Consider the following 57671-nt stretch of genomic DNA (forward strand, 5'->3'; position numbering starts at 1 on the left):
GCAAACCATGCGCGCTGTCGTACTTCTATCATGCGCATTTCTTTTGAAAGCATGTTGCGATTAGTTTGCATGAATATCCAAAGCTTAGTGGCTACCTGTGCGTTAAAGCTCAGTATCAGCAGTACCCCCCAAAATACTTGATTTGCCTCTGGAGCAGTGAAGAACTGATACCCACAATAAAACAGCGCAACAGTAAGTGCTATTGCAATGGCATAGCCTAGTTTCATTATGCCAGAGAAGTTACTGGCAAATCCCAGCTTTAAGTAATCGGTTAAGCCATCGCCTAACATATTGTCTAACTCTTGCGACTGTTGTTTTAGGTAGTGCTTAATGTCATCGTCTGATTTAGTCGTCATAACCGTACTCCGTATTTGAAATGCGTTGCTTTAGTAAAGCCCGAGCGCGGTGTAAGCGCGACTTTACTGTGCCTAATGGAATGCCCGTTACTAGGCTTATTTCTTTTGTGTTTAAATCGTTTAGGTAATACAGCTCAGCCACATCACGTTCGTTAGCTGGCAGCGTAAACAGTTGCTTTAACGGTGATAAAGGCTCGTTGTATACCAGTTCAATGGCTTTTTCTGGTATATCGCTGTCCATTACCACTTCTTTGCTCGATGCCCTGTACCAGTCGATAATTTCCCAACGCAGCGCTTTGTAAAGCCAGCTTTTAAAAAGCGATACATCGTTTAGCTTGGTTACGCGCTTGGCTACTTTACACCACACATTTTGCACAAGGTCGTCAGCAACCATGGCATCTTTTACCCGCAATAATGCGTACTTGCGCATGGCGATGTGAAAGTGTTGATAAAGCGTGCCAAGGGCTGTTCGATTGCCAAATTGAAGCTCGATAACCAGTAGCTCTATGTCTGCATTTGTCATTGGTTTATAACAATCTCAAGTACACCAATTAGAAAGGTCAGTATCAGTAATAGTAGAGGTATTAACATTGAATGCCCTTATCTTTTTACATAAAGACGGAGTAAGGGGAGGTTGGGTTCGCTGTTTTTTTAAATTAAGCGCTACGAATGTAGCGCTTCTTTTTGGAAAAATTCTCTGTACTGTTCACGTAGTTCGACTTTGCGTACTTTCCCTGTGCTAGTCATCGGCAACGATTCGCAAATAAAAATCTGTTTTGGTACTTCAAATTTGCCTAGCTTGGTTTTGCAAAATGCGACTATAGCAGGCAACGCTTCTTCGTCTAAGTTGGCTCCAACAACACAAGCGCATACTGCTTCTCCCCAGTGCGGGTGGGGCACGCCAATGGCTGCAGCAGCATCGACTTCAGGTAGCAAGCACAGTGTCTGCTCTACTTTTTGTGATGATACATTCTCACCGCCCGATTTTATGGTGTCTTTTACTCTGTCGATAAACATAAGTTGGCCTTCGGCATCGATAAAGCCCAGATCGCCCGTATGATGCCAACCATACTTGTACGCCGACTCGCTTGCTGTCGGGTTTTTGAAATAACCGTTCATCACTTGCGGGCCGCGCCATACAATTTCACCCACTTCACCTTGCGCCACTTCATTTCCGTTCTCATCTATAACGGCTTGCTCGGTGAAGCAAAGTGGCACACCCCAATAGTTCCCTTCTTCAAATTCAGTGCTGCTGCCGTCTTTGAACAGGCACGACACTGGGCTAAATTCTGTTTGACCGCTGCCTAAGTGGATTTTACAGCCAAACGCATCACGAATTTGCTGTCTATTCTGTTGGCTCATTGGAGCCATACCGTATATGGCCAGCTCAAAATGGCTAAAGTCACGTTTATCGAAGTCTGGTGTTGCCATCAGCGCGTTCCACATCATAGGTAGCAACACTGATGTCTCAACCTTTTCTTTTTCAAGGCTATCTACTATCAACATTGGATCGAAAGCGGCGTGCAATACACAGCAACCGCTGCGCATTATTGTGGGGTATAGAATAGAAAGCGCTGTGCAATGAAACATGGGTAATACCAGCAACATTTTGCACTGCACATTTAGTGATAGCTCAAGTGCGCCAGTTAACGCCGCGATAGTCAGCGATAGGTGAGAGGTTTCCACCGCTTTTGGCTTTGAAGTGGTGCCCGATGTGTAAATCATATGGGCGGTATCTCTGTCGGCGATGATTCTGTCTTCAACTTCAGCAGTGTCACGCTGTGCAATAAAGGATTTAAACGCGAAGGTTGCGCGGCCTTTGTCTTCGCCTAACGCGATGGTAAAAGCAAGGTTGTTATTGTTCTGTGTGCTCGCGTGCACCAGATCAGCAAGCATAGGGTCATAAACAATAACGCGAGTTTCGCTGTGTTCCAAATTAAAGCGCACATCGTCAACGCTTTGCATAAAGTTGATAGGAACTGCAATAACGCCAAGTTTGTAACAGGCAAAATAAGTAACCACTACATCTATCTGATTAATGGCTAATATGGCCAGTTTATCGCCTTGTTTTACTCCCTCTTGTATAAGCGCGTGTGCCAATTGATTTACTCTATTGTTTAACTCGCCATAGCTTACTTCACGGCGTGCGTCGCCATAGTAGTCGACCAACGCGGGTAGGGTGGCACTGTCTCTAGCTCGTCGTCGCAGAAGATCGCCCATTGCCACGCGTTCCACTAAATTTTTTTCGAGTTCTTGTTGGTTCATGCTGATGTCCTTGCGGTTATTGCAATACGCGTGGGATTGCGCTGCGATGAAAGCCATTCCATGTTTCACTGGTGGGCTTGTCAGAGTGCTTTAACGGATACAGTGCAGGGGCTGAGCCCATACTCGCACCACCATCCACAAAAAGTGTTTGTCCGGTTATAAAGTTTGCGCCTCGACTAAGTAAAAAACACACCGTGGCTGAAATTTCTGCTTCACTGGCAATCCTGCCAAGCGGAACGGCGTGTTTTAGATTACGCAATGCCTGCTTCATGTCGTCTGGGTAGGTATCTAAACCTGATGAGGCCACCCAACCTGGCGCAACGGTATTGACGCGAACGCCGTGCGGTCCCCATTCCCATGCGGCAGTTTTGGTAAGATTTTCTACTCCTGCGCGTGCAGCGCCGGAATGGCCCATACCAGGCATACCGTTCTTGTTGTCTGCCGTAATATTCACTATGTTGCCGCCGTGCGCCTCAAAGTGTTTATTGAATAGGTTCTTTGCCATTAAAAAACCACCTAATAAGTTGGTTTGCACTACTCGCTCAAAGCCCTTCTGCGATATGGCGCTAAGTGGTGCTCTAAATTGGCCGCCGGCCATATTCACGAGTCCATGCACTCTAGGGTGCTCTATTAACATCGCGTCTAAGGTTGCGCTTACAGCCTCTTCGTCACGAATATCTAAGCAGTAGTAGCTTGCAGAGCCACCGTCTTCCTTTATTTCTTCAACAGTTGAAATGAGTTTGTCTTCGCTTCTTCCTAAAAGTACAACAGTAGCGCCCAACGACGCCAATTCGTGTGCTGTGCATCGACCAATACCACTACCGCCGCCTGTAATGACAATGGTTGTATTGATAAAGCTGTCAGCGGCTAAACTTGATTGATAAGGCATTTAACGACCTCCGCTTTTGGTGTAAGGCATAAGCGATGTGGGAACCTCTAGCATCATAGTTAGCAGAGTTTGAGCCGCTGACTTTCCTTGACTATCCGTTCGAAGCGAGGCTGTGCCGCCACCACCAAGCGCTTGGGTTATGAAAAAATTGAACCCGTTTATTCCAGGAAGGCTGTAGCGTTTAACGTCTCCCTTTACGGCATAAGCAAAAAACGCCTGAACAACCGATTCACTTAATGCGTGATATAAAAAACGCACTAGGTAAGGGTGGCGCGCAATAACACCAATATTCAAGTTGTCTCCCTTGTCACCGCTTCTCGCATAAGCCAGTTCAATAAGTGGCACCGAAGTAGTGTCAGTGCTCTTATCAATAGGCCCGTAGCGGCTGTCAGATAAAGCATAAGTGGTACCCTCGGCAGGCTCACTGAACTGTGCAGCGTCGTATATTTTGCTACTGATTACGGTGTCGTTTTTTTGAATTTGCACATCCACTGTACTTTTATCGATAAGAAATGAATGAATACGAATAAGTGGCTGAGGTTTGGGCCGGCCAGTGCCAAATGCTGCCATTCCTGGCGCTGCCGACGTCGCCAAATACGCCATCTCGCTAGCAGCAAAATAAAGCGCTTTAATGTTGTTGTGGTGAAGTGTAAATCTGGCCACTACTTCTTTGGCATGTTGCGCCGTGGCATGAGGGCCAAAAGTCGCTTCGGTGCCTAATATCTCAATGCAAGTATCGATGTAGGGGGGCATTCCTTTTTGTTGTAAGGCATGCTCCGTGCGCGAGACTAGGGCATTGATATTAGCGAGCGCTTTATTTTTAACGTTTAACCCGGCAATAAAAAAAGTGCCCGTAAGTTTGAAGCCATCAACGTAGGTCGCGCACACCTTGTAGTTATTCCCCGGCGCTCGCCCCTTAGCGCCTGATACCATAACGTTGTCTTGGCTAATTTGAGTAAGATGTACGTCTGTGAAGTCGCAGGCCACGTCGGGCAGCAAATAGTTGGCAGGATCACCAATTTCATAAACAAGTTGCTCAGCAACGCTCGCCGTAGTTGCAATGCCACCAGTATTAGGGGCAATGGAAACGGTAAATTCTCCAGAGGCATTCACTTCTGCAATGGGGTAGCTCATGTTGGCAAAGTTGGGTACAGTTTCCCAATCAGTAAAATTTCCCCCAGTGCATTGCGCACCACATTCAATAATGTGCCCTGCAAGTGCACCTTGCGCCAATAGGTCATAATCATCTGTTTGCCAGTTAAACTCGTGAATTAGGGGCCCTAGTACTAAGGCGCTATCAACTACACGCCCTGTGATAACAATGTCGGCGCCCGCCGCTAAAGCATCGGCGATTGGAGTGGCACCAAGATAGGCATTCATCGACGAAAGGTGTTCAGGAAGCGCGCGACCTGAATCCAGATCACTAGTATCTGTGCTAACGGTATTAAAACGTTGTTGTTTGCCATCTATGTCGTGATGCAGTGGCAGTAAGTTGTCGCCATATACGCCTACAATATTTAGGTTTATATCTTTTTCAGCGCACAGCGCTTTTAGTGCGGCTATGCAACCTGGTACATTCACGCCACCCGCATTCGCAATAATTTTAATACCTTTTTCTGCGCAATCTTTTAGTACGTCGTTCATCGCCACGGTGACAAAATCAATGGCGTAACCTAGGCGAGGATCTTTTTTGTGAGCTTGAGACAAAATAGCCATCGTTACTTCAGCCAAGTAATCAAAAACGAGGTAATCAATGTTTCCCTTGTCCACCAGTTGTCGTGCAGATAACTGGCTATCTCCGTAGAAGGCGGATGCCCCGCCAATACGCACAGTATTACTACGCATCAGATGGCTCCTTATTCGGCAAAATGGTTGCTATTACCTGCTTAGATTTAACCTGATCGCCAGCGCGTAAAGTACTTAGGCTTACTAATCCACTAGTCTTGGCTTTTAGCGGATGTTCCATTTTCATCGCTTCCATAATGGCAACCGTATCGCCTGCCTTAACGTCGGCGCCATTTTCCAGCATAAGCGCAACAATAACGCCATCCATCACAGCGCAAATATCGGTGCACTGCTGTGGATCATCGCCTAATAAAGGTTGTGTGGGCTGGTGAGTTACTTGCTCAATATGAAAATGTCCACTTCCATCATCAATAAACAGGCTGTTTTGTTTTATTGCGTAGCTAATCAAGTGTCGTCGGTTATCAAACTCTATAACAGCGGTGTTTGGGGTTTGGCTAACCAAATAAATGGTCACTTGTTGTTTAGTTAGCTTACAGCGCACAACAAACTGCCCTAATTGATGTGTAACAGTGAGTAACGTGGTTTCGCCGTCACACAGCAGCTTTATTGGGTAATCTAGTGGAGTGGTGTTCTCCCATTTTTCAGCGCGAATTTCATGTTGCGTACTAAAGAGTACTGTTGCGATGGCTAACAGTGCAAAAGAGGGCGAGGAGGCACCACGCATTTCATCGGTATCAGCATATTTACTGATAAAATTAGTGGTCACGTCGTTACTAAGAAATGCCGTACTGGTAAGTATATTCTGCAAGAAGTGTTTGTTGGTGTTTACCCCAAGCAGTTGCGTTTGATACAGGGCGCGGCTGAGTTTGCGCGCAGCTGTGTTTCTGTTTTCCGCCCACACTATAACTTTGGCGAGCATTGGATCATAGTGAGTGCTTACTTTTTGATTTGTGTAGATGCCGTGGTCAGTTCTGGTGTTGTCTGCCTCGCGCCAGCAATAAACGTTTCCAGTTTGAGGCATAAAATCTTGCCTAGGATCTTCGGCATACAAGCGTGCCTCGATGGCATGACCTGTTATAGTTATGTCGTTTTGTGATAGCGGTAGTGGTTCACCACAGGCCACGCTGAGTTGCCACGCTACTAGGTCAATGCCAGTGACCATTTCAGTAACCGGATGTTCGACTTGCAGGCGTGTGTTCATTTCTAAAAAGTAGAACTGCCTGTCTTCATCTACTAAAAATTCAACTGTACCCGCTCCCCGATAGCCGCACGCTTTCGCTGCGTTAACAGCGGCGTCGCCCATGCGCTTGCGAAGTTCAGCATCAATGAAGGGGGAGGGCGCTTCTTCAATAACTTTTTGATGCCTGCGTTGTATAGAACAGTCACGCTCACCTAGGTATATAGTGTTACCCTTGTTGTCGGCAAACACTTGAATTTCAATATGCCGTGGCGATATCAACGCTCGCTCTAAAATAAGCTCATCACTGCCAAAAGCATTCAGAGCCTCCGAGCGTGCCATAGTAATTTGCGATGCTAGGTCTGTGGCATCGTGTACCAAGCGCATTCCTTTTCCGCCGCCCCCAGCACTGGCCTTTACCATAATAGGGAAACCTATTTCGTTGGCTTTTTGAAGTAGTGTGGCATTACTTTGCTCAGCGCCTTGATACCCCGGAACGCAGGGTACACCCGCCTTAATCATCGCTAATTTCGATAGTCGTTTGCTGCCCATCAACTCAATAGCATTAGCACTTGGACCTATAAATATTAGGTTCGCCGCTTCGCATGCGTTTGCGAAATCGGCATTTTCCGACAAAAAGCCATAGCCCGGATGAACAGCATCTGCATTAGTCAATTTCGCTGCACGAATAATACTGTCAATGTTCAAATACGAAGAAACGGCATCAGCGGCACCTATGCGCACGGCCTCATCTGCCTGCTTTACGTGGAGTGCGTTAGCATCAGCGTCGCTGTAAAGAGCAACGGTAAAAAAACCTTGCTCATGGGCGGTACGAATAATGCGGCAGGCTATTTCTCCGCGGTTAGCCACTACAATCTTTCTAATTAACGTTGTCATAATTGATTTACTCGTACCATGAGGGGGCGCGTTTGTGCATAAACGCTTGGGTTCCTTCCACGCCCTCTGAAGAAGAAAGGGACTGAACAAATTGCGAGGCAGCGTGATCAAGCAAAGGTTCTAATGGTTGATCATTCACTTCCAGCAAGAGCTTTTTGGTGATGGCGTTCGCTTTAGGCGCGCAACGCTTTATTTTGCTGAGCAAGTCATCAAGGGTTGCGCCTAATGTTGTCGTTGAACTTACTTGATGCACTAAACCTAATTGCAGAGCTTGCTGAGCATTTAGCTTTTCTCCGGTTAGTGCTAAGCGCTTAGCCTGATCTACGCCAAGGCGCATCGCGACAAATGGCGCAATTTGGGCGGGAATTACACCTAATCCTGTTTCAGGTAATGCGAAAAAAGCGGTGTCACTGGCAAGCGTAATATCCGCAACACAGGCAAGACCGAATCCGCCCCCTAGAACAGCACCTTCTACCACCGCCACCACCACAGTGGGAGCATGTTTTACTTTCGTTATCATGTGGCCAAAACTGCGATTAAATTGCCATATTGTATGGTCGCGCTCCTGCTCGCCAAGGGCGGATAAATGCATGTCAGAGATGTCGCCACCCGCACAAAAATTGCCATCGCTACCCTCAATCACTACGGCGCGTATTCCACTAGATTCAAGCATGTCAAAGCACGTAATCACGTCGTTGACTAGCGCTAAGTTCATCGCGTTTTTCTTGTGAGGCCGGTTGAAACTAATATGCAGTATGTTGTTGGTGACTGCGGTGGTGATTTCGTCAAACGAATGCGTGTCAAACTGTGTCATATAGCGTATTCCGTTATCAGGCTTAGTGTTTAAAGCCGACCAATACCAAAACTTGTTGGGTTAAGGTGTTTGTTTTTCGCTGCTCGGCAAATCGACAGCACAAACGCGAGTACTGCGCGTGTGTCTTGAGGGTCGATAATACCGTCGTCCCACAATCTGGCTGAATTTGCCAGTGCTCGGGATTTGGCTTCCATTACGCTGACAGTATGTTGCTCAAGCGCTGTTAGCTTTGCGTTGTCAACCTCGCCACTGCGCGCCATTTTGGCGTGGGCAACTGTGCGCAGCACACTACCAGCTTGTGCGGGCCCCATTACCGCCACCACTGTTCTTGGCCAAGCAAACATGAAGTCAGGCTCTATACCTCGCCCCGCCATAGCATAGTTGCCAGCACCAAACGAACCACCAAGCACAATACTAACCTTGGGTACTGTGCAATTAGTTACGGCTTGAATAAGCTTTGCGCCATGTTTGATGATGCCCGCGCGCTCCGACTCTGTACCAACTAAAAAGCCAGTGGTGTTATGCAAAAATGTGATGGGGGTGCCCGCTTGCTCACATAGTTGAATAAACTGAGCTGCTTTGGCAGCACCATTGGCGGTAATGGGGGCGTTGTTGCCAACCACACCACAGCGTTGTCCCTCGATGGTGATGAAGCCACAAACTGTGCCCATATCAAATTCGGGTTTAAAATCGACAAAATCTGAGCTGTCTGCCACGCGAGCAATGACTTCGCGCACATCGTAAGGGGTTTTAGCGTCTTTAGGCACCACGCCAAGTAACTCTGACGAGGCGTAGATAGGTGGGTTGTTATGTAGGTTTTGCGATTGGCTTGCGCTGTGACCCCACTGAAGTGATGCTGCTATCTCGCGTGCAATACGGATACTGTCGGCATCATCTTGAGCAATAAAATCGGCTACGCCAGACACTTCACCGTGCATTTGTGCCCCACCAATTTCTTCGTCGGTAGCAATTTCGCCGGTGGCTGCTTTGAGCAAAGGCGGACCCGCAAGATAAACGGTAGACTGCTCTTTAATCATTACCACGTAGTCTGATAGACCAGGTTGATAAGCGCCGCCTGCAGTAGCGCTTCCATGGACAACCGTAATTTGTGGAACACCTGCCGCAGACAAACGCGCCTGCATAGCAAAGCCGGCAGCGGAAAAACCAAACCAGTCACCAAGAGATGTCAAATCACCGCCACCGCTTTGTGAAAGTGCAATAACCGGTAGCTTTTGCTGAAGCGCTATGTGGTACATGCGAAGACGCTTTTTACTACCAAGTTCAGTAATACTGCCACCCCTAGTGAGATAGTCATCCACCATAACGATGCAGCGCGTGTTCGCTACATAGCCAATACCCGCTATTACACCACCGCCCGCGGCGCTGCCATCCTTATCGCCCTCTTGCATATAGCCGCACAGACTTGCCAATGGCATGAAGGGTTTATCTGCATCCAGAAGCAGTGACAACCTGTCTCTTGGCGACAAAAGCCCTTTTTGTTCGTAACGCGGTGCTTTTTCTTGAGCTTTTACAACAACGCGCCTTTCTATCTCTTTAAATTCGTTTACTGCATCTAGCATTACCGCGAAGTTGGCTTGAAACTCATGACTTTGTGTATCGATTGTTGAAGAGATAACAGCCATAATTTATGCGCTCTTGATATGATGATTTGAACGAGTGTGGGGAAACGGTTCAGTTCCCACCGCGCGCTGGTATTCTTCGTGCAACTGAGTGACAAGCTGCTTTACTGAAATCACGCTGTGAATGCCACTCACACCGTGGCCTGCGCTCCACATGTCTTTCCATGCATTGCTGCCACCAAGGTCTAAATCGACACTGTCTTTGCCTTCAATATCCCCTAAATCAACGCCGGCGCGAGCAATAGAAGGCTTTAGAAAGTGGCACTTTACGCCAGTGAACGTGTCGGTAAATACCAAGTCATCTACGCTCGATGTAACTAACATGGCCTTGTAGTCAGGGTCCACTTCCGCTTCTTCGGTTGCGATAAAGCGGGTACCCATATAGCTGTAATTTGCGCCTAACACTTCAGCCGCTCGTATGCCAAACCCATCATTTATTGAACCCGCTAACACAATGGGGCCGTGCCAAAACTCGCGCACTTCACGCACTAAAGCAAACGGGTTCACCTCTCCTGCATGCCCCCCTGCGCCAGAAGCCACTAGAATAAGACCATCTACGCCTGCCTTTATCGCTTTTTTGGCATGGGCAACATTAATGACATCGTGAAATACAATACCGCCCCACTCATGCACGGCTTGGGTAATGGCACTTGGGTTGCCCTGGCTTGTGATCACGAAAGGAACTTTGTGTTTTCTTACCACATCGAAATCTGCATCTAACCGCTTATTAGAGGGGTGAACCACCAGATTAACGGCAAAAGGAGCGACACATGCACCGGGGTTTGCAACTTGCTCTGCTTCAAGGGCTGTCGCAATAGTCGTTAACCATTCATCCAGTGCCGCTTGCGTACGCGTGTTAAATGCCGGAAAGCTCCCGACCACGCCATTTTTGCAGGCGCTAATCACCAGCTTTGGTGTAGACACCAAAAACATAGGCGCACAAATAACGGGGAGTTTAAGATTATCGTTTAAAAGCGTGTTTACCGCATTCATAGTGCACCAGAGCGTTATCTACGTTTAGGGAATATGTCCATGTACTTAGCAATAATGCCAAGCATCATTTCGTCACTGCCGCCCGCTATCGACAGTATGCGGGTGTCGCGATACGCGCGTGCTACGGGGTTATCCCACATAAAGCCCATACCCCCCCAATACTGCAGGCATCCATCAGTAACTTGTCGCCACAATCGGCCGCTTTTCAATTTCGCGATAGACGCTAAGTATGTGGCGTCTTTACCATCTATGTGCTCTTGGCAGGCTTGCCACGTTAACGCGCGAAGTGCTTCTACTTCGCTTTGTAATTCGGCTAGTTTAAAGTGAACAGTTTGATTGTTAATTACCGGCTGCCCAAAGGTATGACGCTCTTTAGTCCATTCAATGGTGTCGGTAATGATGCGTTCCATACCTTTAAGCGCACTCGCCGCCGCGTACATTCGCTCTTCCTGAAATTGCATCATTTGCATGGTGAAACCTTTGTTCTCTTCACCAATAAGAAAACGTTTTGGCACTCTCACGTCGTCAAAGAAAATTTGCCCAGTGTCACTGGCGCGCATTCCAAGTTTATTGAGTGGTTTACTGATAGTGATGCCAGGGGTGTTGAGCGGTACTACAATTAGCGATTTATTGGCGTGAACTTGTCCATTACTGGTGTTGGCGAGAAGACAAATCCAATCGGCTTGTGTAGCATTCGTTATCCACATTTTTGTACCGTTGATGACATAGTCGTCGCCCTCGGTTCTGGCGGTGGTTTTAAGTCCTGCAACATCAGAGCCTGCTCCGGGCTCACTGACACCTATACAGGCCACCATATCGCCTGCAATCGCCGGCGCTAAAAAATCTCGCTTGAGTTCATCGCTACCAAAACGCGCCAGCGCGGGTGTTGCCATATCGGTTTGTACGCCAATCGCCATGGGTACAGAGCCACCATAAGCTCGGCCAATTTCTTCAGCAAATACAAGGTTGTAGCTGTAATCTAAACCTGACCCACCGTATGCTTCAGGCTTTTGAATACCTAATAGCCCCAAGTTACCCATTTTCTTAAAGAGGGCATGAAGTGGTGCTATTCCTTCGTGCTCCCACTCCTCGATGAAGGGGTCCATTTCTTGGTTAACAAACTCATGAACGGTTTTTCTTAAGGCATCGTGCTCTTCAGTAAATTGCATCCCTTGTCTCCACAAAATTGAGCCTGTATTCATAGTAATTTTGTGAAAATAATGTTAACAGTGTGACTTGGGACAATTAATTGGCCATTCGGGCCACTAATGTGATTTTGGCAATAGTGTGATATCGCGCAGGCTAACACCACTTAGATGCGCAGATACTATTACGGCCATTCATAAAAGGGTTATGCAAAAAAGGACAAGCATGCTAAATCACGTAACGCTATTTGCCAGCGAGAACACCATGGGCCTTAGTATGGGTCTGACTCACGATGTACTAAAGTTCGCTTCAGATTTACAAGAAAGACTATTTGGAATGCCTATCGCGATTAAGCTAGTAACCATTGACGGAAAACCCACGAAAACCTTTAGCGGCCTAGCAATCATTCCCGATTGCGCACTTGCTGATATTACAGAAACTGACTTGGTGCTGCTGCACAGCGTATGGGGAGACGTTGATACTTTATTGGATCAGCAAGAAGAATTGTATCCAAAGCTTCGATTGTGGCATGAACAGGGTATACCTATTATGGCTGCTGCCACGGGCGCATACTTTCTCGCAAAAGCTGGCTTACTCGATGACAGGATGAGTACAACGCACTGGCACAAGCAAGCGCATTTTGCAAAATCGTTCCCCAAAGTTGACGTAAGAACTGATCGCTTTATAACCGCAACGGGAGAGCTATATTGCTCAGCTGGCTTAAATGCAGCCATAGAAATTATTGTCTACTTGGTGTCTCGAATGTCGAGCAAAAAAGTAGGCGAAGCGATAGAACAAACATTCTTGGTGGACTTCCGCCGAGGCGTTACTAGCGATATGGCATCAATCAATCACCAAACTTATCACCAAGATGACGATATTCTTACTGTGCAGCAATGGTTAGAAATCCATTTCACTGAGCAGATCAGTGTTGCGGATATGGCTGCGAAAGTGAATATGACAGAGCGAACTTTCAAGCGTCGTTTTAAAGACGCAACGGGCGAAACGCCACTTGGTTACTTGCAGCAACTGCGAATTGAACAGGGCAAAGAATACCTAAAGCATAGTGACAAAAGTGCTGAAGAAATAGCTTGGGCTGTGGGGTATCAAGACCCTGGTCACTTTAACCGGTTGTTCAAGCGAACATTCGGTGTGAATGTGTCTACATGGCGTAAGCAGTATCGTAACAAGTCACGTTCTACCCAATATCAAAGCAAAGCGATAAATTAAAACACCAAACTAAAACACGCGCCGCCACTTTCAAGGTTTCTTATGTTAACTTGACCGCCATGCGCCACCATAATTTGCTGAGTTAGCGCAAGCCCAACGCCTGTGCCTTCACGCTTGGTAGTGAAAAACGGTACAAACACTTTACTGATGATGTCATCGGCTACACCAGGGCCGTTATCGGCTATTTCAATCACACATCTACTGCGCTTGGTTAGGTGAACACTAATGGTTACCTTGGGGTTGTTACTTTGACTAAGAGCATGCTCCGCGTTATGCATAATGTTCACTATGATTTGCTCAATCATGCTTCTGTCGGCGTCTATCACAATAGGCGCTGAGCCCAGCTGCGTATCAATAGTTATGCCTTTTTGCTGCCAAGATTGAGCAAACACAGCAATAGTTTGCTCTAGCAACTCGTTAACCTTCACAGGTTGCAAATCGGGGGCGGGTAAACGCGTGAGTTTTTTATAACTACCTACAAACTGCATTAACCCGTTACTGCGGCGAGATAGGGTATCAGCAGCATGTTCTACATCATCCAAGTCGGCCAACAGCATGTCGCTGTGCTGGTAGTTTTGCTTAATATCTTTCACTAAGTGCGATGTGGTATCAGCTAGCGACGCCACGGGCGTAATACTATTCATGATTTCGTGGGTAAGCACGCGAACCAGTGCTTGCCATGCCTGTAACTGCGCCAAGCCCAACTCGCTATTGATATCTTGTAAGCTGATAAGCTTTTCTTGTTTACCGGCAATAATTATATGCGATACAGACACGGTTAGTTTATGAGTGCTGCCATCGGCTTCAAATTCAACGAGCTCTTTTTCGCCGGGCCTAATATTGACCAAGGTGGTGGCTAAGTGCGGGGAAAATTGTGCTAAGTCATGCTTGTCTTTTACCAGAACGGTGCCAAATAACTTACGAGCATTGTGATTCCACAGCACTATTTCGCCATTTTCATATAGGCTTAACAGCGGTACAGGCACTTGTTCAACGAGTGCTTTTAAGTGCCGAAGTGTTTGCTCTTGTTCGGTACGTTTTTGCTGAAGGTCGCTTAAAATACCAGTAAAGGTCTCGCCCAGTTTTTCAAAACCGCTTCCAAACTCAGGGTACGCAAAGCGTTGAGTCAGTTCGCCATGGCGTACCGATTCCAAAAAGCGGGTAAGTTCAGCATTGGTTTTGCTAACAAACTTTCTGGTTTCAAAGCCAAGGCCTACAGCCACTATTACGGTAAGTACAAATGTTGCTGTGTAGCCTGGGGTGAACCACAAAAATGCTGCTAAGGCTACCGATGCCATTAAGCAGCACACGCGTATGCTTAGTAGTAGCGAAAATCGATTAAAGCCCATGTTTTTCCATCCGTCTATAAAGGGCAGCCCGTGTAAGCCCAAGTGCTTTTGCGGCATGACTAATGTTATAACGGTAGGCTTTGAGTGCTTTGGCAATGGTCTGCTTTTCAATTTCTTCTAAGTTAAATTGTTCGCCCGCTGCGCTGGTGGGTTGTGTTAATTCTGGAGGTGCCGTTGAGTGAGTACATGCTATGTCTTGTACTGCATGCTCGCTTTGCAAGGCAGGCATTTGTGATGCTACTGATGTTACAGCATGGCTAAGCTGGAAGTCCTCTAACCGCAATTCATCGCCATTACATAAAATGACAGCGCGCTCTATGGCGTGTTTAAGCTCGCGTATATTGCCGGGCCACGAGTAAGCAAGAAACGCATCTTGTAACGCAGCGCTTAAACGAATACCGTCTTTGGCATATTTTCGTGCGTAATCTGCCAGGTACATAGTGGCAATGGGGATAATGTCCTCTTGTCGTTGACGCAAAGCGGGTAATGTAAGTTCAACGGTGTTGAGTCTAAATAATAAGTCTTGGCGAAAACGGCGTTCGTCGCGTAATTGGTCTATGGGCATATTGGTGGCAGCCAATATCCGTACGTTAAAGGGCGTTGCTTTATTTGCGCCCACGGGTGTAACTTCGCGCTGGGCAAGTACTGCAAGCAGTTTGGCTTGCAAATGCATTGGTAAATTACCAATTTCATCTAAAAACAACGTACCGCCATTGGCAGCTAAAATTCGCCCTACGCGATCGTCCATCGCGCCTGTGAATGCCCCTTTTTTGTGGCCGAATAATTCACTTTCAAATAACGACTCTGGCACCGCACCTAAGTCCACCGTAATAAAAACGTTGTCGCTACGCGTGCTTCTATCGTGAATAGCCCGTGCTATAACCTCTTTACCCGTGCCGTTTTCACCCAGTATCAACACATTGGCATCGGTAGGGGCGCAGCGCTCTACAATATTCATTACGGGTTGCATTGCACTTGCGCTGGCAATGAAAGGCTGACTGTTTTTGCTTGTTAGCTTGGTGAGCGTTTGGTTCGTTTGGCGCAGCGCGCTTGCTTCACCGCGTGACTGTCCTAATTTTACCGCAGAAGAAACTGTCGCTATTACCTTTTCGTTCTGCCATGGCTTGGCAATAAAATCGGTTGCGCCGCGTTTCATAACTTCAACAGCGGTATCAATACCGCCATGTGCCGTAATCATAATTACTACCGCTTGTGGATCGATAGCAATGATTTTATCTAACCAATTATACCCTTGCTCGCCAGTACTCTCGCCGGGCCCAAAATTCATATCAAGCAATATGGCATCAAATTGATGCTCGCTCAGTAATACAGGGATGTGTTCGGGTTGGTTACAAATTCTAACGTCTGAAAAAAAGCGCTTGAGCAGCAGTTTTCCTGCCACCAAGATATCTTCATCGTCATCTACCAGTAACACGCTTCCTTGTTGCTTCATGTTATCCCCATGGCTGTTCTAGTGTTCATTAACGTACACCAACTGTTCATAAACGTACACTTAATGTAATTCAAATTTTCGTGCTTAATCATTAAATTTATTAAAAATCAGTGTCTTGTGATTATGGAATGCTTCTTGTGTTAGTCATCGCAAGATAACGTCCATCACTGTAGGTTGATATAGCAAAGGCTGTACCTAGCTGAACGTGTTGTGACCATTGCACATAACCGTCAACCAATAAAAAAAGAGTAACCATGACTCAACTTAGCAGCATAGACGCGAAAGCCAAGTCAGCACATTCAGGTGCAACTATGGACAGAAAGGTGAAGAAAGCAAAGCCGTGGTACACCACGCCATACGCACTAATTGCCGTAGCCTTGTTTGTATTGTTTGGTTTTTATAAGGCGTTCACTTTCGAAAGTAAAAGCTTGTCTGTCGACGGGCAGCGTTTATCTGTGGCAAGCGTGACACGCGGCACATTTGAAGACTTTATTCCCGTTAGAGGGCGAGTAGTGCCAAGTCGTACGCTTTATCTAGATGCCATTGAAGGCGGTAGGGTTGAGCGTATTTTAGTTGAAGACGGTGCACAGCTAGCGGCGGGCGATCTCATTGTAGAACTGTCAAATGCCAGCCTGCAGCTGAATGTACTAGGCAATGAGGCGCGGGTTGCCGAGCAGCTTAACAATATTCGCAGTATTGAATTAAACCTTGAACAAAATCGCTTGCAGCATAAGCGTGATTTGGTCGATATCGAATACCAAATAAAGCTACTTACTCGCAAGCTAGAACGCGAAGCGTCACTGTTAGCGACTAACTCTATAAGTCAATCTCAATACGACGATACCGCAGACGAGTTGTATTGGTATAAACAGCGCTTAGCACTTACCAAAGAAAGCCAGGCATCTGATGCGCGAATGCAAGAGTCACAACTCGCCTTCTTAAAAAGTACAGGCGAACGCCTAGAGCACAATCTAGAAATATCACGCAAAAACCTTGAGAACATGAATGTACGCGCGCCAGTGGGCGGCAAATTGTCTGGTTTTAGTGTTGAAGTGGGCCAAAGCATTGGGCGCGGTGAACGCTTGGGTCAAATTGATACACCAGACGACTTTAAAGTGAGTGTGCTGGTGGACGAGTTTTATCTTCCGCGCATCGATTTAGGGCAGCAAGCGGTGTTTGACGATTATCAGCTCACTATCAGCAAAATTTATCCGCAGGTGCAAAACGGCCAGTTTGAAGTTGACCTTACCTTTAACCAACAACAGCCATCAGATATTCGCCGTGGCCAAACCTTACAAATGAAGCTCACTTTGGGGGATGCCAGTGAAGCCGTACTTATTCCCAACAGTGCGTTTTATCAAGACACGGGGGGGAACTGGGTATTTGTTGTGAGTAGCGATGGAACACAGGCCACTCGTCGCAGTGTACGACTGGGCAGACGCAACAACAACGCTATTGAAGTTATTGAAGGCTTATCGGTTGGCGAACAAGTGATAACGAGCTCATACGCCGACTATCTAGACATGCAAGTTTTATATATTGACCAGAAATGAGGGACGAACAATGTTGAAAATGAACGATCTTAAGCGAATTTACCAAACTGACGAAGTTGAAACACTTGCCCTCAACGGGGTCAATATCGAAATAGAAAAAGGCGAGTTTGTAGCCATTATGGGTCCCTCAGGCTGCGGAAAATCAACGCTGTTAAACATAATTGGTATGCTTGATAACCCAAGTACAGGTGAGTACTGGTTTAATGATGAAAACATTGCTGACTATAACGAATCTCAGCTTTCGAAAATCAGGAAGCACCACATTGGCTTTATTTTTCAAAACTTTAACCTGATTGATGAGCTTACCGTGCAAGAGAATATCGAGCTTGCGCTGCTCTATCACAACATCAGTGCAAGTGAGCGCAGGAAGCGCGTTGCTGAGGTGATGGACAAGGTTGGCATTGCCCATCGTGCCAAGCACATGCCAGGGCAACTTTCAGGCGGTCAGCAACAGCGAGTTGCAGTTGCACGCGCCGTGGTTGGTGGGCAGTCGATGATCCTTGCCGATGAACCAACGGGGAACCTAGACAGTGCCCATGGTCAAGAAGTAATGGAAATGCTGCAGGCACTCAACGACGAAGGCACCACTATTGTCATGGTGACACACAGTCCGTCACACGCTGACTACGCACGACGCACAATCCACTTATTCGATGGCCACGTGGTTACCGAAAATGTGAAAGCGGCATAACGGCAGGGTAGCACTATGTTTAGTAATTATATTCTTATTGCCTGGCGCAATATCATCAAAAAGCCACTGTTTTCTGCGATTAATATCATAGGCCTTGCGATTGGTTTAATGAGCTGCATTCTGATCATGTTATTTGTGCGTTCAGAGTCGGGTTATGATGCATGGATGACTGACAGTAGCCGTGTTGTGCGCATGCATACAGCGTACATTAACCCCGGTAGGTCTTCGTTTCTTACCGTACGCAGTGCCGGCATGGTAATGCCTGCTGTACGCGATTTTATGCCAAATGAAATTGAAGTGGGCGCACGCATCTTCTCGATGAATACCACTATCAGAAAAGACGGTGAAGGTTTTGAAGACAGTGTGCTGGTGGGTGAAGAGTACTTCTTCGACATCTTCGATTTACCCCTTGTTCACGGCTCAATTGAGCAGAGCTTTGCCAAGCCGAACGATCTATTAGTTACTGAAGAAACTGCCATTCGTTACTTCGGACGCACCGACGTAATTGGCGAAACCCTTACATTATGCTGCGTAGCGGGTAGGCCAATTGAGCTGGCGATTTCAGGTGTTCTGAAAGACTTACCAGAGAATACGCACCTTGATATTAGCATGCTGGTTTACATGGACGTGCAACTGTTTAGTACCTTTGATGGACTCCTTAATACATGGAATAGTGTAAATGTGTATTCTTACTTCAAACTACGCGAAGGCGTGCAGCTTGAACAAGTACAAGCGCGTTTAAATTACTGGTTAAACAATGAAAGCCCCTACGCGCAAAACGCCAAGGACATGGGCGGCGTGATGGGCGATAGAAAAGTCACGGATTCTGTGCAGCTGCGCTTTATGCCGCTAGAAGACTTACATCTTCACGCCTATAAGCATGCGGGTAACATGGGCGATTTTACTGAGTTAGGTAACGACCGTATGGTCTTTACATTCTCGCTGGTGGCAATGTTAATACTGCTAATTGCTTGTGTTAACTTTATGAACCTGTCTACCGCTCGAGCAGGTCTGCGTGCCCGCGAAGTCGCGATGCGTAAAGTCCTTGGGGCAAGCCGTGGTCAAGTTGCGGTGCAATTTTTAGTAGAAGCCGTGTGCCTAGTGTTTATTTCGCTATTGCTGGCACTTGTGGGTGTGGAAGTTGCTCTGCCGTTCTATAACCAAGTGCTTGATAAAAGTATTACGTTCGATTTGTTTTCGTCACCAGATTTATTGCTTTTATTAGCGGGTATTGTGCTTGTAGTAGGCCTAGGAGCAGGTAGCTACCCAGCATTAGTGCTAAGTCGGTATATGCCAGGTCGTGTGTTAAAGGCGAGCAAAAGCAGTGATGCAGGTGGTTCATCTAAATTACGTTCGGCCTTAGTGGTAGGACAGTTTGCAATTTCGATTGCCTTGCTGATTAGTACATCGGTGGTATACCTGCAAACACAGCACGCCAACAACATGGACTTGGGCTATACATCAGATAACAAACTAGTGCTGAATATAAGCGCTGCGCGCGACAACAGAGACGCCCTTAAAAGTCAGCTAGAGGCAATTCCTGAAGTGAAAGGCGTGAGTTTTTCATCTGAAGTACCGTCTCAAGACAATGAAAACAATACAAACTTTACGCGCCCTGGTTATGATGACAATGAACCTGTAACTGCATTGCTCAACTACTATTCAATGGGTTATGGCTTTTTTGACGACTATAACGTTACCCCTATCGCTGGCCGATTGTTTAACGAGGCCAACAGTGGCGATGTTTTCATAGGGGAAGAGGGCGATACAATGGGCAAAGGTAGTATTGTGCTTAATCGCTCTGCGGTAACTAAATTGGGTTTTGATTCGCCAGAAAGTGCCATTGGCGCTGCAATTCAAAGCTCGTATGCCGGCAGTATGTCTGAATTAACGGTGGTGGGCGTAATCCCTGATATTTATTTCCGCTCTGTAAAGTTTGATATTCGCCCGTCAATCTATTTGCTAGATCCCAACCGCTTTAGAGTCGCGACTATTACCTATGCGTCAAACAACGACAAAGCAGTACGTGAAGCAGTAGAGAAAGTGTGGCGCGGCGTTGTACCGCTAGAGCCAGTGAACATTCGCTACTTGAATGACATGTTAGAGCGCCAATACCAGCAAGAAAATGCGCAAATGAAACTGTTTAGTGCCTTTGCTGTGTTAGCGATTGTTGTTGCATGTTTAGGTTTATACGGATTAGCCGCATTTAGCGCAGAGCGACGAACTAAAGAAATTGGTATTCGCAAAGTAATGGGGGCTGAAGTGAGTGATATTGTGAAGTTGTTAGTGTGGCAGTTCACTCAGCCAGTTGCACTTGCCAACGTAATTGCTTGGCCAGTTGCAGTATGGCTGATGCTAAGTTGGCTTCAGCAATTTCCATATCGTATCGATATCTTCTTGCTTATACCTATCTGTATTGGGGCGGGTTTAATGTCGGTACTGATTGCTTGGCTGACGGTAGGTGGAAATGCTGCTCGTGTTGCGCGGTGTGCCCCTATTAGTGCACTGAGACACGAATAACTATACCAGCGTCTTATAGTGTGATTACGTTCAAAAGCCCGATGAAATTGTTCATCGGGTTTTTTACATTCAGAAGTGTTCAAAAGTAATACTAAAAATAGCCCGTAAGGGCAGCCTTTTTCTTGACTTAGAAATGGCAAAAGCATATACCCAACTATGGGGCGTTTATAAAAGCGAGATCGCTTCTGTTCCGTCAATGCTTTGATAATAACAATAATTTTTTCTGGTGATATGGTAGCGAACAATTTAACGATTATACGACTTGTGATGCTAATGCTGTTGCTCGTGGCATCGGTTAAGGCAGTTGCAAACGAAGCGCGTATTACCACGTTAAAGGCACAGTTAACCGCCTTAGCTCCAAGCGATAAGGCGCAGTTACCATTATTGCTAGAACTCGCAGATACCTACTTGTATCAAGACCCAGCGTTGTCAGAGCAATATGCTAAGCAGGCGTTGCCTTTTAGCGTTCAAGAAGAAGACGACTTAAGTCGGGCAAGAGCGTTTCGCCTTTTAGGTATGTCGAGTATGTATCAAGGCAAAAACAACGAAGCCTTTACGTATTTAACGCAGGCGCTTAGCACCGCACAAGTAACGGACGACGCACACTTGCTGTCTATTTGTCATCGCTCTATCGGCGTGTACTACGAGCTTGTGGTCGATTTTGATAATGCCGTTAAATACTACATTGAAGCCATTAAATACGCGCGCTTAAGTGACAACGCTGCCGACCTTGCCATGGTGTATAACAACTTGGGGAACGTGCTGAATTCCCAAGGAGACTACGATGATTCGGCGGATTATTTTAAGCAAGCGGCAAGTATTCACCAAGGCCTTGGCAATACTGATATGGCAATGAATGCCACGGTCGGACTAGGCACAACCTTCTTAAACTCACAGCAATACGAGCAGGCGCTCAATATCTTTAAAGCTGTGCTAGAAAATGACGAATTTATTTACGATTTTACTTACAGCGAAGCCAGCGTGAATTTAGCGCACGCATACCAAGCGTTAGGTAAACACGAACTTGCAGTAAAGATGTATCGCCATGTGATAGAAGATGAACGCGGTGGCTCTTATCCACAGGCGTTGGCATCGGCGTACCTTGGTTTAGCCAAGCTCTATACCTCGCTTGAACGATTCGACGAAGCATTGGATTTATATCGTAGCGGCATTGTTAAGGTGAAAAACAAAACCTCGGTAGAAAGTGAAATTGCACTTTATGAAAGCTTAGCGCTGCTTGAGCTTAAACTGGGAAACTATGAAGATGCCGCGAACACGCAGGCTGAGTACATAGCGCGCAGAAATGCCATTCAGCCAGTAACGCAAGCCGGCATTATTAAAAAGCTAGAAACCCAGTTAAAGACCGAGCGAGAACTAATACAACTGCAAGAAGACTTGCTGCAACGCGAGCGAGAAGCCAAGCACTCAACTTTCTTCTTGTTTACGTCAATTGTCATATCACTCTTCTGCTTGGTGCTTTTCTTAGCGCTCAGACTAAGGCAGCAGAAGTTACTCAGGCTTGAGCAAACCAATGAGACCTTGCTGGTGGCTTCTGAAACTGATCCTCTTACTCAAGTGGGCAACCGACGTTTTCTCGATAGAAAGTTAGCCGTACTGCGTCAAACCTCTATGGAAATGGCGTTTTTATTATTGGATATTGACCACTTCAAAACCCTCAACGATAACTACGGTCACGATGTGGGCGACGACGTATTAGTGCGGCTGGCGATTATGCTAAAAGCGTTGTGCCGCAAAGACGATGTTCTAGCACGCATTGGAGGCGAAGAGTTTGTTATCTTGCTACCTAATACCGCCCAACACGCGGCAATGACAATTGCTGAGAGGATTAGACACGAAGCAGAAGAAAGTGTGTTCAAAGCGAAGGCTCGTGTGACGGTGAGCATCGGCGTTGCGGTAGGTAATACGCAAAGCGCCTGTTATGACGAGCTTTACAAGCAAGCCGATATTGCGCTGTATCAAGCCAAAGCGGATGGTCGAAATAGCGTGCGTGCATTTCCGTAACGTGTAGCGCTAAGTGCCGATAATTCACTGTTTGTTCACTCTGCTTGGTACATAATCAAACCAGTTTGATTAATCGCGATAACGTAATGGGAGGAAGGGATGTCTGAGAAGTCATTATCAATATTGCTCATTGAAGATAATTTGGCGTTAGCAAAACAAGTTTGCCGTTTTCTTGAAGGACTTAACTGGCATATCGACTTTGCAGACAAAGGAAAGTTGGGCGTATCCCTTGCAACCGAAAACAGCTACGACGTGATTGTGCTAGATCTTAATTTACCCGACTGCGATGGACTTACGGTTTGCCAGCAAATAAAGGCTGCACAGCGGCGTATCACCCCCATTTTAATGCTTACCGCACGAGATGCATTTGAAGATAAAGCCAAGGGGTTTATGTCTGGGACAGACGATTATCTGACAAAACCCTGCGATCTTCGTGAGTTGGCTTTCCGTTGCCAAGCGCTGGCTCGCCGACCTGCATTACACACCAATACGGTACTTGAAAAAGGCCCCTTACGACTTGATACCAAAGCGTACACCGCCACCTTCAACGACAATGTCATCAAACTGACTAAAGTTGGCTTTCAACTGCTTTACGAATTGGCAAAAGCTTATCCCAATCCTGTGGCACGCAGTGATTTGATAAGCACTTTATACAATGACGAATTACCGGAGAGTAATCCATTGAAGTCCCACATTTACAATTTGCGCAAGGCACTTGCGCAATCAAGCTCAGCGTTGACTCTCGCCACTATAGGCAATATTGGTTATAAGCTAGAGGGGCTTGGCAATGCTTAAAGGCATTCGCGCCCAGCTATTTTTTGGTTTTGGTGCACTGGTGGTTGTCATTAACTTATTCTATTTCAGAATGACAAGTTTGTTTGTTGAAGTAACGGAAAGTTGGGTGTCGAACTACATCCTTGAACGAGAAAAAGAGCGCTTTAACGATCAAACTATTGCGCCTGCATCACCAGCGGACTTTCTGAGTAATGACATTGTTTTATTGAGTGAGGCGACACTTACGTCTATGGGTGAGCTCAATCGAAGCCTTTTTGATAGCGCTTTATTTCAATTTGAGTTTCAGGGTGTAAGGGGCTTCGCGTACGTGATCTCAACAGATAGGTACATAGCATTAAATACGCAAAACACGCTCGCGCTGGCAAATTTTTCATCGGTGTTTGGTGTGTTTTTGTTTAGTGCTGCGGTCGGCGTTATTTTGCTTACAATACTGAGCACATGGTTTGTTGCAAGTAAGCTTTCAGCCCCTATTATCTCGTTAACCGAGAAAGTTGCGTCACAAGAAGTACAAAGCCCCTGCGATATTGATGAGTCTTCACGACAAGATGAAATTGGTAAGCTTGCTAGAACGTTTGAACAGACCTATCGCGCCTTGCAACAAGCGTGGCGACGAGAGCACGATTTTGCCAGTGACGTAAGCCATGAACTGAGAACCCCAATAGCCCTTATTCAAAATACATTGGTGCTAAACCAAGATGAAAAAGGCAATCAAACCCCTATGTCTGACGACGACAAACAATTACTTGTGATGTCAGCGCATACCCTGCAAAACACGGTTGAAGTATTGTTAGCGCTGGCGCGCAAAGAAAACCTTGTTTTCGAATCACAACCCCTGTTGCCGTTTATTGAGCGAACATTGTTGTCGCTTTACGGCGCAAACCCAGATAATCAGTTTGAAGTTGATGTGGAAGTCAGTGCCAAAATTAGTGGCGTGGGAAATGGCCACCTTATCACATTATTGTTTCAAAACCTGATTAATAACGGCTTTTACCATGGCGGCAAAAGCGCAGCTAACGTCGCAATGCGCATATACTCAATCACGCCAAAAGTTTCGATGAGTGATCGCGTTGACGAAACAGAGCAAGATACCCTTGAGCACTTTTCTCAGGCAATTGTGTTTGAAAATGCTATCGACAACTCGCCGTCGTCCAATTATCAAGGTTTAGGGCATGGTCAGTATTTAGTGCACCGCATTGCACAGGTAATGGAGTGGCGTGTTGACATCAAAAGCACTGCTACGACGTACGCGGTAACGGTGTACCCAAAGTGTTAAGGCTATGGCGAGCCCTGTAAAAAAGTGCGCCTGCCCATACAAACCAGATAATGCTTGCTATGCCAAAGGCAGCGCCAATAGTAGATAGAGCGGGTATCAGTGTTAGGCAGCCCAATAGACCAACAAATACCCCAAATCGATGTAGTGATTGGGTTGGTAGGTTGTGCTTAATGCCGTGCAAGCTTAATGTGAGCAACCACAATCCGCCGACCCACTCAACACCGTCACCCAGTCCCATTTGTATACTATACAAAGCAAACCAGATTGACGTTTGCTGTTCGCTCGGTAGCGAAAGCAAATATTCAATTGAGAAGATAGCAATGCAGCCACAGGCAATGGTGTAACACGCCCAAATAAAACCGAACATCATACTCAGGTAATAGGTTAAGGTTTGGTAGCGAGCAATTATTTTATTAATGCCATTTACCAATACGAGTAAGCTGGTACCAAATGCCACAAAAATAACTAAATACCAGGCTTGGAAAAAACGGCCGTTCGATAAAATAAATGCCAACCGTTGATGGGGATTAAGGTGAATGCCGGGCTCGATATAGAAAATCATAATAAAGCCCACAATAAAGCAAGCCGCACAAAGAAACGCAGCAAATGAGGGAGACGATGACTTACGGTTTTGGTTATTCACTTATTGTTCACTTCGAACATGATATTGTAAGGTTTTCATATACTTCTGTTGGTTTTAACATGCCAACAGCTTTAAGGACTACGCAATGAAAATAGCCACCTACCTGTCAAGCCTATGGCTGCTCTTTATGGCTGGGCATGCTGTTGCTGATAATCAGAACGCACTGCTAAACAACATCAAAAACACAATTCAAGAATACTACGTGCTATCTGAAAACATTCCAGCGATTAACACAAGTTTAGACAACGTTACTTTGCAACAAACTATTTCTCAAGCAGCATCTAAAAAGCAAGTAGCAGAGTTACTCACTCAACACTTAGCGCAATTCGATAAACACTTTACCGTGCAGTATGTGCCATTATCCGAGCAACAAAATCAATCTCAGTCAGAGCAAGTGACACAAAAAGAACCCTGGTTTCAGCGTTTAGCACGTAACAATGCGGGCTTTAGGGAGGTGGTTGTCAAAAAGGGCAACGTTGGCGTGCTAGAGTTTTGGGGCTTTGCTGAGCTTAATACTCACACTAAGCAAAAGATTGCGAGCGCAATGGGTATGCTGAGTGACGTTGATGCGCTAATTATCGATTTACGCGAAAATGGCGGAGGCAGCGGTGAAACTGTTAGCTGGCTGACAAGTTATTTTGTAGAAGGAAAAGTACATTTAAATTCGTTTTATACTCGCTACACCGACGCACTAAATCCATTTTATACAGAGCCTACAATTACGAACGCGCAATTAGCATCAGCACCGCTTTATATTCTTATTGGTCCTAATACGTTTTCAGCCGCAGAGGAATTTGCCTACAACTTAAAGCACTTAGGCAGAGCAACTATTGTAGGTATGCCGAGCAAAGGCGGCGCTAATCCATGGAGATGGTTTGCGTTAGAGGGGGATTTTCGAATAGGGGTGCCGACTACGCAGGCCATCAACCCTATCACTAAAAGCAATTGGGAAGGCCGTGGTGTTCAGCCAGATATTTTGATAAGTGAAGACAATGCTTTGGAAAAAGCCTATATCTTGGCCCTTGAATCACTTGCTTCGTCGGTGACCAACCGTTACCAAAAAGACGAAATTAATACACTGCTTTTAGACAGTAACGCAATAACGAGGAAGTAGCGGGGCATAAATACCGCATTATTGGCCTACAAACTAAAAAGCCGCTTTCACTGAGTGAATGCGGCTTTGTTTTTATTATAACTCGTCGACGAAAGTGATTACGCTTTAGAAGTTATAACGTGCATTGATACCAAAAGTACTTAGGTCGTCAGACGTTTCATAGCTTAGACCTACAGCAAAGATTGGGCTTAGGAAGTAGTCTGCGCCAACAAGTACAGACGTGTCATCGTCTTCATCTAGGTCGATATATTTAACCGCACCACGTACTTCAATGTTGTCAGTAACCATTGAGCGCACACCCGCTGTTAAACCAAAACCATCTTCATCAGCAGATTGACCAGAGCCAGAAAGCTCTACATCTTCGTAGCTAACAATACCGAATAGGTCAGTTTTTTCAGACCATGCATAGCGATAGCCAAGGCCAACCGTTAGCATATCTAGGTCAACGTCGATGCCAAGAATGTCGTCTTCTTGCATTGAGTACTCAGCCGTTACAAATACGTCGTCTGTAACGAGCTTTGATCCTGAGAACGCGAAGCCATCTGGCTCGTAAGAAAAGTCAGACTCGTCAAAGTCAGTAATAACGTAACTACCTTGAACGAAATCCCAAGCAGGTGCAGCGGCAAACGCGCCTGCAGATGCAACACTCAGTGCTACAGCGAGTGCAAGTTTTTTCATTTATATTTCCTTATTGTAAAAGCTATTGGTTGGGAGACCAATAATAGGCAACGCCAAGAATGTAAGAGGAAATGAGATAGAAATCATCAATTTTCATTAGCTTAGTGTTACAGAATGTAACGAGAGCAATAGTCTGGGCTAGGCGACTACTAAAAATAACGTTAATCACGTGGTGATCGTACTTGAATTACAAACTGTTTTTAGTAAAGCTAATGATAATAATTATCATTTGTATAATTGTGTTGTATCGGTATAATCCTCAGCCACACAAAATCATTACAACGCTGAGAACACCATGAAACGACTTTCTTTATTTGCTTTATCGCCCTTAGCTCTGGCCTTTTCAGTGCATGCTCAAGACGTATCAAACGATACTCAAGCAGCACAAGATATTGATGTAGAAGAGATCCGCATTGTCGGTGTACGTCAAAATCGGGTAAGTCGCGGTGCAACAGGTTTGTCGATGGAAATTAGCGAAACGCCGCAATCAATTAGTATTTTGTCAGAAGATCTTATGCAGTCTTTTGGCGCATTTAACATTAACGACGCACTTAAACTTGCTCCGGGAATAAATGTTGAGGAGTGGGAGACTAATCGCACAAACTACACCGCTCGCGGCTTTGAGATAAAAAACACGCAAATTGACGGCGTCGGCTTGCCTAACGATTGGGGCATTGTAACGGGCGCTGTTGATGCCTACGGCTATGAAAAAATTGAAATCATTCGTGGTGCAAACGGCTTACTTACTGGTGTAGGTAATGCATCAGGTACAATTAACTACGTAAGAAAGCGTCCAACTAATGAAACTGGCGGAGAAGTGGGTGCTAGCTTTGGCTCGTTCGACTTTAAGCGCGCGCAGGCTGACTATTCAGTTCTACTCACTGAAGATGGCCGCTGGGCGGCACGCGTTGTGGGAAGTATAGAAGACAAAGAAGGCCACATCGACGGGCTAAAGAACGACCGTACATTTCTTTACGGTGTAGTTGATGGGCAGCTAACCGATAACGCCACGGTCACATTTGGGTTATCCCATCAAGATGCCAATACAGATGGCAATACGTGGGGCGGTTTAGTGTTTAACTATACTGACGGTACGCAAGCCGAGTGGGATGTAAGTGACACCACAACGCAAGAATGGACGAAGTGGGATACCCAAACCACAAACGCCTTTGCCGAGCTTGATTACGTTTTCGATAATGACTGGCAATTACTACTTAGCTATAACTACCGCGGCTTTGAAGATCAAAGTAAGCTATTTTATGCCTATGGCGCCATTGATAAAGAGACTGGTCTAGGCTTAACGGGCTGGCCGGGGCGTTACGACTCTGAGCGTGATTCGCATTTGGTAGAAGGACGCTTATTTGGTGAGTATGCGTTATTTGGTCGTGAACACGAGTTTAATGTCGGCGTGAGCCATGCTACCAGTGATGATGTGTCGTTTGTACATTCCTTTGACTACGCGACAACACCTGCATTTGGCCCAACTCCAGCTTTTCCTTACGGTCTTGATGCCATTGCAGAGCCAGAATGGTTGGCGCAGTCAGAATATTCCAATATAGAGCAAACGCTTACGCGTTACTTCGGCTCAACAAAGATAGCCATAAATGACGCCTTGTTTGTTATTGCAGGGTTTAACGCGATAGATTTTGAGCGCAGCGGGGAAAATGCGGGCGCTGTTATCGACAACGAAGAAAGTGAGATAAGTCCTTATGTTGGCGCCACTTACGCCGTTACTGACCGAGTAAATGCCTATGTGAGTTATTCTGATGTGTATCAACCACAAGAACAGTACGACATTAACGGTCAATACCTGGCGCCGACCAAAGGCAAAAACTTTGAAACGGGCTTTAAAGCACAATGGTTTGACGACAGGTTATTAACTACGTTTGCGTATTTTACTGCTAAGCAAAATAACCTAGCGGCTTATGCAGGCACTAACCCAGATACCCTAATGTTTTACTACAAAGGTGTGTCGGTAGAATCGACAGGTTTTGAATTTGAAGTGGCAGGGCAACTTACCGAGGCACTGCGCGCGAATGCGTCTTATACCAATATTGATGTTGAAGACGAACAGGGTAACGATGCTAACTTATGGGCGCCAAGAGATGTTGTTACTTTTCAGCTGGGTTATACCGTGCCTCAAGCGCCAGAAATTGAGCTAGGTGTAGGGGGGCGCTGGCAGTCTGAGATCAGCAATGTTGATTATAATGTCAAGCAAGGCGCCTATTTCTTAGGTAACGTGTATGCATCACAAGCATTTACTGACAACCTTACTGTCCGTATGAATATCAATAATATCTTTGACAAAAAGTACATCAATAGTTTACATACTATCGGTTTTTACGGTGCGGGAATTAATGCGCAGTTAAGTGCTGTTTATACCTTTTAACCAATTGTATTTAACATACTTTGGTAATATAAGTTTATAAATAAAGGGGCCTGCAATGGCTCCTTTTTGCTTTTAACTTGGCTAACAAGCTCCCTATATACATAATAGAGTTTACAAAAACTGTCATTATTGGTTCACAGTCTGACCAGTTGCGTTGTACGAAAAAGTAGCAATGCTAGGCGCCTTGCTATAAAGTGCCGCCGATTTTTTAGACGTGAGGGAGAGGTCTTTGTTGACAAGTGTTGCCATGCGCTACTGCGTCTTTTCATTGGGCGCAATACTCACTTTGTATCCATCGTTAACCTTGGCGACTTCTGCGTTATGGTTATCACAATGGCACGCGTCTGATAACAAGGTTCTCACTATGGATGAACAAACGCGTGATCTAATCCTTGATGGCATCCAAGATATGACCTTTACCCTTGAGCAAACTACATCGAAGCGCGCACTTGTTCGTCTTCAAGAAAGTCGTAATGTGTGCGTAAGCGACCGCATCTATAACAAAGAGCGAGCACAATACAGTTTGGCGAGCACCCAGCCTCAGGTTGTTGTGCCAGGCCTTAAGCTTTATGTACTCGACGCGTTTATTAAAAAATACAATATTGCACCTGTAGACCTAGCGCAGCTTACACTTTCAGATCTTTTAACGCGGTATCCTCACTTTCGATTAGGTACAGTCGCAGGGCGTTCCTACGGCAAGGCGATTGATGATGAGCTTGCAAAAGATGCGCATAAACTGCGTTTATGGCAACGAAGTGGCAGTGATATGGGGGAAGGCGTTATCGACATGCTAGGCTCTAAACGCATTGATGCGCTACTTGAGTATCCGCCGGTATTTGAAAAAGTACGCGAGAAAAACGCTATCGATACTGCTATTCACGCCGTTTCTTTAAAAGATATTCCCGAATATGGCGTTGGCTATGTGTTGTGTTCTAAAAGCGATGAAGGCGAGAAGGCAATAAGGGCTATTTCAAAGCAACTCAGAAAAGTAACAAAACAACGAGCCTATTTAGACGTGCATTTGTCTGCTATGCCTGTATCGTTTAAACAAGAAATGCTGCGTTACTATAACGAAGTCTACGGCACAGACTTTACGCTCGACCCCAATGAATCAAGCCCTGCTAATAACCATTAGCGCGCTCAAAGTACTACTCAAAGTGCTGTAAAGTAGATATGGGAAAAATAAAACGCGACATTCGTCGCGTTTTATCTGCTTGATTAACTATTGGTACTTCTTAAGTTCCAGTCTCGATACCATACCTTTATGTACTTCATCTGGACCATCAGCAAGACGAAGTGCTCGAGCGCCTGCGGCAAATCGCGCAAGTGGGAAGTCGCTACACATGCCTGCACCACCATGAATTTGTAGCGCCATATCTACTACACTTTGCAGCATATTTGGTACCACGACCTTGATAGCGGAAATTTCTGTCATGGCGTGTTTTACGCCCAAGTTGTCAATTTTCCACGCAGCGTGAAGAGTTAGTAAGCGCGCTTGTTCTATTGCCATTCGTGCATCGGCAACGCGTTCAAGGTTGCCACCCAAGCGAATAATAGGCTTACCAAAGGCAACGCGTTCATGACCGCGCTTAAGAGCAAGTTCTAGGGCTTTTTCAGCCATGCCGATGGCGCGCATACAGTGATGAATACGCCCTGGCCCTAAGCGACCTTGTGCAATGGCAAACCCTTTGCCTAGGCCCATAATAAGGTTGTCTTTACTTACTCGTACGTTGTCAAAGTGCATTTCACCGTGACCGTAAGGGGCGTCATAATCGCCATAGGCGTCAAGCATACGCTTAATGGTGATCCCTGGTGTATCAAGTGGTACAACGACCATACTATGACGGCTATGTTTATCGTTTTCAGGGTTAGATAGCCCCATAAAAATAGTAATTGCTGCGTTAGGGTGCCCTAAGCCCGTAGACCACCATTTCTTGCCATTAATCACAACATCGTCACCATCTTCAATAATGGTGGCTGCCATGTTCGTTGCGTCTGACGATGCCACATCAGGTTCGGTCATACCAAATACAGAGCGAATCTCACCTGCCAATAAAGGCGTTAGCCATTTGTCTTTTTGCGCGTCGTTACCAAAATGATAAAGCACTTCCATATTGCCTGTATCTGGGGCATTACAGTTAAATATTTCTGGCGCAAAAAGGTATTTACCCATGCGCTCCGCCATGGGCGCATACTCTAATGTTGTAAGCCTTTGCCCAAGCTTGGCGTCGGGCAAAAACAAGTTCGCTAACCCCGCTTCTCGCGCTTTCGCTTTTAGTGCTTCAGTGCCAGGGTGAAGTTTCCAGTTTTTCCAGTCGCCGTGGTTGTTTTCTTTGTGGTGAAAGTCGTATACCTCATTCTCAATAGGCTCAATATGCTCTGCGATGAAAGCGTCGAGTTTCTCAAGTAAGGCTTTGGTTTTATCGTTATGCGAAAAGTCCATAGGGCACCTAATCAAATTGGTTGCGTTTTGACCTATAGTAGTGAAAGTTATTAAGTGAATGAAATGAAATATAATCCTCTATTGTTGTGAATTTTGTTCATGGTGTTAGGCTGGTGGCTTATAGCAAGACGCCAAGCAGATAATGCAAACAACTAAGTAGTGGACAGGGGCAAGAATGAGTGAGCAGCGGCAGTTTGAAAAACTCGATCTCAATTTACTCAAGGTGTTCGAAGCCTTATGGCAGCACAAAAACATGACGCGAGTAGCCGAAGCGCTGCATATTACACCTTCTGCTGTTAGCCACGCTATGCGACGGTTTCGCGATATACTAGGCGACCCTTTATTCGTTAAAGAAAAGCAAAGTATGCTGCCAACCGCTGCCTGCGAGCGTCTTGCGCCGACCATCTTGCAAGCGCTTAGCAACATTCGAAAAGCATTGGGTGAGTTTTCAAACTTTAACCCAGCCCATAGCCATCAGCGTTTTGTGATTGCGATGCAAGAGTCACTCGAACTGGGTGTGCTACCTACGCTATTGGCAAGGTTAGAAAAAGAAGCGCCAAACGTTGAAGTGGTCAGTACTCGTCTTCACCGCGACACTATGCTCAGTGACTTAAGCAATCGCAGTTTGCACTTAGTGATTGATATCGGACGGGCTGTTGCCTCTCCCATCTCGCATTCTTTGCTGCGTCGCGATACCTACAGAGTGTTGATGAATAAAAACAACCCTCTAGTGACCACACTGGATAAACGCCGATATCTTGCAGCGCGTCATATTACGGTGTCGAACCGTGCAAAGGGGGCCTCGGTTGAAGAAATTGCGCTACAACAATTGGGTGTGAGTAGACCCTCATTATGGCGCTGCCAAAACTACCGTGCTGCTGCTGATGTGGTTTCAAGTACTCACGCGCTGCTCACGCTTCCCGGCTCGGTAGCTGATGCAGTGGCTGACGACAACGTGATAAGTACAAAACTACCTTACGGGCTTCCTGCACTTGAAACGCACTTATACTGGCATAGTCAGCATGAGGGGGAGCCAGGCTTAATGTGGTTGAAAGATTTAATGTTACATCTTTTCGTCGAATCTGGTCATGGTAAGTAATGTTTGATAGCATGCGCGCATTATTTGATTGAGTATATCTATGAAGATCCACACGTTACCTGGCTATATACAGCACATTTATCTTGTTGAAGAGGATAATAAGCTACTATTGCTAGATGGCTGTAGTCGTGCAGATGTGGATAAGGTATGTGCTTATATTACTCAAACCCTTGGGCGGCCGCTGAGCGACTTAGTGTTAGTGGTGGTCACGCACATGCACCCTGATCACGCCGGGGGCGCGATACGTCTTCGCGAGCGCACAGGGGCGCAAGTAGCCGCACATCCTAAAGCGCCTCACTGGTATAGTGGGGTTACCGGGCGTGTGGCCCATAGTATCGATTTGTTGCTTACCTTGTGGGTGGCAAGCCGCATTGGAAAACCCAAAATGCCAGTGTGGTATAACCCTGTTCTAACGCCAGATCTATTATTACAAGACGGACAGCGGCTACCTGGCTTCGCTAATTGGCAGATAATGTACACACCAGGTCACACCAACCATGATTTATCTGTTGTTCACGTACCAAGCCAGCAGGCTTATATTGCTGACGTGTTAGTGAAAGTAAAAGGCGAATTAGTACCACCATATCCTCTTTGCCATCCTAATCAATACAGAGACAGCTTAACCAAGCTAGCTCAGTCACAAATTGATACATTCTTTTGTGCGCACGTTGAGCCAACAAAGAAAGACGATATCGACTTTGAACACGTTATAGAAAATGCACCGCGAAAGCCCAAGAATCACTGGCATTCCAGCAAAAATAGAATCAAGAAAAAGTTGTTTGGCCTTACTCGAGAACACTAAATCAAACTTGCCGTAAACGCATTACCGAAGGGTTTTACGTGGCATTACCCTTGCTTTTACCCGCTTTACAACCACATTTAAACTATGCACAGTGTTATGTAGGGGCAACTGCGAAATACGCAGCAGGTGCCGCTCAGTAGAGGGCACAGCAAGGTAATTAAAAGGAGTAATGCGGGCTGTATGCAAAAAAATATCGCTACGCTGTTTGATAAAACACGGGCTGTGGCGTCGTTAACTGGCGACAAACTGGCTGATGTGTTTAGCAAAGAAACGCACCGATTTACCATTACAGGGCTTAGTCGCAGTGGCAAGTCGATGCTGTTTACCAGTCTTATCACTATGCTGAAAAGTCGAAGTGAAGAGGGCTATGCCTGCTTGCCATTACTGCGTTATCTCCCGCCCTCACAAGTGTTAGACATGCAAATAGCGCCCATCGAGGGCTATAAACCCTTTCCTCATTTAGACAACATAAAAGCACTAGAGCAAGGTATTTGGCCTGATGCCACTGAAGAAGCTTATGGTTTTAAGTTAATTGTTCGGCTCAAGCAAACCGCGTCGCTTAAGCGCCACGTATTGCCGCACACAGACGTGGTGTTTGAATTTATTGATTATCCCGGAGAGTGGATAACCGATATTCCCATGCTAAGTAAAACCTACGCACAGTGGTCAGACTCGGCGTGGGCTCAACTTAGCAGTGGTCCTCAACAATATTACGCGAATACGTGGAAGGCCGTTGTTAATCAGTTCGATTTTGAGCAAGCACCTACCCCTGAGCGCATAACACAACTACTTAATGCCTATCGAAGTTATTTGGTAGAGGCAAAAGCCAATGGCATATCGCTGTTGCAGCCGGGAAGTTTTTTGCTGGAGTCCAGTGACTTTAATTGGCGTGAATTTGGTTTTACGCCACTGCCTTCAAGTATAACAAGCGACGTGTCACACCCTTGGTTTATTGCGTTTAACAAGCACTTTTCAACGTTTCAAACGAAATGGCTCACGCCACTGAAGCAGTCCATTTTCAAAGAAACTGACAAACAAATCATTCTTATCGATTTGTTTGAAGGGCTAAATCACAGTAGACAGCACCTATATCAGCTTAAAGAAACGCTAAGTCATTTAGCCGATACCTTCGTCTATGGGCAAAGCGGGTGGTTCTCGCGCACTATTTTGAAAAAAGAACAAATTGGCCGAGTCGCATTTGTTGCCACTAAAGCTGATCTTATTCCTCATAGTCAACGAGACAACTTGTTGAGTTTACTCACTCAGATAACAGAAGGGGCACGGGCTCGATTTACCGATAAGCCTATTCAATTTGAACACTTTTTGGTATCAGCTATGCAGGTTACTGACGAAGGGGGAAGCGATAACGCTATACGCTACAAAAATAGCGAAGGGCAGTATGTAGAATCCACATTTGAGCCGGTGCCACGTAAATTAAAAGAGATGGAAGAAGGGAGTCATTTTCCCGTGCCACACGTAACCGTGCCTTCCGACTTTAAGGCGCGCATTCTGGCAGGAAAAGGCATAGACAGATTACTGCAATTTTTACTCGGGAAAGAAGAGATTTAGAGCGTGTTGGGCTTAAACACAAAAGCGCCAAGCGTAAACAGGCCGACGTGCTGCTAGGCAATAACGTACACGGGCTTATGAAGGTATTAGCATGAACGAAAAACCACAATATAAAACGAAAGTAACTACACAGACTTTAGATATTGCTCAGCCCGAAACAAAACTGCCGCAGCAGGTGGCACAAGATGTATGGGAAGTAGACGCCAAAGATAAAGGCGTGTCGTTGGGTACGGCAACATTGGGCTTTGGTGTAGTGTCATTGTTAGGCTTTTTTGTTTTTGAAGCCTACACCACATTAATGGCAAATATGGCCGAACACCCCATCGGGGCAAGTGTATTAGGCGTTATATTAGCGGGCTTTGTCAGTTGCTTTAGTTTTTTAAGTTTTCGAGAGTGGCGAGGCTATAAGCAAGTGAATACCGCAATGGATGATGCGGGTGCTATTCGCACGTTGCTTGCGAGCAAAGGCAGTGAATCCTCACCGCAGAAAGTGCAAAGTGTGTTACTAAATCACGGTAAGCGATTTAGTAAAGGGTCTTACGCTGCACACTGCTTTGAGCGCTATCAGCAGCAATTGCAAAGCGACATGACATCGGCCGAGTATTTAGGGTTATATGAAGATACCGTACTAACACAAGTGCAAGCCAAAGCGCACAAAGTGTTAAACAAAGAATCTGTGACCGCGGGAAGTCTGGCATTTATTAGCCCCAATAATCTCATTCAAACGTTTGCGGTAATTTGGATAAGCTTTAGAACCATTCGGCGTTTGGCAAGAGTTTACGGGCTTCGCCCCAGTACAGTAGGTAACTGGAAGTTACTTAAAGTGCTTGCTCAAAATATTGCAGCGCAAGGCGTGTTTGACTTAGCCACAGATGAAGTGGCCAATCAAATTGGCGGCAGTTTGTCGGCTAGATTTATGGAAAATTCAGCCGAAGCCATTGCAGCAGGCGCGCTAAACGCAAGGTTAGGACGAGCGCTTATAAAACTGCTTAAGTAGCCAATCTGCGGGCAGTTAAAGCGCTTTTTTAGTTGGCATAACAACGTTGGCAAAAATAAGTCCAGCCACTAATGACATGAAGATCAAAAACACTTCTTGGCCAAGGTGGTCGGCTTTAACAAAGTCTTGCCCTGTCATAAATGAGTTCAAACCAATGTATGTCTTAGAGCCAGGCACCAACACAATTAATCCGTGCATAGCCACAATAGTGGCCGGTTGATTGGCAATTCGGGTAAACGCATTAGCAAAGATACCCAAGGCAAAAGCACCCACGAAAGCCCCTAATCCCGGACTCATATAATCTGAACTAAATGCGGTAGCACTGTACGCGATAAATGCTGCGGCAAGCGCCCACGGAATATGTTTCAAGCGTGTACGGAAAATCGCAACAAGTGCAAAACACAATAAAAATACCGCCAACCACGTCGCCCAGTAAGGCAGTGATTCTGCAGGCGTATAAATGTTTTCGCCAAATGCACTAAACCCAACTGATACGCCAAGAAACGCACCAAAATACAGCTTAAACAGTTGCATGATGGCATCCATGGTACGGGCTGTACCTGATACCATATTGCGCGACGACAATTCGGCAAGCCCCATGGTGAGTGCAAGACCAGGTACAAATACAATGACTGACGACAGTACCACTAACGGAATGTTAATACCTGGGTCAATATAGCTGCCCACAGCACAGGCTAAAATGCCGCCAACAAAGGCCGTGACGGGTTCAAGCATCAGGTTAACCCGCTTCGACTTTTGTGCCCAAAGTGTCCAAAGGTAGGCCACAATACCTAGCGCGCCAGACCAGCCAATTTCGCTCCAGCTTGCTCCCATTAGCATGGCGAACGCACCTGTCGCCATGGCAAACGCAACACCCGTTACGAATTTGCCATAGGGGCTGCCCATCGCGTCAATTTCATTTAAGCGTTTATCAGCTTCGCTAAGTGATAATTTTCCCGCCAATAATTCACTGGCCAGTTCATCGGTTAACGACAGCGCGTTCATATCAAGGTCGCCAGGTAAAAGGCGCGCGGCGTGATTATATTCGTCTTCGTGGCGATCGCTCCAAATCACAAACGTGAGCGACGTCGGTGTAGAAATAAACGAAGCGTTTACACCCAAGTACTTTGCTACCTCGCCTAAATAGGCTTCTAAACGAAACGCAGGCGTACCGTACTTGTGCAGCATTTTTCCAAGCTTCACGATAAATCTACGAATTTGAATAAATTCAACGGTATCCAACGCACTGTCCTTCAAACATAAAACGGCTATGACAACCCCAATATGGGTTAAATATAATAAAAAAGCCAGACGAACACACTGGTATGTCTGGCTAAAATTTGCGCGGATTGTACGGAGGGTTTGCGCGGAAATCAAAACATATTTTTTCTTATTTTGCGTAAGAAAAACTAATGCTTTTTCAGTTGGTGTTTTTTCCGCGCTAAAGGTGTAGTTATATGTTTTTACGACCTTTTATTTGTTTCTATGGACATGGTCCTTGCATAGTAAATGTAGGTTCGCCTTGAGGGTTGTAAAAGCGCCACGTACAGGTTTCACTTCCACCACCACCGCCATTACTTGGTTGAGGAACAAAGTTAAAGCCTCTACCGTAATCTGTTAAGCCGCCATCCCCAAAATGACCGCCCGAAGCGCTTGATTGTACGCTCGCCTCCCAATACTTATTGAGGTGTTCGAGCATGCACGCATCGGTGTTCGTCACGGTTCCTGTTTTCAATGTACTGATTGCAATTCCATCTATTCTAGAAGCACTTTCGTTAACAGCTATATCGATAACATTGTCTTGCATGTGAACATTGTATGAAATCTTATTTGTCGGCAGGCCTGGAACGTCGCTTGTAAAGTCAGCTACTAATAATCTATTGTTGGTGACAAATTCCCAACTACCTCCAATGCCTACGCTCCCTGCTCCTGCGGAAAAATTAACGCCAGTGAATCGACTGTAAGTAAACTGAGATGCTGGGTTGGAATACCTACGCCTGAAGTCGGCTTGCACAGAGTCCAGTACGCTGGTGATAGTTCGAGGATCAAATCCGGCTCTAACTGCCTTCGCAGTACTAGAGTTTTCATCGCAGTTACTCGAGGTATAAGTACCTAAGATACTCTTTGATGAAGAGGAAGCAAAACTTGTATTTGCTGTAGAGTTAAATATAGCTGATGGGCTTTCAAAGTCTTTGTTAACAGAAGCAATAACAGCATCTAATTTTGCGTATTCTGTAATGATATCGTTCATCAAACTCCTTGCTTGACTACTGACATTAAAACTCTGAGCTTTTAACTCTAATTCGTACTCTGCACTGCCCTGATTATTGTGAAATACTCTGTATCCCCAGATCTGTCTTGTTGAAGCGTTTGCTACGAGTACTTCATTGGGTTGGGAGTAACAAGATTGTGTGTAATCAGGACTAAAGATGTCGTCGCTATAGCACGTCAATTCTGGCTCAAACTCGCGCGAGAGTACTATGCTTTTTGCTTCCGTTTCGTTGCAGTTATAACAAATTTTTGCCTGATAATTTTCTGCAGTTGCAGAAAAGGCGATTGGCAATATTGATACTAAGCACAATTTGCTAACTATCGATTTCCATTTTCCATTTTCCATTTTCCATTTTTAAAAGTTTAAAAAATTGCTATACATCCGTCTTGATAGCTTAGTAACACTCCTCCATTATTAACATACTGTCAACATAATTGTGTATTTTTTGAACCGAGCTTGGCTTGCGAGAACGGCATCCAGTCTTTCCATACAGGCTCTAAACCATTTGCGGCGAGGGAATTGACTACCTTATCGACAGGTCTATTATCGTCTATATCAAATTGATTTAGTGCTGTGGTTGGTGTGCTGTAGCCACCTGGTTGCGTTTGCGATGCCGCGCTCATCGACGTAATTCCCAAAGGGGCAGCGCCATCTCTAAAAGCTGCTGACTCGCGGGTTGATAAAGAAAGTTCTGCATACGGATTAAACAACCGGTGTGCGCATATTAGTTGAAGTAATTGCTTTTCATCTGGCAAGTGTTGAGAGTGCTGTGCATTGTCTCGGTTTCCTTCGCATGCGCGCAATCGGGGAAACGAAATAGAGACTCGACTTTGCCAATAATGTTTTTGTATTAGTCGGCCATGCAAGGCGGTCATTACGCTGTCTACACGCCAGTCGCCAAGGCCGAGTAGGGCACCTATACCAATTTTGTCTATACCCGCTTGGCCAATGCGATCACTGGCTTCTAGTCGCCACAAAAAATCCTGCTTTTTACCACGCGTGTGTACCCTGGCGTAATACTGGGGTGAATAGGTCTCCTGATAAACCAACACCGCGTCTAACCCTTTTTCTTTTAATGTTTTGTAGTGATTTAGCGTAAGCGGCTGAACCTCCATCATTAGATAACTTACTTTGTCGCGAATAGCGTCAATGGTGCGCTCGAAATATTCCATGCCTACTTTGGTTTCGTGTTCACCCGTGACAAGCAGTAATTGCGAAAACCCCATTGCGTTAATTGCAGCAACCTCGGATAGCGTATCGCTAATTGACAATATGGTGCGCTTAATCTTGTTGCTCATGGTGAACCCGCAATAGGTGCATTCATTGGCACATAGGTTCGAGAGGTATAACGGCACAAATAACTGCATTGTGTTACCAAAGCGATGGCGGGTAAGGTGGTAAGCACGGCTTGCCATTGCTTCTAAGTAGTTTGCGCCAGCAGGTGAGATAAGCGCCATAAAGTCATCAAGCTCGAGTTTCTCTTTGCTAAGGGCGTGTTCCACATCATTGCGCGTTTTACTGTGAAGCGTTAGGGCAATATGAGACAAATCTTGTTGTAGCAAAGCGTCGGCTACTTTCATACTGTGCACTCCCACATTACGTTAGCGCGCGGTCTAAAAAAGCCGTTAGCGGGCTAGATGCTTGCGCTGTACGGTGTGTTGTACCAAGCCCGGCTTCAAACGCTTGCCGGCCGGTTTCTACCGCACTGGCAAAGGCATTGGCCATGGCAACGGGATTGCGCGCTGTGGCAATGGCAGTGTTGACCAACACGGCATCTACACCCATTTCCATGGCCGCCATGGCATCGCTGGGTTTTCCTATGCCTGCGTCTACAATGACAGGCACCGTCGCCTGCTCAACAATAATGTGTAAGAAGGGTTTAGTTTGAAGGCCCTGATTACTACCAATTGGCGCACCCAATGGCATTACGGCAGCGCAGCCAACTCCCTCTAATCGTTTACAAAGTACAGGGTCGGCCCCGCAATATGGCAAAACATGAAAACCTTTTTTAACCAGTACTTCAGCGGCTTTAAGGGTTTCAATGGGGTCGGGAAGCAAATATCGTTGGTCAGGGTGTATTTCTAACTTTATCCACTGACTGCCAATTGCTTCATAGGCGAGTTCAGCAGCAAATATCGCTTCTTGTGCAGTTTTAGCTCCAGAGGTATTTGGTAATAGGGTGACTCCAAGATTGCGTAAAACACTCAGTGTCATGTCTGTACACGTATTGCTGGCTACGCGTTTCATCGCCAGTGTCACAATAGCGCTTTGTGAGGCCCCAAGGGCATCTTGCATTGTATCGGGATCACTGAATTTTCCTGTACCAGTAAGTAATCGAGAGGAAAAAGAATGGTTGGCAAGCGTTAACATTATCTCAGCCTCCGGCTACAAGTGTGAATATATCGATGGTGTCACCACAATTTAAGTGGGTTGTTGACCACTCTCGTTTACTGACAATGGTGCTGTTCACCGCAACGGCTGTACCTACGCTGTCGAGTGATTTCAATGCGATAAGCTCGCTTAGAGATATAGGCGCAATAACATTCATGGCCTGACTGTTAACGTTGATATGTATTTGAGTCACTGGCAAACCTCGCAATGTGATGAAGGTAAAAGCGAAAACGACTGCATGCTGCCTTGTGCAACATGACAGTTGAGGTAGCGTCCCCATTGGATATCCGCACTGTAGCGTTTAGACAGAAAAAGTAACGCTTGCGCAGCTTGATGGCAGGCGGCCATACCAACCGCAGGTCCAAGCACCCCTTGGCTGATGCAATCCTCTTGAAGAGTAATATGCTCGACTAAGCAGGCATAACAGCCTGTGTTTTTAACCTGTGATGAGATGTTTATTGCCTGCCACGTTACACCGCTAGCACTTGCCATAAATAACGGGATTGAAGACGCTATACAGGCATGATTTATTTGCTGGCGCGTGGCAACTGAGTCGGTGCAATCAAGTACGCAAGTCGCATTGCTTAGTAAGGTTGGTAAGTTGTTACTATCAACAAATAAGTTTTTATAAATGCAGGTTGTGTGTGGGTTAACTTTTTTGAGTTCATTACAAAGCGCTTTGGCTTTAAGCTCGCCCAAGTGCATTTCGTTGTAGGCAATTTGTCGTTGTAGGTTGCTCATGTCGACAACATCACCATCAATTAATGTAATTTTACCTACGCCAGCGCCTACCAAATAGCGTGAGGCAAGCGTACCTAATCCACCAAGACCAATGACCACCACGTGAGACTGCATAATGTTTTGCTGCCCCTGCTCTTCAATTTCGCTAAGCCCGAGTTGTCTGCTGTAGCGCTTTATGTTCTGTTTAGTAAGCAAAGCCTGCCTCCCGCGCCAATGCGTGAAATGCGTCTTTAGGATTGTCGGCTTGCGTAATTGCCGTGACGACAGCAATGCCGTTTACGTGAGTTTGAGCAACAGCGTTAATGCGGGCGCGTGTAATACCCCCTATTGCCACGGTTGGAATGTCTTCGCAAAGCGAAACGTAATTCGCAAGTCGAGACACACCCTGAGGGCTTGAGGGCATATCCTTAGTGGTGGTAGGGAATATATGACCTAATGCAATGTAAGAGGGGGTTAAGCGTTTGACGCGTTGAATTTCTTCATAGCCATGGGTAGAAATGCCTAAGCGCAACCCTGCTTGTTGAATGGCATGCAGATTGGCATTTTCTAAATCTTCTTGGCCCAAATGTACGCCATAAGCACCCAACGCTATGGCCCATTCCCAATGGTCGTTGATGAATAGCTGACATGACGTATTACTGGTCATATCAATGGCTTGCTTGATTTGGTCGCGAATGGCATCCGGCGGGCCGTGCTTTACTCGCAGCTGTATTATTTTAACACCTGTAGGCAATAGCTCTTTTAGCCATTCGACACTATCAACCACAGGGTAAATACCCATTTCGCGTTCTATAAGTGGCGCAAAGGGTAAAAGGGAAGACGACTTACTAATCTGTGAAAGCGCACTGGCCGTGTGATTAGTACCAGCGTACACATCGGGAAAAGCACTTGGACATTGAGGAAACCCAATAGTGCGCGCGTTGAAGGTAAGCCCAGGAATTTGTGCACAATACTGACGTACATGATTTACGTACGCAATGGCGAGGGTAAGTGCATCAAGCAAATCATAATGACGCACAACAAACCCGCACAGTGCACTGGCAAGCATGCACCCTGTACCACGCAACTCGCCATTGCTATTGCGCTTGAGCGCAAATGTTCGCGTGTAATTGGCGGTGACAAAAATATCGAACACCTGAGTGTTATTTGAAGTAGCACCTAGTGGCTTGGTTAGGTGCCCACCTTTTACAAGAACTGCATGAGCGCCGAAGTTGATGAGCTGCTTAGCGCACGTCAGTGCCTCTTCCACACAGGTAATGTCGTCATTATGTTGTGCAAGCACGCCAAGTTCTTGAATATTGGGGGTAACGACATCGACAGTTTGCAGCAACTGCGTTATTGCATGGGTACTTAGCTCACTTAATTGACCGCCCGACGAACTGCTAAATACCGGATCCCAAACGACAAAAGGGCGAGTTGCGCCAAGGGCTTGTATACGAGTACACAATAGTTGTGCTTGCTCGTCATTGGCAATAGCCCCAATTTTTATTGCACTGGGCAAGGCATCCTGTGCCAACACTTGCCACTGTGCATTCAAAGCAGATACTTTTGTTATATCGCGACTTAGCATCACTGTATTTGACTGTACGGTAAGCTGAGTTGTCAGTAAGCAGGCGTGTACATCAAGGTCTGCCAGTGTAATAGCGTCGCGAGAGAGACCCGCCCCGCCACTAGAATCAATCCCACCAACACACCACACAACCCGCTTTTTCATTACCGACTGTGTCATGGCAAGTTCACCTTAGTATCTGCCGCATGGTAAAGCGCTGCGCCCGATTGATTAAAGGCCTTTGCCATATCCTGCATACCTTGCTGTTTCTCCTCAGCTTGTTTTGCTACATCACGCACTTCTTGCGAAATTTTCATGCTGCAAAACTTGGGGCCGCACATCGAGCAAAAATGCGCAACTTTGCCAGATGCCTGAGGAAGCGTTTCATCGTGATAAGCGCGGGCCGTGTGAGGGTCTAGAGACAAGTTAAATTGGTCTTCCCAGCGAAACTCGAAGCGCGCTTTTGACATGGCGTTGTCCCGTATTTGCGCGCCGGGATGGCCTTTTGCTAAGTCTGCCGCGTGCGCCGCAATTTTGTAGGTAATTAAGCCTTGCTTGACGTCTTCTTTGTTTGGCAACCCCAAGTGCTCTTTTGGCGTGACGTAGCACAGCATGGCGCAGCCATACCATCCAATCATGGCAGCACCAATGCCTGACGTGAAATGATCGTAACCCGGCGCTATGTCTGTGGTAAGTGGGCCAAGGGTATAAAACGGTGCCTCGTGGCAGTGCGTTAACTGCTCTTCCATGTTCGCTTTAATCATGTGCATTGGCACATGCCCTGGGCCTTCAATCATTACTTGAACATCGTATTCCCATGCAATTTTGGTTAGCTCGCCTAACGTGCGCAGTTCTGAAAACTGTGCATCATCGTTTGCATCCGCCACGCTGCCAGGGCGAAGGCCATCGCCAAGAGATAGCGACACGTCGTACTGCGCACAAATCTCACAAATTTCGCGAAAATGTTCATACAAAAAGCTTTGTTTGTGATGGCTCAAGCACCACTTAGCCATAATAGAACCGCCACGCGACACAATGCCCGTTACGCGTTTGGCGGTAAGGTGCACATACTCAAGCAGTACACCTGCGTGAATGGTGAAATAGTCAACCCCTTGCTCTGCCTGTTCAATAAGTGTGTCTTTAAACATTTCCCAGGTTAAGTCTTCTGCTACGCCATTAACTTTCTCTAGCGCTTGATAGATAGGGACTGTACCAAGTGGCACTGGACTGTTACGCAATAGCCATTCTCGGGTTTCGTGAATATTGCGGCCGGTAGACAAATCCATAATGGTGTCTGCACCCCAGCGAGTTGACCACACCAGCTTTTCCACTTCTTCTTCAATCGATGAGGTCACCGCGGAGTTGCCAATGTTGGCGTTAATTTTCACCAAAAAATTGCGCCCGATGATCATTGGCTCAAGTTCAGGGTGATTAATGTTGCATGGAATAATGGCACGGCCCGCGGCGACTTCATCTCGCACAAATTCAGGGGTAATAGTCTCTGGTAAGTTGGCGCCAAAGTGTTCGCCTTTGTGCTGTTGCGTTAGCTCTGCTTCTTTAATGGCCTGTCGGCTCATATTCTCTCGAATGGCAATGTATTCCATTTCGGGGGTCACAATACCTTGGCGAGCATAATGCAACTGCGTAACATTCTTGCCTTGCTTGGCTTTCAGTGGTTTACGCTCACGAATAAAGCGGAAATCTTCGGTGAAGATGTCATTTTCTCGTTCTTTAGCGAATGATGATGACACGCCATCCAGTGCAAATGTGTCGTCTCGCTCTGCAATCCATGCTTGGCGAAGTGGTGACAAGCCCTTGTGAACATCAATGGTTTGCGCTGGGTCGCCATACGGCCCTGATGTGTCATAAACAGGAATGGCTGGGTTAGGTTCAAAAAGCGGGTTTTCTTCTGTGCCACCTACCAAACTGTCGTGCTGGTGGATAAGCCGCATAGCCACTTTAACATCATCGCGGCTGCCGGTTTCGTAATGGCGTGTGGAGTTAGGGTACGCTTCGCCCGCTAGTTCATTGATAAATTGTTGCGCTTGTTTGCGCTGTTCGCGTCGTGTCGACATAGCATTTTGGCCTTAAAGGTTTAGGTTTAAAAATGCTTGTCAGGAGTGAAGGAGAATATAACGCAGGATTGAAGCAAGAAAGTTATCGCAGTACGTGGCTTTTTGCGCTGTGCAACACTAACACATCAAGATGCTAAGGCATCTAAACCATAGTAACAACGTGTGCTACTACAACAGCACAACAAAAATTCTACTTAAGCATTATATTTTCTTGTTCCCTTCGCAGGTATTAGCCTGATCAGGTTCAACGGATCCCGCTTTCGCGGTCTCAGCTTACTGGGTATCCAGTGAAGCACTCCGACAAGTAACTTGTATTTGAATATACTTAAAGTGAAATAGATTTCAAGGGGAGAAATTTATTTCTTGTCATTGCTTCTTGGCGTTTCTTCTAGTTATCGAGAGTAAAACAACGCTCACAAAGAAAAGTGCAAGATGCTCTGGTTCGCTTACCTCACTGACCTGAAGGTTGCCAGAAAACGCGCCTTCGAAATTGAGTTGGGCGCCAGTGTAAGATGAAAAGGAATCAACATACACTCCTCCCGTTATTAAACCTTTTTCAAAAGTGAAGTCTGCATATGGGGCTAAAATATGCCCGTGAATATTACCTTGTTCAAATGTGATAACTTCAGCGTTAATGAAGTTGTAGAGTATATTTGAACGCTCGGGCAGCCCCCAGAGCACGTCGAATGAATTAAGGGTAACAACGTTGTCGCTGGCTATATTAAGAACTAAAAAATCGTCAGTTTCAAACAAGCTACCCTTAAGGCCAGTATAAGTATTTAATTCGTCCAGTGTTATATCCGCAACGAACATGTTATCGCTATACGCATTATGCATATCTGCTTGTAACTCAAGTATTGAATACTGTGCATTAGCGCTCACGTTAGAATCAAGTTCTGCTAACGCTTTAGAAAATAGCGCAAGTTCTGCAAATGCATCTGCAATGTTTAAATCGCTTGTTTTGTATAGCTTACTTCCCCAAGAGAGCGGATCATGCCATTGGCTTGATGAGTCGTTCGTATAATTTCCTTTTACAACAGTATCACCCTTAATATTTCCACTGCCCTTCGCACTTAGGTCTCCCTCTACATGTAGGACTGTACCACCATTCGATGTCACTCCTACATCGTAATGATCGACTATAGCGTTGCCCCCCACGGCGATTGCGCCTTGAGAGTCTGCGTCATACAGGTTCGCATTCTGACGAGTTACAAGATTGAAGTTCGCTGACTCACCCAAACTAAGATCTATATGACTTGCTTGTGCTTGCGCAGATAGTGCAGCGATAAAGCAAATGCTAATAAGAGAAAAGGTAAGACGCATAGATACTCCACAGATACGTTCACAGATAGACAGCTAACTTCAGTAATTACATAAAACTTCGCAATGACAGCGTTGTCATTAACATTTGTCGGGGAGTATAAACGTGTGTTTGAATTTTGTACAGTGGTTTCTGCGAGTCTAACTCTCGTTAGACTCTTTGGGAGTGCAGTGCAAGCCCTTCTTTATAAAGCTGAAGGGCAGTTGCAGTGTCTTGATTACGTTCGCTTATGGCTGACAACAGCAATAAATCTTCTTTTCGCGCTTTCATTTTGGTCGCTTTTAACAACGCTTTTTCTGCAAGTACGTCGTCACCGGAGTTAAATGCTACTTGGCCAAGTGTTGAATATAACGCCACGTTGTCTTCGTCTTGCTTTATCCAGCTTTCCAGTAAGCGCAGTGACGGTGACGAGTCCGGAATGTTCAGTTGCGTGAAAAGTGGAAACAACGCACTATTGAGGCCGCGTTTTTGCCAATCAACCAGCAATTGCTGGGCGTCAGCGTGCATACCTTGATCGAGCAATTGCTGAATGTACGCTGCACGATAAGCGTCGTCGTGACGAAGTTTACGGGGTAAATTTTCCCAATAGCTCTTAAGCTCAACAGCGCCTTGTTTGCTGGCAATCTCTGCAAACTTCCCTTTTGCGATGCGCTGACTCCACGCAGTGTAATCTTCTTTTGATAGCGCTTTTCGCCAGCTACCTAAGTTATTTTGTAATGTTTGCCACTGTCCTAGTGCTGCAAGTAACTGCGCCTTTAGTTGCACAACTTGTCTGTTCTCACGAGACTTGTCATCAAGCTCATCTAATTTCGCAAGCGCAGCTTCGTGTTTGCCATCAACCATGTCGATACGTGCGTGCATCACGGTAGCGGCAAGGGTTGCATTCGCAAACTCGCTAGCTTGTTCTAGGAAATAACGCGCTTTGTCGAAGTCGTTGTTGGCGAAAGCAATTTGAGCAGAGGCTAAATAATTTACGCCTTCAAAGTCACCGTTGGTGGTTTTACTCAATGCTTTTTTAGCAGTTTCAAAGTCACCGGCTGCCATGGCATGCAAGCCATCGTAAAACGCACGCTTTCGCTTGCGTTCTCCCAGTGCACCAAACCATTTATGTGAACCTGTAAATAAGCTTAATGCCCACATGACTAGACGCAACAAGGCATAAGCACCTACTACACCAATAATAAGAAACAGGCTAAAGCTTATCACCGTCATTTCAATTCCCTTATTGCCAAGGGAAATGAGTACATAGCCTTTATCGCCCAATATCATTGGCCCGACAATGAGCGTAATTATAAATGCGGCAAGGACCGCTAACACAATCGTTAACCATCTCATAGTGCGCTAGCTCCTTGTCCAAACACTTGCTTTACACGGTTATCAAGTAACCCTTCAAGCGGCTTTTGTGCTTTTAACTCTGAAGGAGTAGGGCGAGACACGTCGGTATTAAGCAAATTCTGAATTGCGTTAACAAAACCAGTGACTTGGCTAGTCTCTATATCGAATTTTTCGATCAGCAGGGTTTGAGCGTATTGTAGCGATTGATTGTAAAGGCCTGCGTCACCCTTCAATGCCGCCGACTGTGCATGCATTAACTGTAAGCGCAGTTGCTCTTTGAGTAAAAACTGTGCTTCCAGCGACAATACTGGCTCAACCGGGCCCTCAATCGTTTTAATGGTAAATAGGTCGCCTACCAACTTATCCCATACTTTAGCTAAATTGGCTTTCCAATCATCGGTAGATTCAGACAAGGTATTGTCTTGGGCATTCACATCTTTCGGTTTTTCGAAAGTATCTAATGGCAGTTTATCAATTTGTGCAACCATGCCTGTTAGCGCGAGCGCTACCGAGCTAGGTGACACTGGATTTAGCTGTTGAAGCGTTTGAATATCTTCAGCAAGGGCAGCGCGAACGGGTAACACAGACGGGTCGGCCAAAGATTTTAAGCGTTTGTCAGCATTTACTAACAACAAAATGGCAGTGCGAACGTCATTTTCCAACCATAGCTTACGACCGGCCATACGAACGAGGTAATCTGCTTCGGCAATAAGCCAATCTGCAGGTCGTCGACCTTCCACATTCTTAATCTGCTCAAGGGCAGATTCTGCTTGCAGAGCAAGGGTTTCATTTTTCGATTGTAATGCTTTAAGTGCATTGTTGAGCGCATTATTACTCTTGGTAATTTCATCCAGTTTCGCATTCAACTGGTTACGCTCTTGTACTATTGCGTTAAGGTCGCTGGCATTCTTTTGCTGGGTGTCTAGTGTTTGCTGTTGTGCAGTTTGTTGCTGCATATAGTACCAATAACCGGCACCGGCCATTGAAAGTACTATCAAAAACAGAATGACAACGACAAACCAAAGTAGCCCGTTACCTGATGATTTGGCTTGCTTGGGCGAAGAAGGCGTATCCGTTTTTGAGTCGATAACCTCTTTTTCGGCGCTAACCGTTACCAACTCATCGCCTTGAGGACGACTCTCATTATTATTGGCCATTTAATACTCCCAGTTATCCTTTACCCAAGCCGTTAAGGCCTGATCGGTAGCGCGTGAACAAACAAACACGCAGTCCACCCCAATGTTCTTCAATGAATTGGCAATGCGCTCACTTACGGTTAACCATGGCAGGGTCAAAAGTGTATTGCCATAGTGCGTAATTAATTGGTTCGCCATTGCTTCGCTTGTAGCGATAATGCCGCTAACGTCGCTAATTTTCCACCGTTTTGTGTAAACTGGACGGGTAAGTTGCTCGCGCTTGTAAACACAAAAGCTGCTCACTTCGATGCCGCGTTGCACCAGTCCTTGCGCAATGGCATCTCGTCCACCTTCACCTTTAATAATACCTACATGTTGGCAATTTGGCTCATTGAGTTGCTGCATTGCCAATATACCTTCTGATGTATGGTCGCAAGGCGTGAGTATTGTCACATTTGGCGTGTGACTAAAAGCCTTGTGTAATTTCTTGGCGGTGGCGTCGCCCACCGCAATCAAGGTTGTCAAATGAGTATCAGTGCTACTTTTTTGCTTTATGCCTTCTACGGTAGCCTCTACGGCATACACGCTGGTTACCACTATGGCATCTAACGCTGTAGTTGAAATAAAATCGCGCGCTGCACGGCTTTCTGAGGGAATGTAAACGATATCTGATGTGGCGACGCCTACCGCATCAATACCTGCGTCCTCAAAAGCACGGGCACTTGTTTTTAATTTTGGCAACGGGCGAGTGAAAAGTAGCATCAAAGGTTCGCTAGTTATACAACGCTTTTAAAATCTCACCAGCACCTTGGGCAAGTAACGCCTCTGCGACTTCAATACCAATGTCATTAGCGCGTTCTCTTGATGCCGTAGCAGAGGCAAATAAAAGTGTTGAACCATCGGGTTTGCCCACCATCCCTGTTAAGGTAAGCGTGTCGCCATCTAGCGTTGCAAAACTACCAATAGGAACCTGACATCCCCCTTCCAGACGTTCGTTCATGGCGCGCTCAGCGGTTACACGTGTATGGGTGTCGTCGTGGTTTAAGGCTTGAAGTAGTGCGATAAGTTCATCATCGTCGTTGCGGCACTCAATGCCCACTGCGCCTTGTCCTACGGCTGGCAACGAAATATCGGCAGGCAGTGGCATGCGAATACGCGTTTCCATTTCAAGACGAATTAGGCCCGCAGAAGCGAGAATAATGGCATCGTACTCACCCGCATCTAACTTGGCGAGTCGTGTATTCACGTTGCCGCGCAAGTCCTTAATCACTAAATCAGGGCGGTATTTTCTAATTTGACACTGACGGCGCAAGCTTGATGTGCCCACAACGGCCCCTTGCGGAAGTGCATCTATGCTATCGAAATTATTCGAGACAAAAGCGTCAAATGGGTTTTCGCGCTCACAAATAGCATGCAACCCAAACCCATCAGGAAATGCCACTGGAACATCTTTCATAGAGTGCACGGCAATATCGGCTCGCCCTTCAAGCATGGCAATTTCAAGCTCTTTAATAAATAGCCCTTTGCCGCCAATTTTGGCCAATGGCGTATCTAAAATTTTATCGCCCTGAGTACTCATTGGCACCAACTCTACCGTTAGCGAAGGGTAATGCTCTATAAGCTTCGCTTTCACATATTCAGCTTGCCAAAGTGCCAGTGCACTTTTTCTTGTTGCAATGCGAATGGTACGGGTAGTGTTAAGGTGACTCATGGTGATTCCAAACAAATTAAATTTAACAGTTGTGTGTATGCTAGAGCGTGTTGCTTTGGGTTGCAAAAACGTTATGCACTAACTTCGCACTAGTATACCCATTCTAAGGCTTAATGTTTGAAAATACCCATAGTTTTCTGTTTGGAGATATGTCGCAAATCAGTCTATGCTGTGGTGGCAAATTAGTGAATGACTAAGGCTCGGTTTATTCTGAACAAAGACAATGTGTTAAGCAGGCGTGATATTGGGGAGCAGGTGTTGTAATGGAACACTCATCGGTAAGGCAGTTGTTACGGGGTACACAGCAAAATGAGGCGGAAGCGAAACGCAGACGTTTAACGCTGTATTTCATATCGTATGTTGGCGGCACCATAATGGCAATTATGGCGTGGATTAACATCAATGGCGGCGATATGTTGCTCGTGGGCTCGCTCGCAGGTTCTGCTGCTGTTATTTATGCCAACGTAGTACTGTCTCATGTTTTTCCCCGACATGATCTTTTCTACTATGTAGCAGGCATTATCGTTTGCTTTACCATAAATGCATTGGTGTATACCGGCGGATTAAACAATACGGGGTTGTACTTTATTTTCCCACTTTTGTTTATTCAAATTATTGTTGTGAGGTATAAACCCGCCATCTTGTACGTGGCCATTACGCTCGGGCTGGCAATTTTAATGCTGTACAACCAAGATAAAATCGCAGCAGAGTATGCACCAGAGCATGTATCGCGTTTTCTAATAGCGACCTTTTGTTTTGTATGTGTGGCTTTTATCGGAGAATACTTCTGGCATCAAAGTCGTCGTGAAATGCTCAAAGAAAACCTTGAGCGCATGCGTCAGGCGAATACCGATCCTCTTACAAAGCTTCCCAATAGACGCTTTCTTGAAGCCGTGTTTTTCGAACGGGCCATGCAAGACCCCGGCAGCTATTTTCCACTCAGTACGGTTGCGGTAGATATTGATCACTTTAAGCGCATAAACGATAAATACGGCCATGATATCGGCGATGAAGTGCTCATACATTTCTGCGCCTTAATGAAACAAGCTGTACGCAATACGGATGTGGTAGCCCGAACGGGTGGCGAAGAGTTTTTAGTGCTATTTCCTAAAGCCAGTTTAAGCCAAGCCGTGAAGTTAGCCGAAAAGATGCGAGAAACTATAGAAGAGAACCCCTTTGAAAAAGGGGATATTCATCACGCCATTACAGCTAGTTTTGGTGTTGCCACTGCCCTAACAGATAACAACATTCATGCGACATTAAAGCAGGCAGATGACAACCTTTATGCCGCTAAAAATAGCGGCAGAAACAAAGTTGTGGAATAACAGACACTAACTTGCGAGTACTTTCTGTAACCAGGTGCTAATGTCGTTTAACTCTTGCATACACACGTTATGCTGCATGGTGTAGGTTTGCCATGTAGCATTAAATCCATTATCTGACAGCGTTTTAAATGCAGCGTTACCCATAAATACTGGTACCACTTCATCTTGATCGCCGTGTGCCATCATAATAGGCGTGGCACGGTTAGTGTCAGTTGCTTCGCTCGCAAGCAATGCCGGTTCACACATGTATGTTGACAGTGCCAGTACGCCAGCGAACTGTTGTGAAAAGCGCGGTGCAAGATGCAACGCAATTACGCCGCCTTGAGAGAAGCCAGCGAGTACAATTCGGTTTGCAGGAATGCCACTGTCAATTTGCGCTTGAATTAATTGCTCTACTTGATCTGCTGATTCTTTCACGCCCGTTAAATCGGCACGACTGTTAAAGTCGAGTGACTTAATGTCATACCACGCTCGCATGCGCATACCATTATTAATGGTGATAGGTCGCTCGGGGGCATGGGGGAAAATAAATTTAACCGCCATACTATCAGGTAAGCGAAGTTCAGGGACGATAGGGGCAAATCCGTGACCAGAGTCACCAAGTCCATGTAGCCAGATAACGCAGGCATCAGGCGTAGTCGCGGGGTTTATTTCTACGCACGGCAGAAGTTGCTGGGTCATTCTAGTATATCCTGTTTGGTCTTGTTGCTTGTTGGCTAGAGCGCATAAGCGCAAAAGCGCTGTAAGGTTTATTATTATCTTTATTGCCACATTACAGTGAACGTGTATTTGTAACTAAACACTATTACGCAATCTAATGTCGCGTTTGAGCGCTTATGTCGCTTAATACAATCGTTATTACTGCAGTGCGCTTACCTATGCTATCATTGCGGTTTGAAATCACCATACTTTGACAGAATTTTAATACCCTATGGCTTCACTACTTGGTAATTTGTTCATTCTTGCTGCACCTTCCGGTGCTGGCAAATCTAGTCTTATTAAAGCGTTAATGGAAAAGTACGAGGGCAGTACTACCTCGCCAATGCAGGTGTCTGTGTCTCATACTACACGTCAACCTCGCCCAGGTGAGGAAGATGGCGTTCACTATCACTTTGTGAGTCGCGAACAGTTTGAAGCCCTTATCGAACAGGGTGTTTTCTTCGAGTATGCTGAAGTATTTGGCAATTACTACGGTACGTCGCGCGTTACAATTGAACAAACGCTACACCGTGGTATTGATGTATTTTTAGACATTGATTGGCAAGGCGCGCGCCAAGTGAAAGAGCTGATGCCTGATACATGTGGTATTTTTATTTTGCCCCCCTCGCTAGATGTTCTAGAGCAGCGTTTAAATAATCGCGGCCAAGATAGCGATGAGGTGATTGCGGGCAGAATGTCACAAGCGGTAGCGGAAATGTCACACTTCAACGAGTTTGACCATGTAATTGTTAATGATGACTTTGCAACTGCGCTTAGCGATCTTGAGGCCATCGTAACAGCTCAGCGACTAAGAACCGTTAAACAACAAATGCGTCATCAGCCTTTGTTGGACGAATTGCTCGGTAACGCGTAAGCTTGCATTAATAATTACGTGTTTTGACCCAAAAGCGTGTGATCACAGCGATCGCGCTGTGTTAATTTCACACAAAACGCTAGGATCGCGAGGTACAACCATGTATACTACGCGGCCGTTTTTTGAATAACTTGCTCAACCTAATTTTCGGAGAAATACATGGCTCGCGTAACTGTAGAAGATGCCGTAGATAAAATTGGTAACCGCTTTGACCTAGTGCTTGTTGCTGCACGCCGTGCACGTCAAATTGCCACTGAAGGCAAAGATCCTATGGTTGATGTTCAAAACGATAAGCCAACTGTAACTGCTCTTCGTGAAATCGAAGAAGGCTTAGTGACTGCTGCTACACTTGAGCAAGCAGAGCTTCAAGCACAAGAACAGCAAGAACATGCTGAATTTGCGTCAGTAGCAAATATTCTATCTGATCAGTAAAACATGCCCTTTAGGGCTGTTTACGAGTAATTTAGCGCCAGTGCTTTGAAAAAAGCACTGGCGCTTTACTTTTGGCGTATTGGCTTATAGCACAATAAAACGTATTCTTAGGGTTGTAACGTTATATAAGGGTCACGCTGCACTGTGTATTTGTTTGAAGGTTTGAAGCAGAAAGTTGTTGAGTATTTACCAGCTGAACGGGTTCAGCTGGTACAAGATGCTTTTATTTTGGCGCAAGAAGCCCATGACGGCCAAATGCGATCAAGCGGCGACCCCTATATTACACACCCTGTTGCGGTGGCGGGTATTCTCGCCGATATGCATTTAGACCATGAAACTATCATGGCTGCGTTACTTCACGATGTTATTGAAGATACCCACTACGACAAAGACGACTTAGCTGAGGCGTTTGGCGATACCGTTGCCGAGCTTGTGGAAGGGGTAAGTAAGCTCGATAAGTTAGCGTTTAGCACTAAGCAAGAGGCGCAGGCTGAAAACTTCCGTAAAATGATGATGGCCATGGTGCAAGATATTCGCGTTATCTTGATCAAGCTGGCCGACCGTACGCACAATATGCGCACGTTGGGTTCGCTTCGCCCCGATAAACGCCGTCGTATTGCCCTTGAAACGCTGGAAATATACGCGCCCATTGCACATCGTTTGGGTATTCACGATATTAAAAACGAGCTGGAAGACCTAGGTTTTCAAGCCATGTACCCTATGCGTCACCGTGCACTCAAATCAGCTGTGCGCCAGGCTCGCGGTAATCGTAAAGAGATTATCGAAAACATTAGGCAAGAACTGAATACACGCCTTGAAGCCTACGAAATTGAATCAAACGTGCTTGGCCGCGAAAAGCACCTGTATTCCATTTACCGTAAAATGAAAAACAAAGAACTGATGTTCAATGAGGTAATGGATATATACGCGTTCCGTATTGTGGTGTCATCAGTTGATAACTGCTACCGCGCATTGGGCGCAATGCACGGCCTTTACAAGCCTATCGAAAACCGTTTTAAAGACTATATTGCCATTCCACGTACCAACGGCTATCAGTCGCTTCACACTTCATTGATTGGTCCACACGGTATCCCTGTTGAAATTCAAATTCGTACGCAGGAAATGGATCAAATGGCGGACAAAGGCGTTGCGGCGCATTGGTTATACAAAGAGCCCGGTGACAATGGCACTACTGCGCAATTACGTGCGCGTAAGTGGATGCAAAGCTTATTGGAACTGCAACAGTCAGCCAGTTCATCGTTTGAGTTTATCGAATCGGTTAAAACCGACCTGTTCCCTGACGAAATTTATGTGTTTACGCCAGATGGCCGTATTATCGAACTGCCAATGGGTGCCACGGCGGTTGATTTCGCTTACGCTGTTCACTCTGATGTGGGTAATACCTGTGTGGGCGTGCGCGTAGAGCGCAGAAACTTTAGCTTAAGTAAGCCGCTAGAAAATGGTCAAACGGTAGAAATTATTACGTCACCGAAAGCCAAGCCAAATGCTAACTGGCTTAACTTTGTGGTGAGCGCACGGGCGCGAACGCGTATTCGCCAGTATCTGCGCAAACAGCATTCACAAGAAGCGGTGAACATGGGTAATCGCCTATTGCGCCATGCACTGGGTGCGGTGAAGTTAGACGATATACCTCAAGACGATATCGACCGCGTTGTAGCAGAAACTAAACATGACAGCTTTGATGATTTATTGGTAGATATTGGGCTTGGTAATGAGCTAAGCGCTATTGTTGCACGCCGCTTGTTGGGTGAAAGCACTTCTGACTTGTCTGACAAAAAAGGCAACGTGGCTATTCGTGGAACCGAAGGCTTGTTGGTGCATTATTCGCGCTGTTGTCACCCCATTCCTGACGATGAAATTGTCGCGGTACTCAGCCCTGGACGCGGTATGACTATTCACCAAACGGGGTGTAATAACATCCGTAAGCTCACCAGAGAAGAGCCTCAGCGAGTATTGCCGATGCAATGGGATGAAGAGCCACAAGGCGAATTTAAAGCGTCGCTTCGCATTGAGCTGATTAATCACCAAGGAACACTGGCAACATTAACGAACACTATTTCAGGGTGCGATTCCAATATCATTGGTCTGCAAACTGAAGAAAAAGAGAGTAATATCTACTTTATTGACCTAGAGCTGACCACGCATAACCGTGTGCACTTGGCCCGTGTAATGAAAAAAATTCGCACCATGCCAGAGGTTCAGAAAGTGTCTCGTCATAGTCAATCTCGACACTAAGTTTAACCATTTTTAGGAACTATTATGTCTAAGTCTATTATTCAGACCGATAAGGCACCTGCTGCTATTGGTACATACAGCCAAGCGGCTAAAGCGGGCACTACAGTATATCTTTCTGGCCAAATTCCTTTGGTGCCTGAAACCATGGAAATGGTTTCAGACGAATTCGAAGCGCAAGCTGTTCAGGTTTTTGAAAACATCAAAGCGGTATGTGCTGCTGCGGGCGGAACAACAAATGACTTGGTGAAAGTGAACATCTTTTTAACCGATTTAGGTCACTTTGCCACGGTAAATGAAATAATGAGTCGCTACTTCAACAAGCCTTATCCTGCACGTGCTGCTGTTCAGGTTTCTGCACTGCCAAAAGGCGCGCAAATTGAAATCGATGGTGTGATGGAGTTGCCGGAGTAAGTCATGTCACCTGAGCGTTACCAGCGAATTAGAGATGTGCTGGAAAGAAGGCAAACCGATTTAACGGTTTGTCTTGAAAATGTGCACAAGCCACATAATGTATCGGCCGTTGTGCGCACCTGCGACGCGGTGGGTATTCATCGCGTTCACACCGTGTGGGAACAGAAATATCAGTTTCGTCGCGGCACGGCCATGGGCAGTCAGCAATGGGTGCGTCAAACCAACCACGATAATATCAGCGATGCCATGTCTGCATTGAAAGGGCAGGGTATGCAAGTGCTTGTAACGCACTTGTCTGACAGCGCGGTAGATTTTCGCGATATTGATTACACTAAACCTACTGCCATTTTGTTTGGGCAAGAAAAGTACGGTGCCACTGATGAAGCTATTGCAATGGCTGATCAGGATATTGTTATTCCCATGATGGGCATGGTGCAATCGCTGAATGTGTCGGTAGCTGCTGCGCTTGTGTTGTACGAAGCACAACGTCAACGCACGATTGCGGGTATGTACAACACGCAACATTTGCCAGAAGAAGAGTGCCAGGCACTTGCTTTTGAAAATGGTTATCCGCGTTTATTTAAGCTTTGCCAGCGCAAA

The 57671-nt window shown here is 46.0% G+C and carries 50 protein-coding genes and 1 riboswitch (2 of these 51 running past the window's edge); of the genes, 20 read left to right on the plus strand and 30 right to left on the minus strand.

The features are described from left to right. From LHL20_RS05040 to LHL20_RS05085, 10 genes are all read right to left on the minus strand, one after another. On the minus strand, positions 1–356 hold the 5' portion of the coding sequence (locus LHL20_RS05040; protein ID WP_226432482.1) for a DUF6768 family protein. The gene continues 28 nt to the left of window position 1, outside the view; the window shows 356 of its 384 coding nt (coding positions 1–356); it begins with the start codon at positions 354–356; its stop codon lies beyond the left edge, outside the window. After that, entirely contained in the window at positions 346–879 is a 534-nt protein-coding gene (locus LHL20_RS05045; RefSeq protein WP_226432483.1) for an RNA polymerase sigma factor, read from the minus strand. The genes LHL20_RS05040 and LHL20_RS05045 overlap by 11 nt, the downstream gene beginning before the upstream one ends. 140 nt (positions 880–1019) lie before the next feature. Then, on the minus strand, positions 1020–2621 hold the full coding sequence (locus LHL20_RS05050; RefSeq protein WP_226432484.1) for a class I adenylate-forming enzyme family protein: 1602 nt from the start codon (positions 2619–2621) through the stop codon (positions 1020–1022). Positions 2622–2637: 16 nt separating this feature from the next. After that, positions 2638–3510, minus strand: coding sequence for an SDR family oxidoreductase (locus LHL20_RS05055; protein ID WP_226432485.1), 873 nt, complete (start codon positions 3508–3510; stop codon positions 2638–2640). Further along, complete coding sequence (locus tag LHL20_RS05060) at positions 3511–5355, minus strand: acyclic terpene utilization AtuA family protein (protein WP_226432486.1); 1845 nt, start codon at positions 5353–5355, stop codon at positions 3511–3513. Further along, entirely contained in the window at positions 5348–7330 is a 1983-nt protein-coding gene (locus LHL20_RS05065) for an acetyl-CoA carboxylase biotin carboxylase subunit (RefSeq protein WP_226432487.1), read from the minus strand. Before LHL20_RS05065 ends, LHL20_RS05060 begins: the two co-directional genes overlap by 8 nt. A gap of 7 nt (positions 7331–7337) precedes the next feature. Next, positions 7338–8144: an enoyl-CoA hydratase/isomerase family protein gene (locus LHL20_RS05070; RefSeq protein WP_226432488.1), complete on the minus strand. Its 807-nt coding sequence runs from the start codon at positions 8142–8144 to the stop codon at positions 7338–7340. A gap of 29 nt (positions 8145–8173) precedes the next feature. Further along, on the minus strand, positions 8174–9787 hold the full coding sequence (locus tag LHL20_RS05075) for an acyl-CoA carboxylase subunit beta (protein WP_226432489.1): 1614 nt from the start codon (positions 9785–9787) through the stop codon (positions 8174–8176). Between the two features lie 3 nt (positions 9788–9790). Continuing rightward, on the minus strand, positions 9791–10777 hold the full coding sequence (locus LHL20_RS05080; protein ID WP_226432490.1) for an NAD(P)H-dependent flavin oxidoreductase: 987 nt from the start codon (positions 10775–10777) through the stop codon (positions 9791–9793). Between the two features lie 14 nt (positions 10778–10791). After that, positions 10792–11946 carry an acyl-CoA dehydrogenase family protein gene (locus LHL20_RS05085; RefSeq protein ID WP_226432491.1) on the minus strand — a complete coding sequence of 385 codons (1155 nt, stop codon included), beginning with the start codon at positions 11944–11946 and terminating at the stop codon, positions 10792–10794. A gap of 202 nt (positions 11947–12148) precedes the next feature. Here LHL20_RS05085 and LHL20_RS05090 point away from each other — a divergent pair, with 202 nt between their 5' ends. Beyond that, entirely contained in the window at positions 12149–13153 is a 1005-nt protein-coding gene (locus LHL20_RS05090; protein WP_226432492.1) for a GlxA family transcriptional regulator, read from the plus strand. Here LHL20_RS05090 and LHL20_RS05095 read toward each other — a convergent pair. From LHL20_RS05095 to LHL20_RS21030, 3 genes are all read right to left on the minus strand, one after another. Continuing rightward, positions 13150–14502, minus strand: coding sequence for a sensor histidine kinase (locus LHL20_RS05095; RefSeq protein ID WP_226432493.1), 1353 nt, complete (start codon positions 14500–14502; stop codon positions 13150–13152). The two genes, LHL20_RS05090 and LHL20_RS05095, sit on opposite strands and share 4 nt — an antisense overlap. Then, positions 14492–15955 carry a sigma-54-dependent transcriptional regulator gene (locus tag LHL20_RS05100; protein WP_226432494.1) on the minus strand — a complete coding sequence of 488 codons (1464 nt, stop codon included), beginning with the start codon at positions 15953–15955 and terminating at the stop codon, positions 14492–14494. The genes LHL20_RS05095 and LHL20_RS05100 overlap by 11 nt, the downstream gene beginning before the upstream one ends. A gap of 121 nt (positions 15956–16076) precedes the next feature. Then, the gene (locus LHL20_RS21030; RefSeq protein ID WP_264180788.1) at positions 16077–16211 is read right to left on the minus strand and encodes a hypothetical protein; all 135 of its coding nucleotides are present in this window, start codon (positions 16209–16211) and stop codon (positions 16077–16079) included. Here LHL20_RS21030 and LHL20_RS05105 point away from each other — a divergent pair. From LHL20_RS05105 to LHL20_RS05130, 6 genes are all read left to right on the plus strand, one after another. Then, positions 16210–17508, plus strand: a complete 1299-nt coding sequence (locus LHL20_RS05105) for an efflux RND transporter periplasmic adaptor subunit (protein WP_226432495.1) — start codon at positions 16210–16212, stop codon at positions 17506–17508. The genes LHL20_RS21030 and LHL20_RS05105 overlap by 2 nt on opposite strands. 10 nt (positions 17509–17518) lie before the next feature. After that, positions 17519–18199: an ABC transporter ATP-binding protein gene (locus LHL20_RS05110; protein ID WP_226432496.1), complete on the plus strand. Its 681-nt coding sequence runs from the start codon at positions 17519–17521 to the stop codon at positions 18197–18199. A gap of 15 nt (positions 18200–18214) precedes the next feature. Continuing rightward, the gene (locus LHL20_RS05115; protein WP_226432497.1) at positions 18215–20719 is read left to right on the plus strand and encodes an ABC transporter permease; all 2505 of its coding nucleotides are present in this window, start codon (positions 18215–18217) and stop codon (positions 20717–20719) included. A gap of 231 nt (positions 20720–20950) precedes the next feature. Then, a complete protein-coding gene (locus LHL20_RS05120; protein WP_226432498.1) occupies positions 20951–22741 on the plus strand; it encodes a tetratricopeptide repeat-containing diguanylate cyclase in 1791 nt (596 codons plus the stop codon). A 99-nt stretch (positions 22742–22840) separates the two neighbouring features. Further along, positions 22841–23536, plus strand: a complete 696-nt coding sequence (locus tag LHL20_RS05125) for a response regulator transcription factor (protein WP_226432499.1) — start codon at positions 22841–22843, stop codon at positions 23534–23536. Next, the gene (locus tag LHL20_RS05130) at positions 23529–24809 is read left to right on the plus strand and encodes a sensor histidine kinase (RefSeq protein ID WP_226432500.1); all 1281 of its coding nucleotides are present in this window, start codon (positions 23529–23531) and stop codon (positions 24807–24809) included. Before LHL20_RS05125 ends, LHL20_RS05130 begins: the two co-directional genes overlap by 8 nt. Here the strand turns inward: LHL20_RS05130 and LHL20_RS05135 are convergent. Beyond that, entirely contained in the window at positions 24772–25452 is a 681-nt protein-coding gene (locus LHL20_RS05135) for a hypothetical protein (protein ID WP_226432501.1), read from the minus strand. The genes LHL20_RS05130 and LHL20_RS05135 overlap by 38 nt on opposite strands. 85 nt (positions 25453–25537) lie before the next feature. Here LHL20_RS05135 and LHL20_RS05140 point away from each other — a divergent pair, with 85 nt between their 5' ends. Then, positions 25538–26566: a S41 family peptidase gene (locus tag LHL20_RS05140; RefSeq protein ID WP_226432502.1), complete on the plus strand. Its 1029-nt coding sequence runs from the start codon at positions 25538–25540 to the stop codon at positions 26564–26566. A 105-nt stretch (positions 26567–26671) separates the two neighbouring features. On the opposite strand, the gene LHL20_RS05145 is transcribed toward LHL20_RS05140, so the two are convergent. Continuing rightward, positions 26672–27244, minus strand: coding sequence for an outer membrane beta-barrel protein (locus tag LHL20_RS05145; protein WP_226432503.1), 573 nt, complete (start codon positions 27242–27244; stop codon positions 26672–26674). Positions 27245–27539: 295 nt separating this feature from the next. Between LHL20_RS05145 and LHL20_RS05150 the strand changes: the two genes are divergently transcribed. Together LHL20_RS05150 and LHL20_RS05155 are read left to right on the plus strand one after the other, a co-directional pair. Then, positions 27540–29633 carry a TonB-dependent siderophore receptor gene (locus LHL20_RS05150; protein ID WP_226432504.1) on the plus strand — a complete coding sequence of 698 codons (2094 nt, stop codon included), beginning with the start codon at positions 27540–27542 and terminating at the stop codon, positions 29631–29633. Between the two features lie 229 nt (positions 29634–29862). Continuing rightward, positions 29863–30768, plus strand: coding sequence for a hypothetical protein (locus LHL20_RS05155; RefSeq protein ID WP_226432505.1), 906 nt, complete (start codon positions 29863–29865; stop codon positions 30766–30768). An 87-nt stretch (positions 30769–30855) separates the two neighbouring features. Here LHL20_RS05155 and LHL20_RS05160 read toward each other — a convergent pair whose 3' ends face one another. Then, complete coding sequence (locus LHL20_RS05160) at positions 30856–32076, minus strand: acyl-CoA dehydrogenase family protein (RefSeq protein ID WP_226432506.1); 1221 nt, start codon at positions 32074–32076, stop codon at positions 30856–30858. A gap of 175 nt (positions 32077–32251) precedes the next feature. Here LHL20_RS05160 and LHL20_RS05165 point away from each other — a divergent pair, with 175 nt between their 5' ends. From LHL20_RS05165 to LHL20_RS05180, 4 genes are all read left to right on the plus strand, one after another. Then, positions 32252–33175 (plus strand): LysR family transcriptional regulator, encoded by a 924-nt coding sequence (locus LHL20_RS05165; RefSeq protein WP_226432507.1) that lies wholly within the window; start codon positions 32252–32254, stop codon positions 33173–33175. Between the two features lie 40 nt (positions 33176–33215). After that, a complete protein-coding gene (locus LHL20_RS05170; RefSeq protein ID WP_226432508.1) occupies positions 33216–33977 on the plus strand; it encodes an MBL fold metallo-hydrolase in 762 nt (253 codons plus the stop codon). Positions 33978–34157: 180 nt separating this feature from the next. After that, entirely contained in the window at positions 34158–35546 is a 1389-nt protein-coding gene (locus tag LHL20_RS05175) for a YcjX family protein (protein ID WP_226432509.1), read from the plus strand. Between the two features lie 91 nt (positions 35547–35637). Then, positions 35638–36543, plus strand: a complete 906-nt coding sequence (locus LHL20_RS05180; protein WP_226432510.1) for a YcjF family protein — start codon at positions 35638–35640, stop codon at positions 36541–36543. A 15-nt stretch (positions 36544–36558) separates the two neighbouring features. On the opposite strand, the gene LHL20_RS05185 is transcribed toward LHL20_RS05180, so the two are convergent. The 13 genes from LHL20_RS05185 to hemC form a co-directional block, all read right to left on the minus strand. Beyond that, on the minus strand, positions 36559–37785 hold the full coding sequence (locus LHL20_RS05185) for a threonine/serine ThrE exporter family protein (RefSeq protein WP_226432511.1): 1227 nt from the start codon (positions 37783–37785) through the stop codon (positions 36559–36561). A 241-nt stretch (positions 37786–38026) separates the two neighbouring features. Further along, positions 38027–39160 carry a hypothetical protein gene (locus LHL20_RS05190; RefSeq protein ID WP_226432512.1) on the minus strand — a complete coding sequence of 378 codons (1134 nt, stop codon included), beginning with the start codon at positions 39158–39160 and terminating at the stop codon, positions 38027–38029. Between the two features lie 80 nt (positions 39161–39240). Continuing rightward, positions 39241–40395 (minus strand): 2-iminoacetate synthase ThiH, encoded by a 1155-nt coding sequence (gene thiH, locus LHL20_RS05195; protein WP_226432513.1) that lies wholly within the window; start codon positions 40393–40395, stop codon positions 39241–39243. Between the two features lie 16 nt (positions 40396–40411). Then, a complete protein-coding gene (locus LHL20_RS05200; RefSeq protein ID WP_226432514.1) occupies positions 40412–41185 on the minus strand; it encodes a thiazole synthase in 774 nt (257 codons plus the stop codon). A gap of 4 nt (positions 41186–41189) precedes the next feature. Further along, positions 41190–41399: a sulfur carrier protein ThiS gene (thiS, locus tag LHL20_RS05205; protein WP_226432515.1), complete on the minus strand. Its 210-nt coding sequence runs from the start codon at positions 41397–41399 to the stop codon at positions 41190–41192. Further along, positions 41396–42142, minus strand: a complete 747-nt coding sequence (locus LHL20_RS05210) for a HesA/MoeB/ThiF family protein (protein ID WP_226432516.1) — start codon at positions 42140–42142, stop codon at positions 41396–41398. The genes thiS and LHL20_RS05210 overlap by 4 nt, the downstream gene beginning before the upstream one ends. Beyond that, complete coding sequence (gene thiE, locus LHL20_RS05215; RefSeq protein ID WP_226432517.1) at positions 42132–43676, minus strand: thiamine phosphate synthase; 1545 nt, start codon at positions 43674–43676, stop codon at positions 42132–42134. Before thiE ends, LHL20_RS05210 begins: the two co-directional genes overlap by 11 nt. After that, entirely contained in the window at positions 43673–45571 is a 1899-nt protein-coding gene (gene thiC, locus LHL20_RS05220; RefSeq protein WP_226432518.1) for a phosphomethylpyrimidine synthase ThiC, read from the minus strand. Before thiC ends, thiE begins: the two co-directional genes overlap by 4 nt. A 198-nt stretch (positions 45572–45769) precedes the next feature. Continuing rightward, a riboswitch (TPP riboswitch) is annotated at positions 45770–45881 on the minus strand. 56 nt (positions 45882–45937) lie between these two features. Continuing rightward, positions 45938–46894: a choice-of-anchor A family protein gene (locus LHL20_RS05225; protein ID WP_226432519.1), complete on the minus strand. Its 957-nt coding sequence runs from the start codon at positions 46892–46894 to the stop codon at positions 45938–45940. Positions 46895–47042: 148 nt separating this feature from the next. Further along, positions 47043–48227: a heme biosynthesis HemY N-terminal domain-containing protein gene (locus tag LHL20_RS05230; RefSeq protein ID WP_226432520.1), complete on the minus strand. Its 1185-nt coding sequence runs from the start codon at positions 48225–48227 to the stop codon at positions 47043–47045. Beyond that, positions 48224–49384 (minus strand): uroporphyrinogen-III C-methyltransferase, encoded by a 1161-nt coding sequence (locus LHL20_RS05235; protein WP_226432521.1) that lies wholly within the window; start codon positions 49382–49384, stop codon positions 48224–48226. Before LHL20_RS05235 ends, LHL20_RS05230 begins: the two co-directional genes overlap by 4 nt. Further along, complete coding sequence (locus tag LHL20_RS05240; protein ID WP_226432522.1) at positions 49385–50125, minus strand: uroporphyrinogen-III synthase; 741 nt, start codon at positions 50123–50125, stop codon at positions 49385–49387. It abuts the gene before it with no gap. Between the two features lie 10 nt (positions 50126–50135). Then, positions 50136–51074: a hydroxymethylbilane synthase gene (gene hemC / locus LHL20_RS05245; protein ID WP_226432523.1), complete on the minus strand. Its 939-nt coding sequence runs from the start codon at positions 51072–51074 to the stop codon at positions 50136–50138. 263 nt (positions 51075–51337) lie between these two features. Between hemC and LHL20_RS05250 the strand changes: the two genes are divergently transcribed. After that, positions 51338–52399 (plus strand): GGDEF domain-containing protein, encoded by a 1062-nt coding sequence (locus LHL20_RS05250; protein WP_202263133.1) that lies wholly within the window; start codon positions 51338–51340, stop codon positions 52397–52399. A gap of 6 nt (positions 52400–52405) precedes the next feature. Here the strand turns inward: LHL20_RS05250 and LHL20_RS05255 are convergent, their stop codons facing one another. Beyond that, on the minus strand, positions 52406–53080 hold the full coding sequence (locus LHL20_RS05255) for an alpha/beta hydrolase (protein WP_226432524.1): 675 nt from the start codon (positions 53078–53080) through the stop codon (positions 52406–52408). A gap of 250 nt (positions 53081–53330) precedes the next feature. Here LHL20_RS05255 and gmk point away from each other — a divergent pair, with 250 nt between their 5' ends. The 5 genes from gmk to trmH form a co-directional block, all read left to right on the plus strand. Beyond that, complete coding sequence (gmk, locus tag LHL20_RS05260) at positions 53331–53972, plus strand: guanylate kinase (RefSeq protein ID WP_226432525.1); 642 nt, start codon at positions 53331–53333, stop codon at positions 53970–53972. 159 nt (positions 53973–54131) lie between these two features. Next, a complete protein-coding gene (gene rpoZ / locus LHL20_RS05265) occupies positions 54132–54404 on the plus strand; it encodes a DNA-directed RNA polymerase subunit omega (protein WP_014947805.1) in 273 nt (90 codons plus the stop codon). A 144-nt stretch (positions 54405–54548) separates the two neighbouring features. Then, the gene (spoT, locus tag LHL20_RS05270; protein ID WP_226432526.1) at positions 54549–56660 is read left to right on the plus strand and encodes a bifunctional GTP diphosphokinase/guanosine-3',5'-bis pyrophosphate 3'-pyrophosphohydrolase; all 2112 of its coding nucleotides are present in this window, start codon (positions 54549–54551) and stop codon (positions 56658–56660) included. 24 nt (positions 56661–56684) lie between these two features. Beyond that, a complete protein-coding gene (locus LHL20_RS05275; RefSeq protein ID WP_226432527.1) occupies positions 56685–57071 on the plus strand; it encodes a RidA family protein in 387 nt (128 codons plus the stop codon). 3 nt (positions 57072–57074) lie between these two features. Then, positions 57075–57671 carry the 5' portion of a tRNA (guanosine(18)-2'-O)-methyltransferase TrmH gene (gene trmH / locus LHL20_RS05280; RefSeq protein WP_226432528.1) on the plus strand. Its footprint extends 111 nt past the window's final position, so the window shows 597 of its 708 coding nt (coding positions 1–597); the start codon lies at positions 57075–57077; its stop codon lies off the right edge, out of view.

The organism is Alteromonas sp. McT4-15 (assembly GCF_020515205.1).
Taxonomy (GTDB): domain Bacteria; phylum Pseudomonadota; class Gammaproteobacteria; order Enterobacterales; family Alteromonadaceae; genus Alteromonas.

What these genes read in the sequence shown, in the direction of transcription:
- LHL20_RS05105 (WP_226432495.1), top strand. Translation starts at nt 16,210, where the DNA reads ATGACTCAACTTAGCAGCATAGACGCGAAAGCCAAGTCAGCACATTCA.
- LHL20_RS05065 (WP_226432487.1), bottom strand. Translation starts at nt 7,330, where the DNA reads ATGACAACGTTAATTAGAAAGATTGTAGTGGCTAACCGCGGAGAAATA.
- LHL20_RS05175 (WP_226432509.1), top strand. Translation starts at nt 34,158, where the DNA reads ATGCAAAAAAATATCGCTACGCTGTTTGATAAAACACGGGCTGTGGCG.
- LHL20_RS05125 (WP_226432499.1), top strand. Translation starts at nt 22,841, where the DNA reads ATGTCTGAGAAGTCATTATCAATATTGCTCATTGAAGATAATTTGGCG.
- LHL20_RS05045 (WP_226432483.1), bottom strand. Translation starts at nt 879, where the DNA reads ATGACAAATGCAGACATAGAGCTACTGGTTATCGAGCTTCAATTTGGC.
- LHL20_RS05090 (WP_226432492.1), top strand. Translation starts at nt 12,149, where the DNA reads ATGCTAAATCACGTAACGCTATTTGCCAGCGAGAACACCATGGGCCTT.
- thiC (WP_226432518.1), bottom strand. Translation starts at nt 45,571, where the DNA reads ATGTCGACACGACGCGAACAGCGCAAACAAGCGCAACAATTTATCAAT.
- LHL20_RS05180 (WP_226432510.1), top strand. Translation starts at nt 35,638, where the DNA reads ATGAACGAAAAACCACAATATAAAACGAAAGTAACTACACAGACTTTA.
- LHL20_RS05140 (WP_226432502.1), top strand. Translation starts at nt 25,538, where the DNA reads ATGAAAATAGCCACCTACCTGTCAAGCCTATGGCTGCTCTTTATGGCT.
- LHL20_RS05115 (WP_226432497.1), top strand. Translation starts at nt 18,215, where the DNA reads ATGTTTAGTAATTATATTCTTATTGCCTGGCGCAATATCATCAAAAAG.
- LHL20_RS21030 (WP_264180788.1), bottom strand. Translation starts at nt 16,211, where the DNA reads ATGGTTACTCTTTTTTTATTGGTTGACGGTTATGTGCAATGGTCACAA.
- LHL20_RS05130 (WP_226432500.1), top strand. Translation starts at nt 23,529, where the DNA reads ATGCTTAAAGGCATTCGCGCCCAGCTATTTTTTGGTTTTGGTGCACTG.
- LHL20_RS05170 (WP_226432508.1), top strand. Translation starts at nt 33,216, where the DNA reads ATGAAGATCCACACGTTACCTGGCTATATACAGCACATTTATCTTGTT.
- LHL20_RS05075 (WP_226432489.1), bottom strand. Translation starts at nt 9,787, where the DNA reads ATGGCTGTTATCTCTTCAACAATCGATACACAAAGTCATGAGTTTCAA.
- LHL20_RS05050 (WP_226432484.1), bottom strand. Translation starts at nt 2,621, where the DNA reads ATGAACCAACAAGAACTCGAAAAAAATTTAGTGGAACGCGTGGCAATG.
- LHL20_RS05085 (WP_226432491.1), bottom strand. Translation starts at nt 11,946, where the DNA reads ATGCAATTTACTGAAGAGCACGATGCCTTAAGAAAAACCGTTCATGAG.
- LHL20_RS05235 (WP_226432521.1), bottom strand. Translation starts at nt 49,384, where the DNA reads ATGGCCAATAATAATGAGAGTCGTCCTCAAGGCGATGAGTTGGTAACG.
- LHL20_RS05200 (WP_226432514.1), bottom strand. Translation starts at nt 41,185, where the DNA reads ATGTTAACGCTTGCCAACCATTCTTTTTCCTCTCGATTACTTACTGGT.
- LHL20_RS05230 (WP_226432520.1), bottom strand. Translation starts at nt 48,227, where the DNA reads ATGAGATGGTTAACGATTGTGTTAGCGGTCCTTGCCGCATTTATAATT.
- LHL20_RS05165 (WP_226432507.1), top strand. Translation starts at nt 32,252, where the DNA reads ATGAGTGAGCAGCGGCAGTTTGAAAAACTCGATCTCAATTTACTCAAG.
- LHL20_RS05255 (WP_226432524.1), bottom strand. Translation starts at nt 53,080, where the DNA reads ATGACCCAGCAACTTCTGCCGTGCGTAGAAATAAACCCCGCGACTACG.
- hemC (WP_226432523.1), bottom strand. Translation starts at nt 51,074, where the DNA reads ATGAGTCACCTTAACACTACCCGTACCATTCGCATTGCAACAAGAAAA.
- LHL20_RS05080 (WP_226432490.1), bottom strand. Translation starts at nt 10,777, where the DNA reads ATGAATGCGGTAAACACGCTTTTAAACGATAATCTTAAACTCCCCGTT.
- LHL20_RS05060 (WP_226432486.1), bottom strand. Translation starts at nt 5,355, where the DNA reads ATGCGTAGTAATACTGTGCGTATTGGCGGGGCATCCGCCTTCTACGGA.
- rpoZ (WP_014947805.1), top strand. Translation starts at nt 54,132, where the DNA reads ATGGCTCGCGTAACTGTAGAAGATGCCGTAGATAAAATTGGTAACCGC.
- thiE (WP_226432517.1), bottom strand. Translation starts at nt 43,676, where the DNA reads ATGACACAGTCGGTAATGAAAAAGCGGGTTGTGTGGTGTGTTGGTGGG.
- LHL20_RS05150 (WP_226432504.1), top strand. Translation starts at nt 27,540, where the DNA reads ATGAAACGACTTTCTTTATTTGCTTTATCGCCCTTAGCTCTGGCCTTT.
- LHL20_RS05070 (WP_226432488.1), bottom strand. Translation starts at nt 8,144, where the DNA reads ATGACACAGTTTGACACGCATTCGTTTGACGAAATCACCACCGCAGTC.
- LHL20_RS05095 (WP_226432493.1), bottom strand. Translation starts at nt 14,502, where the DNA reads ATGGGCTTTAATCGATTTTCGCTACTACTAAGCATACGCGTGTGCTGC.
- LHL20_RS05055 (WP_226432485.1), bottom strand. Translation starts at nt 3,510, where the DNA reads ATGCCTTATCAATCAAGTTTAGCCGCTGACAGCTTTATCAATACAACC.
- LHL20_RS05190 (WP_226432512.1), bottom strand. Translation starts at nt 39,160, where the DNA reads ATGGAAAATGGAAAATGGAAATCGATAGTTAGCAAATTGTGCTTAGTA.
- LHL20_RS05275 (WP_226432527.1), top strand. Translation starts at nt 56,685, where the DNA reads ATGTCTAAGTCTATTATTCAGACCGATAAGGCACCTGCTGCTATTGGT.
- LHL20_RS05250 (WP_202263133.1), top strand. Translation starts at nt 51,338, where the DNA reads ATGGAACACTCATCGGTAAGGCAGTTGTTACGGGGTACACAGCAAAAT.
- thiH (WP_226432513.1), bottom strand. Translation starts at nt 40,395, where the DNA reads ATGAAAGTAGCCGACGCTTTGCTACAACAAGATTTGTCTCATATTGCC.
- LHL20_RS05160 (WP_226432506.1), bottom strand. Translation starts at nt 32,076, where the DNA reads ATGGACTTTTCGCATAACGATAAAACCAAAGCCTTACTTGAGAAACTC.
- LHL20_RS05110 (WP_226432496.1), top strand. Translation starts at nt 17,519, where the DNA reads ATGTTGAAAATGAACGATCTTAAGCGAATTTACCAAACTGACGAAGTT.
- LHL20_RS05120 (WP_226432498.1), top strand. Translation starts at nt 20,951, where the DNA reads ATGGTAGCGAACAATTTAACGATTATACGACTTGTGATGCTAATGCTG.
- LHL20_RS05145 (WP_226432503.1), bottom strand. Translation starts at nt 27,244, where the DNA reads ATGAAAAAACTTGCACTCGCTGTAGCACTGAGTGTTGCATCTGCAGGC.
- LHL20_RS05100 (WP_226432494.1), bottom strand. Translation starts at nt 15,955, where the DNA reads ATGAAGCAACAAGGAAGCGTGTTACTGGTAGATGACGATGAAGATATC.
- LHL20_RS05225 (WP_226432519.1), bottom strand. Translation starts at nt 46,894, where the DNA reads ATGCGTCTTACCTTTTCTCTTATTAGCATTTGCTTTATCGCTGCACTA.
- gmk (WP_226432525.1), top strand. Translation starts at nt 53,331, where the DNA reads ATGGCTTCACTACTTGGTAATTTGTTCATTCTTGCTGCACCTTCCGGT.
- LHL20_RS05240 (WP_226432522.1), bottom strand. Translation starts at nt 50,125, where the DNA reads ATGCTACTTTTCACTCGCCCGTTGCCAAAATTAAAAACAAGTGCCCGT.